Annotated in this window: 57 protein-coding genes (1 of these 57 cut by a window edge); 29 read left to right on the top strand and 28 right to left on the bottom strand. The window is 71.0% G+C overall.

Annotated features, from left to right (window positions below):
- Positions 1-161 precede the first annotated feature (161 nt).
- On the top strand, positions 162-1373 hold the full coding sequence (locus OG251_RS41940; protein ID WP_326674933.1) for an IS110 family transposase: 1212 nt from the start codon (positions 162-164) through the stop codon (positions 1371-1373).
- Between the two features lie 35 nt (positions 1374-1408).
- On the opposite strand, the gene OG251_RS41945 is transcribed toward OG251_RS41940, so the two are convergent.
- From OG251_RS41945 to OG251_RS41970, 6 genes are all read right to left on the bottom strand, one after another.
- Positions 1409-1744 (bottom strand): lysine transporter LysE, encoded by a 336-nt coding sequence (locus OG251_RS41945; RefSeq protein WP_124721702.1) that lies wholly within the window; start codon positions 1742-1744, stop codon positions 1409-1411.
- Positions 1745-1955: 211 nt separating this feature from the next.
- Complete coding sequence (locus OG251_RS41950) at positions 1956-2669, bottom strand: TetR/AcrR family transcriptional regulator (protein ID WP_326682523.1); 714 nt, start codon at positions 2667-2669, stop codon at positions 1956-1958.
- 13 nt (positions 2670-2682) lie between these two features.
- Positions 2683-3615, bottom strand: a complete 933-nt coding sequence (locus OG251_RS41955; protein WP_326682524.1) for an SDR family NAD(P)-dependent oxidoreductase — start codon at positions 3613-3615, stop codon at positions 2683-2685.
- Positions 3616-3763: 148 nt separating this feature from the next.
- Positions 3764-4525 carry an SDR family oxidoreductase gene (locus tag OG251_RS41960; protein WP_326682525.1) on the bottom strand — a complete coding sequence of 254 codons (762 nt, stop codon included), beginning with the start codon at positions 4523-4525 and terminating at the stop codon, positions 3764-3766.
- 233 nt (positions 4526-4758) lie between these two features.
- Positions 4759-5532 carry a CbtA family protein gene (locus tag OG251_RS41965; RefSeq protein WP_326682526.1) on the bottom strand — a complete coding sequence of 258 codons (774 nt, stop codon included), beginning with the start codon at positions 5530-5532 and terminating at the stop codon, positions 4759-4761.
- Positions 5533-5551: 19 nt separating this feature from the next.
- Positions 5552-5767: a CbtB domain-containing protein gene (locus OG251_RS41970; RefSeq protein ID WP_266811471.1), complete on the bottom strand. Its 216-nt coding sequence runs from the start codon at positions 5765-5767 to the stop codon at positions 5552-5554.
- A gap of 264 nt (positions 5768-6031) precedes the next feature.
- Between OG251_RS41970 and OG251_RS41975 the strand changes: the two genes are divergently transcribed.
- On the top strand, positions 6032-6610 hold the full coding sequence (locus OG251_RS41975) for a histidine phosphatase family protein (protein ID WP_326682527.1): 579 nt from the start codon (positions 6032-6034) through the stop codon (positions 6608-6610).
- Positions 6611-6681: 71 nt separating this feature from the next.
- Here the strand turns inward: OG251_RS41975 and OG251_RS41980 are convergent, their stop codons facing one another.
- The 4 genes from OG251_RS41980 to OG251_RS41995 all read right to left on the bottom strand — a co-directional run bounded on the left by OG251_RS41980 (position 6682) and on the right by OG251_RS41995 (position 10996).
- The gene (locus OG251_RS41980) at positions 6682-7350 is read right to left on the bottom strand and encodes a 4'-phosphopantetheinyl transferase family protein (protein ID WP_326682528.1); all 669 of its coding nucleotides are present in this window, start codon (positions 7348-7350) and stop codon (positions 6682-6684) included.
- Positions 7347-8336: a metallophosphoesterase family protein gene (locus OG251_RS41985; protein ID WP_326682529.1), complete on the bottom strand. Its 990-nt coding sequence runs from the start codon at positions 8334-8336 to the stop codon at positions 7347-7349. Before OG251_RS41985 ends, OG251_RS41980 begins: the two co-directional genes overlap by 4 nt.
- A gap of 263 nt (positions 8337-8599) precedes the next feature.
- A complete protein-coding gene (locus tag OG251_RS41990) occupies positions 8600-9769 on the bottom strand; it encodes an MraY family glycosyltransferase (RefSeq protein ID WP_326682530.1) in 1170 nt (389 codons plus the stop codon).
- A gap of 411 nt (positions 9770-10180) precedes the next feature.
- Positions 10181-10996: an inositol monophosphatase family protein gene (locus OG251_RS41995; RefSeq protein WP_326682531.1), complete on the bottom strand. Its 816-nt coding sequence runs from the start codon at positions 10994-10996 to the stop codon at positions 10181-10183.
- A gap of 517 nt (positions 10997-11513) precedes the next feature.
- On the opposite strand from OG251_RS41995, the gene OG251_RS42000 reads away from it, so the two are divergent.
- From OG251_RS42000 to OG251_RS42015, 4 genes are all read left to right on the top strand, one after another.
- Positions 11514-12641, top strand: coding sequence for a DUF6235 family protein (locus tag OG251_RS42000; RefSeq protein WP_326682532.1), 1128 nt, complete (start codon positions 11514-11516; stop codon positions 12639-12641).
- A gap of 201 nt (positions 12642-12842) precedes the next feature.
- The gene (locus OG251_RS42005; RefSeq protein ID WP_073721169.1) at positions 12843-13328 is read left to right on the top strand and encodes a DUF6423 family protein; all 486 of its coding nucleotides are present in this window, start codon (positions 12843-12845) and stop codon (positions 13326-13328) included.
- Positions 13325-14659, top strand: a complete 1335-nt coding sequence (locus tag OG251_RS42010) for an FAD-dependent oxidoreductase (protein WP_326682533.1) — start codon at positions 13325-13327, stop codon at positions 14657-14659. Before OG251_RS42005 ends, OG251_RS42010 begins: the two co-directional genes overlap by 4 nt.
- Entirely contained in the window at positions 14652-15101 is a 450-nt protein-coding gene (locus OG251_RS42015; protein ID WP_326682534.1) for a DUF6187 family protein, read from the top strand. Before OG251_RS42010 ends, OG251_RS42015 begins: the two co-directional genes overlap by 8 nt.
- Before the next feature lie 158 nt (positions 15102-15259).
- Here the strand turns inward: OG251_RS42015 and rpsN are convergent, their stop codons facing one another.
- Both rpsN and rpmB read right to left on the bottom strand, forming a co-directional pair.
- Positions 15260-15565 carry a 30S ribosomal protein S14 gene (rpsN, locus tag OG251_RS42020; RefSeq protein ID WP_326682535.1) on the bottom strand — a complete coding sequence of 102 codons (306 nt, stop codon included), beginning with the start codon at positions 15563-15565 and terminating at the stop codon, positions 15260-15262.
- Positions 15565-15801, bottom strand: coding sequence for a 50S ribosomal protein L28 (rpmB, locus tag OG251_RS42025; protein ID WP_326682536.1), 237 nt, complete (start codon positions 15799-15801; stop codon positions 15565-15567). The genes rpsN and rpmB overlap by 1 nt, the downstream gene beginning before the upstream one ends.
- Positions 15802-15869: 68 nt before the next feature.
- Here rpmB and rpmG point away from each other — a divergent pair, with 68 nt between their 5' ends.
- The 11 genes from rpmG (at position 15870) to OG251_RS42080 (ending at position 25736) form a co-directional block, all read left to right on the top strand.
- Positions 15870-16034, top strand: coding sequence for a 50S ribosomal protein L33 (rpmG, locus tag OG251_RS42030; protein ID WP_326682537.1), 165 nt, complete (start codon positions 15870-15872; stop codon positions 16032-16034).
- Between the two features lie 54 nt (positions 16035-16088).
- On the top strand, positions 16089-16343 hold the full coding sequence (locus tag OG251_RS42035; RefSeq protein ID WP_326682538.1) for a type B 50S ribosomal protein L31: 255 nt from the start codon (positions 16089-16091) through the stop codon (positions 16341-16343).
- Complete coding sequence (locus tag OG251_RS42040) at positions 16343-17497, top strand: CobW family GTP-binding protein (protein ID WP_326682539.1); 1155 nt, start codon at positions 16343-16345, stop codon at positions 17495-17497. Before OG251_RS42035 ends, OG251_RS42040 begins: the two co-directional genes overlap by 1 nt.
- Before the next feature lie 38 nt (positions 17498-17535).
- Positions 17536-17778 (top strand): 30S ribosomal protein S18, encoded by a 243-nt coding sequence (gene rpsR / locus OG251_RS42045; protein ID WP_326682540.1) that lies wholly within the window; start codon positions 17536-17538, stop codon positions 17776-17778.
- Positions 17779-18019: 241 nt separating this feature from the next.
- A complete protein-coding gene (locus OG251_RS42050) occupies positions 18020-18322 on the top strand; it encodes a hypothetical protein (protein WP_326682541.1) in 303 nt (100 codons plus the stop codon).
- 147 nt (positions 18323-18469) lie between these two features.
- Positions 18470-19990: a Y4yA family PLP-dependent enzyme gene (locus OG251_RS42055; protein ID WP_326682542.1), complete on the top strand. Its 1521-nt coding sequence runs from the start codon at positions 18470-18472 to the stop codon at positions 19988-19990.
- Positions 19980-21299, top strand: coding sequence for a pyridoxal-phosphate dependent enzyme (locus tag OG251_RS42060; RefSeq protein WP_326682543.1), 1320 nt, complete (start codon positions 19980-19982; stop codon positions 21297-21299). The genes OG251_RS42055 and OG251_RS42060 overlap by 11 nt, the downstream gene beginning before the upstream one ends.
- A gap of 59 nt (positions 21300-21358) precedes the next feature.
- The gene (locus OG251_RS42065; protein WP_326682795.1) at positions 21359-22519 is read left to right on the top strand and encodes an aminotransferase class V-fold PLP-dependent enzyme; all 1161 of its coding nucleotides are present in this window, start codon (positions 21359-21361) and stop codon (positions 22517-22519) included.
- A 68-nt stretch (positions 22520-22587) separates the two neighbouring features.
- Entirely contained in the window at positions 22588-23343 is a 756-nt protein-coding gene (locus tag OG251_RS42070) for a class I SAM-dependent methyltransferase (protein WP_326682544.1), read from the top strand.
- A gap of 100 nt (positions 23344-23443) precedes the next feature.
- Positions 23444-24646 (top strand): NAD(P)/FAD-dependent oxidoreductase, encoded by a 1203-nt coding sequence (locus OG251_RS42075; protein WP_326682545.1) that lies wholly within the window; start codon positions 23444-23446, stop codon positions 24644-24646.
- A gap of 172 nt (positions 24647-24818) precedes the next feature.
- Positions 24819-25736: an RNA polymerase sigma-70 factor gene (locus OG251_RS42080; protein WP_326682546.1), complete on the top strand. Its 918-nt coding sequence runs from the start codon at positions 24819-24821 to the stop codon at positions 25734-25736.
- Positions 25737-25783: 47 nt separating this feature from the next.
- Here the strand turns inward: OG251_RS42080 and OG251_RS42085 are convergent, their stop codons facing one another.
- Positions 25784-27235 carry a dihydrolipoyl dehydrogenase family protein gene (locus OG251_RS42085; protein WP_326682547.1) on the bottom strand — a complete coding sequence of 484 codons (1452 nt, stop codon included), beginning with the start codon at positions 27233-27235 and terminating at the stop codon, positions 25784-25786.
- A gap of 115 nt (positions 27236-27350) precedes the next feature.
- Between OG251_RS42085 and trxA the strand changes: the two genes are divergently transcribed.
- A complete protein-coding gene (gene trxA, locus OG251_RS42090; RefSeq protein WP_073721152.1) occupies positions 27351-27731 on the top strand; it encodes a thioredoxin in 381 nt (126 codons plus the stop codon).
- Positions 27732-27810: 79 nt separating this feature from the next.
- On the opposite strand, the gene OG251_RS42095 is transcribed toward trxA, so the two are convergent.
- The 3 genes from OG251_RS42095 to OG251_RS42105 all read right to left on the bottom strand — a co-directional run bounded on the left by OG251_RS42095 (position 27811) and on the right by OG251_RS42105 (position 30459).
- Positions 27811-28107: a hypothetical protein gene (locus OG251_RS42095; RefSeq protein ID WP_073721151.1), complete on the bottom strand. Its 297-nt coding sequence runs from the start codon at positions 28105-28107 to the stop codon at positions 27811-27813.
- A gap of 61 nt (positions 28108-28168) precedes the next feature.
- On the bottom strand, positions 28169-29191 hold the full coding sequence (locus OG251_RS42100; RefSeq protein WP_326682548.1) for a LacI family DNA-binding transcriptional regulator: 1023 nt from the start codon (positions 29189-29191) through the stop codon (positions 28169-28171).
- 122 nt (positions 29192-29313) lie between these two features.
- Positions 29314-30459, bottom strand: a complete 1146-nt coding sequence (locus tag OG251_RS42105) for a glycosyl hydrolase family 18 protein (protein WP_326682549.1) — start codon at positions 30457-30459, stop codon at positions 29314-29316.
- 71 nt (positions 30460-30530) lie between these two features.
- On the opposite strand from OG251_RS42105, the gene OG251_RS42110 reads away from it, so the two are divergent.
- Positions 30531-30998 carry a type II toxin-antitoxin system PemK/MazF family toxin gene (locus OG251_RS42110; protein WP_326682550.1) on the top strand — a complete coding sequence of 156 codons (468 nt, stop codon included), beginning with the start codon at positions 30531-30533 and terminating at the stop codon, positions 30996-30998.
- Between the two features lie 110 nt (positions 30999-31108).
- On the opposite strand, the gene OG251_RS42115 is transcribed toward OG251_RS42110, so the two are convergent.
- The gene (locus OG251_RS42115) at positions 31109-31945 is read right to left on the bottom strand and encodes a TIGR02452 family protein (protein ID WP_326682551.1); all 837 of its coding nucleotides are present in this window, start codon (positions 31943-31945) and stop codon (positions 31109-31111) included.
- Positions 31946-32091: 146 nt separating this feature from the next.
- On the opposite strand from OG251_RS42115, the gene egtA reads away from it, so the two are divergent.
- The 4 genes from egtA to egtD are packed head-to-tail and all read left to right on the top strand — an operon-like array spanning position 32092 to position 36474.
- Positions 32092-33429, top strand: coding sequence for an ergothioneine biosynthesis glutamate--cysteine ligase EgtA (egtA, locus tag OG251_RS42120; RefSeq protein WP_326682552.1), 1338 nt, complete (start codon positions 32092-32094; stop codon positions 33427-33429).
- On the top strand, positions 33429-34760 hold the full coding sequence (gene egtB, locus OG251_RS42125; protein WP_326682553.1) for an ergothioneine biosynthesis protein EgtB: 1332 nt from the start codon (positions 33429-33431) through the stop codon (positions 34758-34760). Before egtA ends, egtB begins: the two co-directional genes overlap by 1 nt.
- Positions 34760-35515: an ergothioneine biosynthesis protein EgtC gene (gene egtC / locus OG251_RS42130; protein WP_326682554.1), complete on the top strand. Its 756-nt coding sequence runs from the start codon at positions 34760-34762 to the stop codon at positions 35513-35515. The genes egtB and egtC overlap by 1 nt, the downstream gene beginning before the upstream one ends.
- Positions 35512-36474 (top strand): L-histidine N(alpha)-methyltransferase, encoded by a 963-nt coding sequence (gene egtD / locus OG251_RS42135; protein ID WP_326682555.1) that lies wholly within the window; start codon positions 35512-35514, stop codon positions 36472-36474. The genes egtC and egtD overlap by 4 nt, the downstream gene beginning before the upstream one ends.
- On the opposite strand, the gene OG251_RS42140 is transcribed toward egtD, so the two are convergent.
- The 3 genes from OG251_RS42140 to OG251_RS42150 form a co-directional block, all read right to left on the bottom strand.
- Positions 36417-37337, bottom strand: coding sequence for a lysophospholipid acyltransferase family protein (locus OG251_RS42140; RefSeq protein WP_326682556.1), 921 nt, complete (start codon positions 37335-37337; stop codon positions 36417-36419). The two genes, egtD and OG251_RS42140, sit on opposite strands and share 58 nt — an antisense overlap.
- The gene (locus tag OG251_RS42145) at positions 37334-38284 is read right to left on the bottom strand and encodes a GNAT family N-acetyltransferase (protein ID WP_326682557.1); all 951 of its coding nucleotides are present in this window, start codon (positions 38282-38284) and stop codon (positions 37334-37336) included. Before OG251_RS42145 ends, OG251_RS42140 begins: the two co-directional genes overlap by 4 nt.
- Positions 38285-38446: 162 nt before the next feature.
- Positions 38447-39700, bottom strand: coding sequence for an extracellular solute-binding protein (locus OG251_RS42150; RefSeq protein ID WP_326682558.1), 1254 nt, complete (start codon positions 39698-39700; stop codon positions 38447-38449).
- Between the two features lie 205 nt (positions 39701-39905).
- Here OG251_RS42150 and OG251_RS42155 point away from each other — a divergent pair, with 205 nt between their 5' ends.
- Positions 39906-40121 carry a dodecin gene (locus tag OG251_RS42155; RefSeq protein ID WP_073721141.1) on the top strand — a complete coding sequence of 72 codons (216 nt, stop codon included), beginning with the start codon at positions 39906-39908 and terminating at the stop codon, positions 40119-40121.
- On the opposite strand, the gene OG251_RS42160 is transcribed toward OG251_RS42155, so the two are convergent.
- Positions 40122-40610, bottom strand: coding sequence for a phosphatase domain-containing protein (locus OG251_RS42160; protein WP_326682560.1), 489 nt, complete (start codon positions 40608-40610; stop codon positions 40122-40124).
- 110 nt (positions 40611-40720) lie between these two features.
- Here OG251_RS42160 and OG251_RS42165 point away from each other — a divergent pair, with 110 nt between their 5' ends.
- Entirely contained in the window at positions 40721-41779 is a 1059-nt protein-coding gene (locus tag OG251_RS42165) for an MsnO8 family LLM class oxidoreductase (protein WP_442818480.1), read from the top strand.
- Positions 41780-41887: 108 nt separating this feature from the next.
- Positions 41888-44353, top strand: a complete 2466-nt coding sequence (locus OG251_RS42170) for an excinuclease ABC subunit UvrA (protein WP_326682562.1) — start codon at positions 41888-41890, stop codon at positions 44351-44353.
- 84 nt (positions 44354-44437) lie between these two features.
- Here OG251_RS42170 and OG251_RS42175 read toward each other — a convergent pair whose 3' ends face one another.
- The 3 genes from OG251_RS42175 to OG251_RS42185 are packed head-to-tail and all read right to left on the bottom strand — an operon-like array spanning position 44438 to position 47839.
- Positions 44438-45184 carry a succinate dehydrogenase/fumarate reductase iron-sulfur subunit gene (locus OG251_RS42175; protein ID WP_073721137.1) on the bottom strand — a complete coding sequence of 249 codons (747 nt, stop codon included), beginning with the start codon at positions 45182-45184 and terminating at the stop codon, positions 44438-44440.
- Entirely contained in the window at positions 45181-47130 is a 1950-nt protein-coding gene (locus tag OG251_RS42180; RefSeq protein WP_326682563.1) for a fumarate reductase/succinate dehydrogenase flavoprotein subunit, read from the bottom strand. Before OG251_RS42180 ends, OG251_RS42175 begins: the two co-directional genes overlap by 4 nt.
- A gap of 1 nt (position 47131) precedes the next feature.
- On the bottom strand, positions 47132-47839 hold the full coding sequence (locus OG251_RS42185) for a succinate dehydrogenase (RefSeq protein ID WP_326682564.1): 708 nt from the start codon (positions 47837-47839) through the stop codon (positions 47132-47134).
- Between the two features lie 97 nt (positions 47840-47936).
- Here OG251_RS42185 and OG251_RS42190 point away from each other — a divergent pair, with 97 nt between their 5' ends.
- Entirely contained in the window at positions 47937-48857 is a 921-nt protein-coding gene (locus OG251_RS42190) for a LysR family transcriptional regulator (RefSeq protein WP_326682565.1), read from the top strand.
- Positions 48858-48905: 48 nt separating this feature from the next.
- Here the strand turns inward: OG251_RS42190 and OG251_RS42195 are convergent, their stop codons facing one another.
- The 3 genes from OG251_RS42195 to OG251_RS42205 form a co-directional block, all read right to left on the bottom strand.
- Complete coding sequence (locus OG251_RS42195) at positions 48906-51080, bottom strand: putative bifunctional diguanylate cyclase/phosphodiesterase (protein ID WP_326682566.1); 2175 nt, start codon at positions 51078-51080, stop codon at positions 48906-48908.
- On the bottom strand, positions 51077-51895 hold the full coding sequence (locus tag OG251_RS42200) for an SAM-dependent methyltransferase (protein ID WP_326682567.1): 819 nt from the start codon (positions 51893-51895) through the stop codon (positions 51077-51079). The genes OG251_RS42195 and OG251_RS42200 overlap by 4 nt, the downstream gene beginning before the upstream one ends.
- A 741-nt stretch (positions 51896-52636) precedes the next feature.
- The gene (locus OG251_RS42205) at positions 52637-53218 is read right to left on the bottom strand and encodes a hypothetical protein (protein ID WP_326682568.1); all 582 of its coding nucleotides are present in this window, start codon (positions 53216-53218) and stop codon (positions 52637-52639) included.
- On the opposite strand from OG251_RS42205, the gene OG251_RS42210 reads away from it, so the two are divergent.
- Complete coding sequence (locus OG251_RS42210) at positions 53217-53981, top strand: bestrophin-like domain (protein WP_326682569.1); 765 nt, start codon at positions 53217-53219, stop codon at positions 53979-53981. The two genes, OG251_RS42205 and OG251_RS42210, sit on opposite strands and share 2 nt — an antisense overlap.
- Positions 53982-54154: 173 nt before the next feature.
- Entirely contained in the window at positions 54155-54691 is a 537-nt protein-coding gene (locus OG251_RS42215; protein ID WP_326682570.1) for a hypothetical protein, read from the top strand.
- A gap of 95 nt (positions 54692-54786) precedes the next feature.
- Here OG251_RS42215 and OG251_RS42220 read toward each other — a convergent pair whose 3' ends face one another.
- Positions 54787-55216, bottom strand: partial view of a hypothetical protein gene (locus tag OG251_RS42220; protein WP_326682571.1) — the 3' portion only. The gene runs 122 nt beyond the window's last position; 430 of the gene's 552 nt are visible here — the last part of the coding sequence; its start codon lies beyond the right edge, outside the window — the gene reads right to left on this strand; its stop codon occupies positions 54787-54789.

Genomic DNA, 55216 nt, shown 5'->3' on the forward strand with positions numbered 1-55216 from the left:
GGGCCCGGGGGTGTTCGTCGGAGACGCTGATCAGAGGTCCGGCCACCGTCCGGTCCGGCGCAATGCCGGACAGTTCGCGGGCGGTAGGTCTGCATAACGTGGATGCGCGAGCACGACACCCGAGCCGAGGCCAGCACCGTCAACACCCTGGAAAGGGCACGATGTTCGAGATCGAAGACGTGGGCGTGTTCCTCGGTTTGGACGTCGGCAAGTCCGCTCACCACGGCCATGGGCTGACGCCGGCGGGCAAGAAGGTCTTCGACAAGCCGCTACCCAACAGCGAACCGAAACTGCGGGCCGTCTTCGACAAGCTGACCGCGAAGTTCGGCACCGTCCTGGTCATCGTGGACCAGCCCGCCTCCATCGGTGCCCTGCCGCTGACCGTCGCACGCGACGCCGGCTGCCGCGTCGCCTACCTGCCCGGCCTGTCCATGCGCCGGATCGCCGACCTCTACCCCGGAGAGGCCAAGACCGACGCCAAGGACGCGGCCGTCATCGCCGATGCCGCGCGGACCATGCCGCACACCCTGCGCTCGCTGGAACTGACCGACGAGATCACCGCCGAGCTGACCGTGCTGACCGGCTTCGACCAGGACCTGGCCGCCGAGGCCACCCGCACCTCCAACCGGATACGCGGCCTGCTCACCCAGTTCCACCCCTCCCTGGAACGCGTCCTGGGACCGCGCCTGGACCACCAGGCCGTCACCTGGCTCCTGGAGCGTTACGGCTCCCCGGCCGCCCTGCGCAAGGCCGGCCGCCGCAGACTCGTGGAACTGATCCGCCCGAAGGCCCCACGCATGGCCGCCCGGCTGATCGACGAGGTCTTCGACGCGCTCGATGAGCAGACCGTCGTCGTCCCTGGCACCAGCACCCTGGACATCGTCGTGCCCTCCCTGGCCGCTTCCCTGACCGCCGTGCACACCCAGCGCCGGGCGATGGAGGCCCAGATCAACGCCCTGCTGGAGGCCCACCCTCTTTCCCAGGTCCTGACCTCGATGCCCGGCGTCGGCGTCAGGACCGCCGCTGTCCTGCTGGTCACCGTCGGCGACGGCACCAGCTTCCCCACCGCCGCCCACCTCGCCTCCTACGCCGGCCTCGCGCCGACGACGAAGTCGTCGGGCACCTCGATCCACGGCGAACACGCACCCCGAGGCGGCAACCGGCAGCTCAAACGGGCGATGTTCCTGTCCGCCTTCGCCTGCATGAACGCCGATCCGACCTCCCGCGCCTACTACGACAAGCAACGCGCCCGCGGCAAGACCCATACCCAAGCCCTCCTCCGCCTCGCCCGCCAACGCATCAGCGTCCTGTTCGCCATGCTCCGCGACGGCACCTTCTACGAGTCACGCGTCCCCGAAACAGCTACCGCATGACCAGCCTCGGACTTGCGTAGCTGAACCAAACGGCCTCACAGGCAGTCGCATCCTGTGGAGTAGAGCAGCAGGAAGAGGGCCGTCATGGCGGTCACGGTGAAACCGACAGCGGTCAGGGCGGCGAGGCCCCGACGGCGCCCCTTCGCGGGGGTGCGGAAGGTCTGCCAGGCGCCGTGGGCGAGGAGGAGGCTGAGCAGCCCAGCCCCCGCGATGGTGAAGCGCGGGCTGAGGGACCAGCTCAGGTAGGCGATCAGAGCCAGGCAGCCGAGCAGGGCACAGGCGAGCAGGCTGAGGATCACCTCGGCGACGGCTTCTCCCAGCGCCTCGACCAGGAAGTCGCCGACGCCTTTCGCTGCCCTGCGGACCCCCATGACGCTCCTCCCTCTTGCGTCGAGGCCCCGAGCGGGGCCTGGTATGGAGGACCCCCGCCGAGCCGGAATGGTTGCCGGGGTGCTCAAGAGTCGCCTACTGCGGCACACGGTCACACCTTGACGAAGGACATAGAGGCACCCCCCCCCGGTCCGGGTCGTTGGCGGTGGCGGCGACGGTGGCGACGAGTCGACAGGTCGACGGGTCAACTGTTCAGGCCGTCGGCCCGTCCGCCGGAAGCGAGTTCGCCACGCGGTCCAGCCACTCCGTCATCAGGGCCGCCTCCGCGGTACTGAGTCCCGATTCATGGGAGTGGCGCAGCAGAGCGCTCAATCGGGCCGCCGTCGAGGGGACTCCGGCTTCCGTCGGACGGCTCGGGGTCGCGTCCGGAGTGAGGACGGCCGCGTGCACGGCGTCGCGCACCCTTCTGGACATGGCGTTGTCGGAGAAGGTCGCCGGGCGGGCCACGAGCATCAGGGCCACTCCCGTGTTGGCCGACATGATCATCTGCGCCGCGAGTTCCGGGGCGACACGCAGCCTTCCCACCGCGGCTGCCCGGGTCAGATCCCTGGTGAGGATCCGGTGGGACTCACGTGCGGCCTCCGGCGGCGTGCGCATCGCGGGTGAGTTCATCAGCCGGTAGAGGTTCGGGTTGCGAAGGGCGAACTCCACATGGCTGTCCCAGCCGTTGCGCAGGTCCTCGACGGGGTCCGTGGTGTCGTCGCGTTCCCGTTTGGCCGCCAGATACTTGTCGAATCCATGATCGACGACCGCCGACAACAGACCTTCCTTGTCCCCGAAGTGCCGGTAGAGGGCAGGGGCTCCCACCTGCGCCGCCTCGCACACCGCACGCGTGGAGATGTCACCGTCGGGCGACTCCCTCACCAAGTCCGCCGCCACTTCCAGAATGCGTGTTCGCGTGCTCATCGAACGGACGCTATCAAGCGGCATGCGGCGTCAGCAGGTCGTCCAGGACGATCCGTCCGTGGAAATCCGCGCGGACGCGGTCGGCGACCGCGCTGACCGCCTCGCTGCCGTCGTCTCCAGGATCGATGTGTACGCGAGGGCGCTTCCCGTGCTCGGCGTCCACGAGTCGGACGATGGCGTCGGCGACCTGTGCGGCATCGGCATCGGCATCGGCGGGAGTAGGAACGGCCGGCCGCTGGGACACCTGCTCCATCAGGCCGACGCAGAGCTCTTCGTAGTCCGGGACCATTGACCGGTCGGCCGGACGCCGGCCCGTGACGAAGTGGTTGATTACCGAGGTGAAGGAGCCCGGCACGCCACTGGTGGTCTCGATGCGGAAACGCGCCGACTCGGCGGCACAGGAGACGGCCAGGGCGTCCATGAAGGACTTGGCGGAACTGGCGGAACTGGCGGAACTGGCGGACTTGGCGGCGAAGCGGGGGGCCGGACAGGGCGGCGTACCGCCCCTGGTGGACGTGGAACCCATCCACACCACCAGCCCGCGCCGCCGGCTTCTCAGCTGTGGCAGCGCGGCCCGGTTCACGCGCTGGGTACCGAGGACATCGGTGTCGTGGACCGCCGCGACTTCCTCGGGGGTGAACACCTCGGTGGGGCCGGTGACCATGTGCCCGGCGCCGTGGAGGAGTACGTCGAGACGGCCGGCCTCGGTGACGGCCGCGGAGATCGCAGCGTCCGCCGACTCCCGGGACAGCACATCCGGCTCCGCGGTGCGCAGGTCCACCCCATGCCCGGCGGCGTAGGCCGCCGCCTCGGCGACCCGGCCAGCATTGCGCGTGGTGGTGTTCCGCATGGCGGCGCAGACGATGTGGCCCGAGCGGGCCAGGGCCCGAGCCGCCAGGGCTCCGAAGCCGGAACCCGCACCGGTGATGACGATGACCTTGCTCATGGGGCTGCTCCTCGGTCGGGGCATGCGCACGGGATGAACAGCGGCGCGCGAGAGATACGGGGGGACCGCGGCCCGGCCAGCGCCGAAAACCGCAGGCCAATGGCTGCCCGCCATCCCGCCGTCCGCTGTCCGCCGTCGGAAGCGGCCGTCAGACGATGCCGCCGTTGGCACGCACGACCTGCCCGTTGACCCAGCGCGCCGGACCCGCGAGGAACGACACGACCTCCGCGATGTCCTGGGGCGTGCCCAGTCGCTCCAGCGGCGGCTGAGCGGCCATCCTCGCGACGGTCTCCTCGTCCTTGCCGTCCAGGAACAGGGCCGTGGCGGTAGGCCCGGGGGCCACGGCGTTGACCGTGATGTCCCGGCCGCGCAGCTCGCGGGCAAGGATCAGCGTCATGGCCTCGACGGCCCCCTTGGTGGCCGCGTAGGCGCTGTATCCGGGAAGGGAGAGCGACAGCACCGAGCTGGAGAAGTTGATGACGGCCCCGCCGCCCCGCAGGCGCCGCGCGGCCTGCTGGTCGACGACGAATGTGCCGCGGATGTTGGTGCGGTACATCCGGTCGAGCGCGTCGAGTTCCAGCTCGGCCAGCGGCGCGAGTGCCATGACGCCTGCGGCGTGCACAACGACGTCGATGCCCCCGAACGCCTCCTCGGCGGCGTCGAAGAGAGCCGCGACGGCGATCTCGTCGGCGACGTCGGCCCGGTGCGCGACGGCCTGTCCACCCGCGGCCGTGATGGCCGCGACGGCGGCCTCGGCCTCGGTCCGGTTGCCCGCGTAGTTGATCACGACGGCGAAACCGTCGGCCGCGAGCCGTTCGGCGCTCTCCCGGCCGATTCCCCGGGACCCGCCGGTGACAAGGGCGACGCGCGGTGCGGCAGCCGTGGCGGAGGCAGTGGTGTGGTCAGTCATGGTCTCGCTCCCGATGACACAGGGGTCGGCGTTCCGCGAACCCGATGACATCAACGCTAACATCCATACGGTATCGATGCTACCTTCACTGCCGGTGACGCCGATAGCGTCGCTCCCCCTCCGCCGCATACGACGGAACCCGCCGGGATGATCCCCGGCGGGTTCTTGTCCGCCCAGCAGTCCTGCCCGACCGGCAGTACCACCGGCAGATCAGGCGGTCGCAGGTCAGCCGGTCAGGTCACCGCACCGGCCGTGTCGCGCGACACCGCGCCGCCGCCCGTTGGCGCCCCCGTCCCGGGCGCCAGCAGGCGTTCGGTCAGATAGCCGAAGACCAGGCCGAAGACGGCCCAGAGTGTGGCCTGAATGGCCAGCGTGGAGAGCCGGAACTCCCACAGGAGGGCGGCCGGGAAGTCCCTGCCGACCTCGTTGACCGAGGGCAGGAACGCGTAGGCGACCCCGATCAGCAGGACGAATCCGGCAGCCGCGACGATGGTCGCGTTCCAGTTGCCCAGGCGAGGCGCGAGACGTCTGCCGAGGATGACGGCGGCGACGGCCAGCAGGACACCGAGGGCGACCATCAGGAAGAACAGGGTGGTGCGCTTCCCGATGGTGTCGGGGTTGCCGACAGCCGGCGGGTTCGCCGGGTATTTCAGGAACGGCACGACGTACACCGTCAACAGGGCGGCGCCCGCGATCAGCGCCGCCGTGGCCCGCGGGCCGAAGTTGCCGATGCGCCCGAGGGCGTAGCAGAAGACAAGAGCGGCGATGCCGCCGATCGCCACGCCGAAGACCAGGATGCCGGTGGCGAGTCCGCCGGTCGCCTGCATGGTGCGGCTGACGAGCTCCTCGCCGCCGCCGTGGTCATGGCTGTGGGCCTCTTCCAGCGCGATGGCGGCGTCCACTTGGGACTCGCCGAGGAAATAGGCGACGACAAGAGCCGCCGCGCCCGCGATCAGGCCGGCCAGCATGCCGCGGACGAGCAGGGCTCTGACAGATATGGAGTTCACGAGAGTTTCCCCTGTTTTCTCAGTGGCAGGGGAAGCCGAGCAGATGACGACCGTCGTGGACCCATTCGTGGACCCCTTCGCCGGAGATGACCGCGGTGGCCCCCTGCTCGGCGCCGACGAAGTACAGCAGAACGAGCATGAGAATGCCGAAGAAGACCGCCCAAGGGGCAATGGCCTTCGCCGAGATGGGGGTGATCGCAGATGCGCCGGTCGCCGGGGCAGCGGACTGTGCCATGGCAGAACCTCCTGTGGGAACACGCGTCCCTGTCGTGGTGCCTCAGACGACGGTGCTGGGTCTGACTTCCCGTACGGGTACGGGTACACAGTGGCGCGACCGTGCCGGACTCTCACCGGACTTCCGTCACACCCTCGTCATGGTCGACGCGACCCTACCGCCTGCACGCGGACACCGCCATGGTGCAATCGGCATGGCCGCGGCCCCGGGAGACCGTGGGAAACCGCGCCGTGGGGACCACGGTCGAGGGAGTGGAGGCAGAGCGTGACGGTACGGGTGATGTTGGTCTCACCTGCCATGAACGCCGCGCTGCGGGAGGCCCGTTTCGACGGCGACGGCCCCCTGGACCGGGCCAGCGAACAGCGTGCCCGCGCCGCCGCGGGCACGACGCCGACGGCGGGCCGCTACGCGAGCGGCCCTTCGGAACGGTGCCTCCGGACGGCCGAGGCGCTCGGTCTCGCCGTCCGGCACGAACCGGACCTCGCCGACTGGGACTTGGGACGCTGGCGCGGCCTGCGCCTGGACGAGGTGGCCGGGCGGGAGCCCGAGGCGGTGGCCGAGTGGCTCGGCGACCCTGTGGCAGCCCCGCACGGCGGTGAGTCCCTGCGGGATCTGACCACCCGGGTCGGTGGCTGGCTCGCGGCCCAGGCCGATGCCGAAGGCAGCGTGCTGGCGGTGGCCGGCCCCTCGGTGGTACGGGCGGCGGTCGTCCATGGACTGGCTCTGCCGACGGCAGCGTTCTGGCGGCTCGATGTCGCCCCCTTGTCGCTCACCGAGCTCAGCGGCCGGTCCGGGCGGTGGAACGTACGGCTGGGGCAGCCGTTGACGGCGCGGGACAGCTGAACCCCCGGCGGTGCGACCGGGGGTACAGCCGACCGGGAGAACAGCCGCTTGCCGCCGCGCGGGCGGCCGCCTCAGCCGTGCGGCACCAGGACTGCCGTGGCGGCGATGCCGTCCTCGACCCGCCATCGGCCCCGCAGCGTCGGTGGCAGCGCGGGGTGGGTACGCAACAGGCGTGCGCTCAGGGTGCCTTCGGTGCCCCCGCCCTCGGCCCGGTGGAAGGTGATGTCCGCCTCGTCGAAGTCGAGTTCGGTCCCCGTGATCGGGTACCACGCCTTGAACACGCTCTCCTTCGCGCTGAACAGCAGGCGGTCCCAGTGCAGCGCACCGTCGTCGCCGGGCGGGGGCGGGAAGTTCCAACGGCGTTCGGAAGGAAGTGAGATCAGGGCCCCGACACCGGCGGGCAGCGGAGCGTGCGGCTCGGCGTCGATGCCCAGGCTCAGCGCGTCCGTCGCCCGCGTCAGCGCCGCCGCCCGGTAGCCCTCGCAGTGCGTGAGGCTCCCGATGATCCCCTCGGGCCACAGCGGCGCACCGCGTCGGCCGCGCAGCACCGGAACGGGAGGCAGGCCGAGGCCCGCCATCGCGCGACGGGCGCAGGCGCGCGCGGTCGCGAAGTCGTTGACGCGCTTGGGCACGCTCCTGGCCACCAGTTCCTCCTCCTCGGGGAACAGGATTCCGTCCGGCACCGTCTCCTCACGGGTGGCGGCACAGGAGACGTACTCGGGGAACAGCCGCTCGATCACGAGGCACCCTCGGACGTGGTGCGGCTCGGTTCGTGCCCTTGGGCGGGTGCGCCGTCCGGGGTCGCGGGGCGTTCCTCGTACGGGAGGATCTGCCGCAGCAGGCCGCGCGGATGTCCGCGCTTGCGCCACTCCCTGGGGTAGCCGATCGAGACCTCCTCGAAGCGCACCCCGTCGTACCAGGTGGTCCGGGGGATGTGGAGGTGTCCGTAGACGACGGCCGCGACGTTGAACCGGCGGTGCCAGTCCGCGGTGAGTTCCGTGCCGCACCACTGGACGAACTCCGGGTACCACATCACCGAGGTGGGTTCCCGTACGAGGGGCCAGTGTCCGGCGAGGACGAGCGGGATGTCCGGGTCGTGCGCGGCCAGTCGGCGTTCGGTCGCCGCGACGCGGGCCCGGCACCAGTCGTCCCGGCCGGGGTACGGGTCGGGGTGCAGCAGGTACTCGTCGCTGCAGACGATGCCCGCCTTGTGCGCGATCGCCAGCGACTCCTCCTTGGTCCGCGCTCCGGGGGCGCGGAAGGTGTAGTCGTACAGGAGGAAGAGCGGGGCCACCGCCACCGGGCCTTCCGGGCCGGGCCACAGGGGGAACGGATCTTCGGGGGTCGTCACCCCGAGGCTCCGGCACATCTCGACGAGGTGCTCGTACCGGGCCTGCCCGCGCAGGCGTACGGGGTCCTTGTCCATCGTCCACAGCTCGTGGTTGCCGGGGGTCCACACCACGTGGGCGAAGCGTTCGGCGAGGAGTTCCAGCGCCCACCGGACATCGTGCGGCTGCTCCGCCACGTCGCCCGCAACGATGAGCCAGTCCTCGTCCGACGTGGGGTGCAGCGACTCGACGATGGCCCGGTTCTCGGAGACCGCGGCATGCAGATCGCTCACCGCGAGGAGACTGCCCCCTCCGTACGAGGGGTGCGCGGCGTCCGGAGAATGCGCGAAGGACGTGGTGTGGGGGGCGGGGTCGCTCGCAGGAGTTCGAGAAGTCATGGAGGTCGATTCCCCATCTGTCGGTCGGCGTACGACTCCGCGCGCACGGTGCGGGGTCAGGGGAAATCTACCGTCCCGCACGCTCCCGGTGGTCTCGAACGCAGTCCTCGTCCATGGCTCCGTGCCGCACGGCCGGGCCCGGACTCCCGCACCTCCTGTCGGGCCGGACCGGCCGGTCCGGCCCGACAGGAGAACCGCCGCCGCGGCCGCCCCCGGCCCGACCGGGGCGGCGACGACTGCCGACCGCTGCCGCAGGGCGTCCGTCAGCCTCGGCCCGCGGCAAGTTCGGTGGCGGGGCGGCCGTTCGGCGGGGGCGGCACGGTCCGACCGGACGCGGCGGTGGTGGAAGAGGCCGGTGTGGATGCCGGGGGCGGCACCGCCGCGCCAACCGCTCCGGTCGGCTTCCCCGGGGGCTTGCGGCGGCCGGCCGGCCGTGCGGAGCGCCGGGGCGCTCCCCCGTACACCGGAATCCTGAGCAGGGCGAAGACCGCGAGGAGTGCGCCCGCCGACGGTACGAGTCCGGCGAGCGGGTGCAGCAGCCCCGCGTACACCAAGGTCCCCGTGAGTGCCCCGACAACCGCGCCGAAGCCCAGGACGACCGCCACGCCCGGTGCGGTGAAGCGGATCCGGCGCAGGCGGTGGGCGATGTGATCTCCGCCGTCCGGGAGCAGTGGCCGTGAGGCCCGTCGGCGCGACACCAGCACGAGCGCCGTGTCGGCAACGGCCACCACCATCAGGACCGGCAGTGCCACCCACGCGGCACGCTCCGGTGGCGCCGCCGCATGGAGCAGCACGACGGAGCCCGCCAGCACGAACCCGGTGAACAGGGAGCCGCATTCGCCGGGAAAGATCCGCGCGGGGTGCCGGTGGTGAACCAGCGACCCGGTGAGGGCGGCCACGAGTACGGCCAGCAGCAGGACCACACCGGACCGGCCGTCGAGGACCGCGCAGGCGAGCAGGCCGGTCGCGGTGACAACGGCGACGGTGGCCATCGCACCGTCGGAATTGTCCAGCGCACTGAAGGCGTTGGTGAGGAACACGATCCAGAGCGCGGCGAGCACGGCCACCATCGGGGACAGCCCGGCGATGGAGACGAAGACGGCCGCGGCGACCGCCTGTGCCGCCAGCCGCAGCCAGGGGTTGAGCGGCTTCAGGTCGTGGACGAGGCCGAACGCCGCGAGGGCGCCGGACACGGCGACCAGCGGCAGGACGGGGGCGCCGGGTTCCGCGAGCCCCAGTTCGGATCCGGCCCAGCCGACGCCGGTGACGCTCAGGACTGTCACCACTCCGCCCAGGTACGGCATCGGCCGGGCGGGCCGCTTGCGGCCGTCCGGGCGGTCCGGCCCTCTGCGGCGGAGCGTTGTTCTGCGGATGCCCGCGGTCAGTATCACCGTGATGAACAGCGCGACCACACCGGAAGTGATGATCCCCACCACGTTCACCTGCCCTGCCTTTCCTGACACGTGCCCCTGCGGCGACCGGCGCTCCGGGTCCGGCTCATCCGTCGCAGCACTCTGCACACATCGGTGTCGCACGTTCGTTGCGGTCTCGGAGCGATGCGTGACGCCACCCGAGTGGAGTCGTCCCACAACTTAAGGCTCGAATGTCACAATATGCCCCGAATAACACGAAAAACTCGACACTGATTGAGGTTCCGTCAGAAATGGTCACGCCGGACTCGGTTCCGGCACGCCATCGGCGGCCCCGACGGTCCGGCGTTCCTCCGTCGCGTGCTGTGTGCTTTCGGGGCCGCCCCGGTCCGCGCAGGCGGAGGATCCCGGAGCAGGTGGTGACGGGAGCCGGTGAGGACGTGGTGACGGGAGGCGGTGGCTCGCGGTGCGTCCCTATCGGTCGTCCGAGGACTGACCGCTGATCAACTTCAGCAACGCGGCGTGCGTTTCCCGGTCGGCCGCCACGACCAGGCCGCCCGCACCGGTGTGCAGAGGCTGGCCGTGGATGCCGGTGACCACGCAGCCGGCCGCCTGGCAGAGCGCGATCCCGGCGGCGAAGTGCACGCTGTCACGCAGGTCGCCGTCGGTGACGTAGGCGGCCCGTCTGCCCGCTGCCACCCAGGCCACCGCGAGGGTGGTGGAGACGACGCGCGGCCGGAAGCGCTCGATGAACCCCGGGTCGTCGAGGAGGCGGGCCGCCCTGAAGCCGGGCGCGTTGGGGAACGGTGGGTCGAGGTTGACATCCACCAGATGCGAATCGGGCGACGGCACCGACTCCGCGTCCCTGCCGCCGCTGCGCAGGTGGGTGCGCTCGCCGTCGGTCCAGAACACCTCATCGGTGAAGGGGTCGGCCGATGCGGCCGCGGTGATACGGGTCCCGACGCGGAGGGCCACATTCACCGCGACCAGCATGTTGCGCACGGCGTAGTTCAGCGTGCCGCACAGCGGATCGACCAGCCAACCGCGCTCCGCGCCGTCCGCGCCGGTGCGCCCGCTCTCCTCGCCGGTTACGGCGTCGTCGGGCCGTGCGGTCCGCAGAACACCCAGGATGGCCTTCTCGGCTTCCAGGTCCGCGGTGGTCGCGAAATCGGCCGCGGACTTCTCGTACCGCTCCAGGGTCTCCCCGTACAGCGAGCGGACGACGGCCGCCCCCGCCCGTGCTGCCGCTACCGCCAGTTGTGCGTCCGTCTTCGCGTCCATGATCGACATGCGCGCAGAATAGCCACTCCCCTCTTCCGGCAGGGCGGCTCCGACCGGCGTCGGCCCGCCCCGGGCCGTCGGAGCATTGGGCCGCTCCCCCGGGGTTCGCTCCTCGCACCCGCCGGCGCGAGGCCCCTGCCGCGGTGACTGAACGGCCACCTGAACAGCCACCTGAACATTCATGGGAACAGACGCCTGGGCGCAGGCATCCCATCTGGGGTTATGGCAAGAGCGGACTTGCCGAGGTGGGTCGGTTTCCTGCAACACCCCAGGCGCGAGAGCAATGTGGAAGATGTGGCCCCCCTGAGACATAGCTACTTTGCTAAGTGACGGAAAGCGAAGGAAGTGCCTTCCGGCACGATATGTGAAGACTGCCAAGGCTCCGTCGGCCATCGGAAGCGCCATTGCCGTGGTCGTGCGCGATGCCATCTGACACGACCGAACACGAGGTCACCGATGCGCGGTGGAGGCGGACAGCCGTGCCACCGCCCGGCCGTATCCGGGCCGATGGATCACTGGGGTGGGGATGCGTAGATTCGCTGTGCGGGCCGAGATCGGAACCGTCGGCTTCTCACCGGTGCGAGCCCTGATCAACACGGGTGCCACGGCAACGTGGCCCCGGCAGGCACGCATCGGACTGAAGCTGGTCGCTCCCGACGACCCCGCGTGTGCCACGAACGAGGAAGAGGAGAACGCGACCGTACGGGGCCGGGCCCACGGCCCGGACAGGGTGCCGTACGGAGAGTGGGTGGTGCGCAGTCTCCGTGAGGTCGGACAGGCGTGGCTCGACCAGGTGGGCCCCTGCCGCGTCGACGTGATCGACGCGGAACTGCTCGACGACGGCAGCCGGTTGTTCTTCTCGGCCCTCGCCGAACTCGCCGAAGTGTCCGACGGGCTGATCACGGTGCACTGTCCGGCGGCCGGCCTCACCGGATCGGCCGTCCCCACCGTCCCCACCGTCCCGATCGGCCCGGTCGGTCTGGTGCCCGCCGTCGCGAGCGCCCGCGAGAGGCGCATCGAATACCTCGCGGCCTCCACCGGCCGGCTCAGCGGCGCGGAGGCCGACTTCCTGTACCGGCAGGCGCTCGGCTACCTGAGAACGGGGGACGGCTGGACCGCGGAGCGCATCCTGCGCGCGGTACTGCGGCTGCGCCCGACACCTGCCGTCCGAGCCAAACTACGGGCTGCCTGCGCTCTGCTCGGGCGGCCCCTGGACCCCGGACACCCCCTGGCGGGGCCGGAGTCGGGGCGGAGGCCGGAGCCCGCGTCGGGGCCGAGGCCGGAATCGGCGCCCGAGCACCATCCGCCCGGGCGGGCACCCGGGCACGCGCCGGAAGGCGCCGCCGGGGCGGCCGGGTGCGGCCCGCTCCGGCTGCACGCGGGCTGGGAGCGCGTGGAGCGGTGGGCGCGGACGGCCGGTCAGATCCACAAGAACGCGGTGCACAAGGCGCTCTTCGCCGTAGCCGACAGAACGGTGTTCCGCACGTACGAGACCTACGACGATGCCACACAACCGCTGGACTTCTTCGTCCCGGTGAGGGAGGGACTCGTTCTCAAGATCCATATTTGCGACCTGGAAAGCTTCGAGATCGCTCACGTCGGCCCGATCGACGAGGCGCCCGGAACCGGGAGGGAAATCGACCGAGCGGCGTGACAGGCTTCCCGGGCGGACGGGTGTTCATGCATCAACTCGGTGCCGAACAAGTGTCCTTGACAGGGTGCGGGGCCTGTGAAAATGTCGGCCGCACTTGCGCTACCTGGACTTCCTCTGTCAAGAACTCGGGGAGATTTGATGCCGCCACTGGAAGTATCCGGAATAGATGTTTCCTCACGGGTCCGGGCCCGTGACATCCAAATGGCCGGCGTCGCCGACATACGCCGCCACGTCCTGATGATCTCCGGTGCCATCGACACCGTCGATCACGACGTCTCGGTCTGCGTCAACCTCCCCGAGCCCGGCCGCTGGCAGGTCATCAAGTCCGAGACCAACCTGACGGACCGCACCTGGGTGGCCATGCAGGCCGCCACCGACGAGGACTCCGTCTTCGTCGACGACGCCGACACCCTGGTGATGTCACGCCAGTTCTCCAAGTCCTTCATCACGCCCGACCAGCGCCGCCTCACCTTCTACGGTGGCGAGGTGCGCCCCGGCGAGGCCGTGGTGAAGATGTACTCCCTGGAGACCACCGGCCGACGGCCCACCTACGCGTACTCCCGGTACAGCCCGATCGCCACCGACAGCCCGGAGATCACGGCCAGGACCCTCGAAGAGCTGGTCGCCGAGGGAATGCCCCAGCGACCGGTCATCGAGGTCATCGTTCCTGTGACGGTCATCGGGTGATCTCCTTCGTCCCCGAGCCCCACCTGCTGGACTCTCCGCGGGGCCGTGACTGGCCGCCCTCCCCCGGAGCGCACGGCACACGCACCACCCCGCCGCCCGCCACCGCGGACGTGGCCATCATCGGCGCCGGCCCCGCCGGCCTCGCGGTGGCCTCCGCGCTCTGGCACCTCGGCGTCCATGACGTCGTCCTCCTGGACCGCGAAGGGCGGGCGTGCGGACGGTTCTTCGACCGGGTCGACGTCCTCGGGCAGCGGGTCCTGCGCTCGCCCTACGAGCACCACCCCGGAGTCGAGGGCTACCGCGACTGCGAGCTGCTCGACTTCGCCCGCCTCCACTGGTCGCTGCTCACCCCCGTCGAGCGCCGCGAGATCCGCATGGCCCAGGCCGGGCACCGCTCCGTCGTGCCCGTCGACGTCTTCGAGGCCTACTGCAGGCACGTCGCCACCCTGCATCACGTGGACGAGCGCATCCGGCGGGCCTCCGTCCGTGAAGTACGGCCCACCGCCGACGGTGTCACCGTCCGCGGCGACGGGTTCGCGGTCAGCGCCGCGTACACCGTCCTCTGCCTCGGCGAGGAACGCCGTTCCGCGCCGGCCGACTGGTGGGACGGCGAGGCCACTCCGAGGAGCGTCAGCTACTGGGACGAACCCGTGCCCCCAGAAGCCCGGCGGCTGATCGTCGTCGGCTCCGGCCTCAGCGCGGCGCACCTCATCGCGAACGCCCTCGGCGACGGCAAGAGCGTGCACTGGGTTCTGCGCGCTTCCGAAGAACGCTACCAATGTGCCGATGTCAACGCGTCGTTCTTCCGTGCCGAGGGCAGGGCCCGTTTCGACGGGACGAGTTGGGAGGACCGTCAGATCCTGATGGGCGGACAGCGCCGGGCCTCGGTCATGTTCGAGTTCCGTCCCCTGCTGCGGAGCGCCGAGGCCGACGGACGGCTGACCGTGCACCGGGGCAGCACCATCACTGCCGTGACGCCCGAACGCGCCGGCCGCGCGGCCGTCCGGCTCGCGGGCGGCGAGCAGGTCATCGGCGACCATGTCGTCCTGGCCCTCGGCACCGCCGTCTCCAATGGTGAACACCTTCTGCCCGACGGAGTCACCGCGCCCCGTGACGGCTGGCCCGACCTCGACGAACAGACCCTGGCCTACCGCAACGCGCCCCGTGTGTTCGCGGTCGGCGCGGCAGCGGGCATGGTGCTGGGCCCCGCCGCCCGCAACATCGACGGGCACCGCGTCGCGACCGCCCGAGTGGCCACGGCTGTCGCCGCCCACCTGGAGTCGGCGGCCGTCCCGCTCCTCGCCGACGACCGAATGGCCGCCCGTGTCTGACCACGACGACTACGACTCCCGGTTCTCCCTCACCGCCGTGGACGAACCCGCGCTCACCGAGACGGGCGTCATGCTCATGGGTCTCGACGCCGAACGCCTGCTGGCCGGACTCGGCCTGGCCACCCTCGCCGACGATCCCGCCCAAGTGGCCCTGGCCGTCGACCGGGTCCGGCACGACGTACCAGCCTTCCCCGGCTTCGACGCCCTCGTCGATGCCGGCGCCCGCCACTGGCGCTCCATCCGCACGGTCATCGCCGCGGCGGGTTCGCGGCCACCGGCACCCGCCTCCCTCCGCAGGGCCTGGGACGAGGCCCTGCGCATGCTGACCTACTGCGACCTCGGCGAATCGGGCTCCGCCACCGTCGCCCACCTGGCGGCCTGCTGGCTGCGGCAGGACGAGATCGACCGGTTCGCCCAGCGCCTGGCACCCACGGGAAGCTGACGGACCCGGGCCCGGCACGTCCGGGCCGGTGCACAGGCCGGTCCGGCGCGCACAGCCGGTCCGGGCCGAAGCCGGTACCCGGAGCACCGCGGAAGGCGGGTGACGGCGCGGCCCGCGGGCCGGGCCACCACCCGCATCGGGGGTCAGGTGTGCCGTCGTCACCAGGACGACTTGGTCACCCCGGGCAGAAATCCGGCGTGTGCCTGCTCCCGCATCCGGACACGGGACAGTCCGAACTTCCGCAGGTACCCGCGCGGCCGGCCGTCCACACCGTCCCTGTTGCGGACGCGCGTGGCACTGGCGTCACGCGGCTGGCGCCGCAGCTCGTCGACGGCCGCGGACCGCTCCGCCTCCGGCGTCCCCGGCCTGCGGATGATCTCCTTCAGCTCCGCCCGCCGGGCCGCGTACCGCTCGACCGTCGTCCTTCGTTTCCCGTTCTGCGCGATCTTGCTCCTCTTCGCCATCAGACCTTCGTCCCTCGCGCCCGGATTCGGGCCACCGCCGCCTCGATTCCGATCGAGTCGATCGTCTTGATGGCCCTGGCACTCAGCGTCAGCCGCACATGCCGGCCCTCGCTGGGCAGCCAGTAGCGCTTGTTCTGGATGTTCGGGTCGAACCGGCGTGACGTGCGCCGGTGCGAGTGGGAGATGGCGTTGCCGAAGCCCGGCCGGGCGCCGGTCAGTTGGCAGTGGGCGGACACAGAGTTACCTGCCTCTCGTCGACGGAACCCATTCTTGAAAATGGAAACCATTCCCATATAGTAGCGCCATGGCCCGCAACGAACTACGCCCGATCGTCAAGCTCCGCTCCACCGCCGGAACCGGCTACACCTACGTCACCCGCAAGAACCGGCGGAACGACCCCGACCGGCTGGTGCTGCGGAAGTTCGACCCCGTCGTCCGCCGCCATGTGGACTTCCGCGAAGAGCGCTGACACCGCCCCCACCCGACCGGCCCACCCCGCGGCCCGCCCCCGAAGGACATCAGCATGAAGCCCGGCATCCACCCCGCCTACGGCCCCGTCGTCTTCTGCGACAAGGCCGCAGGCTTCGCCTTCCTGACCCGCTCCACCCTCACCGCCGAACGCACCGTCGTGTGGGAGGACGGCAACACGTACCCGGTCGTCGATGTGGAGATCTCCTCCGCGAGCCACCCCTTCTACACCGGCACCGCCCGCGTCCTGGACACCGCGGGCCGGGTGGAACGGTTCGAGCGCCGCTACGGCAACCGCGAGGGCCGGTGATGGAGGACAACCGGAAGCTGCCCGTCGTCATCGTCTGCGGCCTGCATAGCGACGCCCGCCGCGAGGTGGTGGAGGGGCTGCTGGGGAAGGTCCCGCACAGCATCGCGCTGCACCACGACCTGACCACGGCGGACCGGGGAACCGTGCACCGAACGGTCCGCGATTCCTCGGGCGAGCTGTCCAGCGGCGAGGCGCCTCTCGTGAACGACTGCGCCTGCTGCGCGCTGCGGGAGGATCTGATTCCGGAACTGCACCGGCTCGCGGCCGACGGGCTCACCCGGCTCGCCGTCCTCGATCTCTGGGACTCCGTCGAACCGAAGGCCACGGCCGAGGTCATCGCCGCCCATGGAGCGGGGTGGGCCGAGGTGAGGAGCGTGATCACCGCAGTCGATCCGGCCCTCGTGCTGCCCTGCCTCGCCAACGGCGACGATCTGGCGGACGCCGGACTGGCCGCCGCGGCGACCGATCGGCGTACCGTCGGGGACACCTGGGCACGGCAGTTGGAGTACGCGTCCGTCGTCGCCCTCGTCGAGAGTGACGAAGCGGACGACGAGGACCGTGCGCTCATCGGGCAACTGCACCCCACGGCCCGGCAGGCGACGGCCGGATCGGACGCACTGACGGAACTCGCGCTCTCCGGGTTCGACGTGGAGGCGGCGGGCGCCGCCCAGCACCCGGCATGTGCGCTCCTCCCCCAGGAGGCGGAGGAGTCCGGCGTCAGCACCCTCGTCTGGCGCAGGCACCGCCCCTTCCACCCCGAGCGCCTGTACGAGGCGCTGGAGGACCTGTGCTGTGCGGCCGCCCGCAGCCGCGGCCGGTTCTGGCTCGCCGACCGGCCCGACACATTGCTCTCCTGGGACGCGGCCGGCGGCGCGCTCTGCGTCGAGAACACCGGCCCCTGGCTCGCTTCCCTGCCGGACGCCGCCTGGGACATGGTGCCGCCCTTCCGCCGGGCCGCCGCCGCGCTCGACTGGCACCCGGAGCACGGCGACTGCTGCCAGCACCTGGTCTTCGTCTCCCCCGGCCTCGACCGCGACGGCCTCACCGGGGTGCTGGATTCCTGCCTGCTCACCGACGAGGAGTACGCGGCCGGGCGCGAGGCGTGGAAGAGCCTGCCCCGCGCCTTCGATTCGCTCCTCGACCCGGTCCACTGACCGCCCCCGCTCCGCACCGCGCTCCCGAAGGGAAACCGATGACACGCCGCCCCGCCCCCCACAGGCCCCTCAAGGCCCGTCCGAACCCGCTCGACGCCGCCGGAATCACGTACGTCGACTACAAGGACACCGATCTGCTGCGGAAGTTCGTCTCCGACCGGGGCAAGATCCGCAGCCGCAGGGTGACCCGGATCAGCGCGCAGCAACAGCGCCGGGTCGCCGCCGCCATCAAGATCGCACGGGAGATGGCCCTGTTGCCCTATTCCAGTTCACCCAAGTGAGCCCGGCCGGGGCCCGCCTCCACGGTTCCGTGCGAGGCGGGCCCGCCGCCCGGCCGGGGTCCGATGCCCGCCGGGCGCCGCGGGGCCGGCCGAGCGCGTGTCACGAGCCGTAGCGGACGCTCCCACGGGCATGCCCACAGGGGCGGCGATAGACTCGTAGATATGCCGAAAGGAACACCTATGCACCTTTCGGCCGACGCGAGTACATCCCCGAGTCCTTGACCCGCGAGGAGCAACGCAGATGTCCGCCACGACAGCACACCGCCCCCACGCAGCCCACCCTCATCAGCACGCCCCGGGATGCGGACACGTCGCGGTGCCTCACGAGGACCACGTCGATTACGCGCACGACAACCACCTGCACCGTGCGCACGGTGACCATGTGGACGAATGCGTGAAGACGGAGCACTCGGTGCACGACGGGCACGACCACCGGCACGGCCCGGCCTGCGGCCATGTCGCCGTTCCGCACGACGATCATGTGGACTACATCCACGAGGGCCACCGGCACGCCGAGCACGACGGCCACTGGGACGACCACTGACTCAGGCCGCTCGCCCCGGTTTTCGCGTAACGGACAGGCATACAGCCCCCGCAGCCTGGACATCATCGATATGACAATCATTTCGATGAATCCCCCGACCGTCCGAGGCAGCGCCAACCGGTCACGCGGTCCGCCCAGTTGCCTCCCATGCCCGTGGGAAGGCGCGTGCCGTCGTTGGCTTCTCCCCTGTACTTGGAACCAAGGCTCGAACCACGGCCGAAGTCGCTACTGGCCTCGGCCCCCCTCCTCCACAGCCTCGTGGACGGTCTGGGGTCGCCCCTGAACGTGGTGCTTCCGGACCAGGTCGCCGAGAACGTCTCCCGGTTCCGGTCGCTGTACCGGCGCCACCGCCTGGGCGGGGACATCTCCTTCGCCCACAAGGCCAACCGGTCCAGTGCGCTCGTCCGCAGGCTCGCCGCCACCGGGGCCGCCATGGACGTCGCGTCGCTGCACGAGTTGCAGCACGCCATGGCCTGCGGCTTCACGGCTGACCGCATCGGCGCGACGGGCCCGAAGGAACCGGAGTTCCTCTGGCTGGCCGCCCGTAGCGGAGTGACGGTCAACGTCGAGGGCCGAACCGAACTCGAAGCCCTGGCGGGCCTGGTGCGCGGCCATGGGCTGGCGCGGGCGAAGGTCCTCCTGCGGCTGTCGGACTTCGCCGCCCAGGGGGTGAAGGTACTCAGCCGCCGCAGCCGTTTCGGCTCCCCGGCCGGTGAGCTGTCCGGCCTGCTGGACGCGGCGGAGCGGCATCGCGACGCGGTGGAGATCATCGGCGTCGCGTTCCACCTCGACACCACCAGCCTCGACGAGAAGGCGGTGGCCGTGGAGGGCTGCGTACGGGCCATGGACGAGTGCCGGGCCAGAGGGATGCAGCCGCGCGTGCTCGACATCGGAGGGGGCTTCGGCGTCAACTACCTCGCGCACAAGGCGCAGTGGGAGGAGTACACCACTCAGCTCACCCTGGCGGCGCTGGGCCGGCGCGAGGCGCTGACGTGGCGCGATCACCGTTATGGGCTGAGCAGCGAGGCGGGCACCCTCCGCGGCTCCCTGGAGCTCTACCCCTCCCACCGCCCGGTCGCCGGTGTCGACTACCTCGACGAACTCCTGCGGCACCCCGCGCCTTCGCTCGGCAGACCCCTGGCCACCCTGTTGCTGGAGAACCTCTACGACCTGTGCGTCGAGCCGGGGCGCGCGCTCGTGGACCAGTGCGGGCTGACCCTGGCGCGCGTGCTGGAGGTGCGCGGCGATCCGGACGGAGTGCGTGGGACTCCGGACGGCTCGTACACGGTGCGGCTCGCCATGAACGCCGACGACTGCGCCCTGGAGGAGCACGGGATTCTCATGGACCCCGTGCTCCTCGACCGCGGCGGGTCGAGCCGGCCGGCGGGCGGATCGGATTCCGTCGGGGTGTATCTCCACGGAAATCTGTGTCTCGAATCCGATCTGATCACGCGCAGGAGGGTGTTCCTTCCCCGCCGACCGGTCGCGGGCGACCTCCTCGCCTTCGCCAATACCGCCGGCTACTGCATGGATTTCCGCGCCCAGAACGCCCAGCGGCGACCGTCCGCCCGCAAGGTGGCGCTCTACCGAGATACCGACGGCTGGCAGTGGAGTCTCGACGACCAGTACTGGCCCATACATTCCCCGGGGGACGCCCATGAGATATGACAGCATCATCGACACGGTGGGCGACACCCCGTTGGTACGCATCGACTCACGCGTGCACGGGCTCCAGAACATCGACCTCTTCGCGAAACTCGAATTCTGCAATCCCTTCGGATCGCTCAAGGACCGGGCCGCCTGGAACATGGTACGGCCCGGCCTGTCATCGGCGGTCGAGCACGGCAGCCAGATCGTGGAGCTGTCGAGCGGAAATACGGCCAAGGCCCTCGCAGTGATAGCGGGCATGCACGGCATAGGCTTCAAGAGCGTGACCAACCGGATGAAGATCCCGGAGATCAAGGAATTACTTCTCCTCCTGGGAGCGGAGATAGAGGAACTGCCGGGTCAGAGTGAATGCCTTGACCCGACGAACACCGAGGATCCGCTGACGCTCTTCCATCGGAGCCTGTCCGACCCGAGCAGTTCGTACGTACACACGGACCAGTACTACAACAGCCTCAACTCCGAGGCACACGAGACCGGGACCGGCCCCGAGATCATCGCCGATCTCGACAACCGGGCGCCGGACTGGTTCATCTCCGGCGTCGGCACCGCCGGATCGTCGACCGGGGTCGCACGCGCCCTGCGCAACCAGGACCCCAAGGTGCGGGTGGTCGGCCTGGTCGCGGACAAGTCCGACTTCATTCCCGGCATCCGGAATATCGACGAGGTCCAGGAGGTGGGGATATTCGACCCCCAGACCTATGACACCATCGAGTCCGTCACGTCCGACGAGGCGATCGACGGGATGGTCACCCTTCTTCGCAGGTGCGGAATACTGGCGGGACCGACCGGTGGAGCAGCCTATTTCGGGACCGTTCGCCATCTGCTGGAAATAGACTCGCAGCTGACCGGACGGAAAACAGCCGTATTCATTGTCTGCGACCGCGTGGAGAGTTATCTCAGTTACATCAGGAAGCGTCGTCCCGAACTGATCGGACAACGACCGAAAGTCCACTCCATCGCTTCGCTCTCGGATGCCGATATGGCACATGCCTGCGCGATCGGCATCACGGAGGCTCAGGAGTGGATACAGCGGGCCGCGCCGACCGTGGTCGACATGCGCAGCCCCTTCGCCTACGCCGCGCTCCATATCGCCGGATCGATCAATATCGTTGACGAGCTCTTCGAGGATCTCGTCCGGGGTGGGCTGCCGTTCAGCAAGAGACAACCCGTGCTCCTGGCCTGTCCCGTCGGCGAGAAGTCCCTCAAGTACGCGGCTCTCCTGACCCGTATGGGGCACCCCGATGTCCGCAGCCTGGCCGGGGGGATCATCGCCTGGCGCGATGCGGGCGCCCCGCTGATACGGGAGTGATTTTCGTGACTCAGCACGGACGGGCTTCCTCCTGGGAGGATCTGAGCACATGGCAGGGAATGATCCGTGCCCAGTTCCCGATCATCACCTCACACCCGGAGCTGGCCTATCTGGACAGCGCCGCGACAGCGCAGAAACCGCAGCCGGTCCTGGACGCCGTCCACCACTACCTCACGACGTCCAACGCGAATGCGGGACGCGGTACCTACCCCTGGGCCAACAGCACCACGGCGCTGATCGAGCGAGTACGGGAACGCGTCAAGGCGTTCCTCGACGATCCGGACCCCGCCCGCTCCCAGGTGCACTTCGTCAGCGGGACGACCGAGGGATTGCGGACGGTGGCACTCGACTGGCTGGTCGACGAACTGGCCGACGGTGACGAGATCATCGTTCCGTTCGCGGATCACGAGGCCAACGTCTCACCCTGGCTGGAGGCCAGGGATGTCCTGGCCCGGCGGAACATCCGGGTCGGCGTCCGGGAGATGCCCTACCAGGAGTCCTCGGGCGACTACGACATCAGCGCGCTGGCCGGACTGCTGACCCCTCGTACCCGCTTCGTCGCGGCCACGCATGTGCACCATGTCTACGGCGGCGACATGAACGTGGGCCGGATACGTGAAGCAGTGGGCCCGGATGTGCCCATCGCCCTGGACGCGGCTCAGAGCGTGGGCCATCTGCCGGTCTCGCTGCGGGAGTTGGATGTCGACTTCGCCGTCTTCTCGGGTCACAAGGCGTTGGCCCTGCCCGGGTCGGGAGCGGTCTGGTCCCGCGGCCTGCGTGGCGCGGAGTTCGCCCCGCGCGGCTGGCAGGGCACCCCCAACACCGTCGGCATCGCCAGCCTCGGAGCAGCCCTCGACTGGCTCGACGGCGCCGGGCCGGAGCGTATCGAACAGTGGACCGTCGGCCTGGCGGCCCGCCTCACCGCGGGGCTACGCGAGTTGCCCCCGTATGAGGTGGTGGGGTGTCAGCTGAGTCTGGCGGAGCGGTCCGCGGTGCAGCAGCGCCACGGGATCGTGACGTTCCGCCACTCCGACATCGAGTCGGTGGACCTGGGCTTCATCCTGTTCAGCCACGGCTTCATGGTCCGGGCCGACGGACTGTGTCAGGGGCGTGCCGGAGAGGGGCGCAGTTCGGTCCGGGTCAGCCTGCACGCGTACAACACCCGGGAGGAGGTCGACCGTCTGCTGGAAGTGCTGACTTCGCTGGCGCCGCAATCATGAAAACCGTTTTCACCTGTAGATTCGGAGTCTCGGCAAGAGAACCGGAAGAGCAGGGGTGGTACCGCACGATGAGCGTCAGCATGCCGACGGCCGAACGGTGGGTGGACCGCTGGGAACAGCAGCAGCAGCGGTACGCGATCGGCCGGGAAGAGCGATTCACCGTGGTCGCCGACGTGGTCGAGCACGTGACAGCCGGCCATGAACGGCCCCGGGTCCTCGACTTGGGCTGCGGTCCGGGCTCCCTGGCCGCGCGGCTCGTCGGGCGCCTGCCGACGGCCCGGATCGTCGCCGTCGACATGGACCCCCTGCTGCTGGCGCTGGGGCGCGCCCGCCATCCGAACGCGGCGCGCTATGTGGAGGCGGTCATCGGCGAGGACGGCTGGATCGACACGCTGGCACTGCGGGGACCGGTGGACGCGATCGTCTCCACCACGGCACTCCACTACCTCCCCGAACATGTGCTGCGCCGCACCTACGCCGAGCTCACCGCGCTCCTTCGGCCCGGCGGCGTACTGATCAACGCGGATCACCTCTCCCAGGAGGGGGCGAGCGTCGCCGAGATCGCCGAGTTCGTCGGAATCCGCCGGGCCGAGCGGCAGCGAGCGTTCGACCACGAGGACTGGGAGGCGTGGTGGGCGGCGATCGAGCACGAACCCGAACTGGCGGAACTGTGCGCGCGAAGGCGCCGAAGCGGCAGCGAGCACTCCGGCTGCTCCGTCACCGTGGCCCGCCATGTCGAACTGTTGAAGGAGGCCGGTTTCACCAACGCCGGCCCGGTCTGGCAGGTGGGCAACAGCTACGTACTCGTAGCCGTACGGCGGTGACGGTCAGGACCGCCCCCAGGGAGTGATCTGCCTCACACACTGTCACAAGGGGCGAACACGCGGTGTCTTGGGGCCGAACGCCTCGAACGAAGGAGACACCATGACGGAGAAGACCGATGTGGTCGTGATCGGCGGCGGATACGCCGGTGTCATGACGGCCAATCGTCTGACGCGGCGCGACGACGTGACCGTGACGCTGATCAATCCGCGCCCGATGTTCGTCGAGCGGATCCGACTGCACCAAGTGGTGGGCGGGACCCACGACGCGGTCGTCGACTACCGGGAGGTCCTGGCCACGGGCGTCCGGCTGGTCGTCGGCACCGTGACCCGGATCGACGCGGCCGGGCGCGGCGTGACGCTGGCCACCGGTGGCACGGTCGGCTACGACTATCTGGTGTACGCGGTGGGCAGTGGCAGCGCAGACCCGCGGGTGCCCGGAGCGGCCGAGTTCACCCACCCGCTCGCCGGCCTGGAAGAGGCGCTGCGGCTGCGGTCGGTCCTCGAAACCGCGTCGGCGACCGCCGCGGTGACGGTGGTCGGAGGGGGTCCGACCGGCATCGAGACCGCCGCCGAGCTGGCGGAGGCGGGCCGTACCGTGACGCTGGTCTGCGGCGACGTGCTCGGCCCGTACCTGCACCCCCGGGGCCGACGCTCGGTTGCCGGACGGCTGGCCGCGCTCGGTGTGACCGTGCTGGAAGGATCCGACGCGAAGGTGACGGCGGTGACGCGTGATGCCGTGCGGCTCAGTGGCGGCCGCGAGCTGCCGAGCGAGGTGACCCTGTGGACCGCCGGATTCGGGGTGCCGGACCTGGCCGCCCGCAGCGGTCTGAGCACCGATGCCTCGGGCCGCCTGCTGACGGACGAGACGTTGACGAGCGTGGACGACGCGCGCATCGTCGCGGCCGGGGATTCGGCGGCCCCCTCGGACCTGCCGTTCCGGATGAGCTGCCAGGCTGCGGGGCCGCTGGGCGCGCACGCCGCCGACACGGTGCTCAGCCGGATCGCGGACGAGCGACCCGCGCCCATCGAGCTGGGGTTCGCCGGACAGTGCATCAGCCTGGGCCGTCGCGTCGGCATCTTCCAGCTCGCCCACAGGAACGACACGGCGATGCGGTTCCATCTCGGCGGACGCCCCGGCGCGAAGCTCAAGGAGTTCATCTGCCGGGGCACGGTCAAGCAGCTGGCCGACGAGGCGCGCAAGCCCGGTTCGCTCAGCTGGTCGTGGGCCAAGGACAACACCCGCCGACACGCACTGGAGGCCAGGCGAGGCGAGGTCCGGGCCGCCGCCGAACCGGCGGCCTGAGGGCTCGTGGCTGGTCCGGGCGGCCGGGGCGGCACCGGGTGGTGTCACACTCCTGATCGCACCGGACAGGTGCATCGGATCGAACGGCCGCCGGTGGAAAGGACCTTGCTGTGGATACACGCTCGAAGGCCCTTCGCCACTGGGGCCGACCGCGAAGGAGAGGGGTCGAGACATGAGCGACCGCGCCACTGCCCCGGCGACCGGGGCGACGGACCCGGCGACCGGGACGTTCGTCGCCCACCGCAACCTGCTCTTCACCGTCGCCTACGAGATGCTCGGGTCGGCGGCCGACGCCGAGGACGTGCTCCAGGAGACCTGGCTGCGGTGGGTCGAGGTCGACCTGGAGCAGGTGCGCGACCAGCGTGCCTATCTGGTCCGGATCACGACCCGGCAGTCCCTCAACCGGCTGCGCACGATGAAGCGCCGCAAGGAGGCGTACGTCGGTCCCTGGCTGCCCGAGCCGCTGCTCACCGCGCCGGACGTGGCCCAGGACGTCGAGCTCGCCGAGAGCGTGTCGATGGCGATGATGCTCGTCCTCGAAACGCTGTCGCCGACCGAGCGCGCGGTCTTCGTCCTGCGCGAGGTCTTCGACGTCGGCTACGACGAGATCGCGACGGCCGTGGACAAGAGCCCCGCGGCCGTACGCCAGATCGCGCACCGCGCCCGTCGGCATGTCGATGCCCGCCGCCCTCGCCAGGTGGTCCCCCCGAGCGTGACCAGTGCGGCCCTGGAGTCGTTCCGGCGCGCGCTCGAAACCGGGGACCCGCAGGGCCTCCTCGATGTGCTCGCCCCAGACATCGTCCTGATGAGTGACGGCGGCGGCATCAAGCAGGCCGCGCTGCGGCCGATCACCGGCGCCGACAAGGTGACCCGCTTCATGATCGGCGGCCTCGGCAAGAACAAGCGCCCGGTGACCGTGACTCCCACCGTGGTCAACGGCAGCCCGGCACTCCTCGTACATCTGGACGGGGAGATCGACGGCGTCGTGGCCGTCCGGGTCGAGGACAGCCGCATCACCGGCCTCTACTACGTCCGCAACCCGGAGAAGCTGTCCCGCGTCGCATCCGAGACCCGGCTCACCCTGCGATGAGTACCGGGACGGAGTCGGGCGACCGGCCACCGGGGCCACCCGCGCGGCTACGCGTCCCGGTACGCCTCCAGCAGCCGCAGCCACACCTCGCTGATGGTCGGATACGCCGGGACCGCGTGCCACAGGCGCTGGATGGGTACCTCGCCCGCTACCGCGACCGTCGCCGAGTGCAGCAGTTCGCCGATGCCGGGCCCCACGAAGGTGACGCCCAGCACGATCTCCCGGTCCAGGTCGACGATCATGCGGGCGCGGCCCCGGTACCCGTCGGCGTACAGGCCTGAACCGGCCACCGCGGCCAGGTCGTGGTCGACCGCCCGTACCCGGTGGCCGGCCTCTTCGGCCTCGGCCAGGGTGAGGCCGACCGAGGCCGCCTCCGGGTCGGTGAAGACGACCTGGGGGACGGCGGCGTGATCGGCGGTGGCCGTGTGGGGGCTCCAGGGGTCGCCGGTCAGCGGGCCGCCCCGGGCGCGGGCGGCGATCGCGGCGCCCGCGATACGGGCCTGGTACTTGCCCTGGTGGGTCAGCAGCGCCCGGTGGTTGACGTCCCCTACGGCGTACAGCCAGGTGCTGCCCTCGACACGGCAGCTGTCGTCGACCGTGAGCCAGGAGCCGGGTTCCAGGTCCACCGTCTCCAGGCCCAGATCGTCGGTGCGGGGTGCCCGGCCGGTGGCGAAGAGGACCTCGTCGGCCTCGATCCGCTCGCCGTTGTCCAGCTCCACGGTGACCGGTCCGTCCTGACCGGCCCGGTGCACGGCGGTGGCGGACACTCCGGTACGGATCGTCGCACCGGCCTCGGTGAGCGCCTCGGCGACCAGCTCCCCGGCGAACGGCTCCATCTTCGGCAGCAGGCCCGTGCCCCGGATCAGCATCGTCACCTCGGACCCCAGGGCCTGCCAGACGGTCGCCATCTCGACGCCGACGACGCCCCCGCCGACGACCACCAGCCGGGCGGGCACCTCCTTGGCGCTGGTCGCCTCGCGGCTGGTCCAGGGCCGGGCGTCGGCGATCCCGGGAAGGTCGGGGACGACGGCCCTGCTGCCGGTGCAGACGGCGACGGCGTGCCGGGCGGTGAGCCGGTGCTCCGTGCCGTCCGGGGCCGTGACGGTGACCTTTCCGGTACCGGTGAGGCGGCCCGTGCCCCGGTAGACGTCCGCGCCGATGCCGTCCAGCCAGGCGGCCTGGCCGTCGTCCTTCCAGTGCGAGGCGTACGCGTCGCGGTGGGCCAGGACCGCATCGACGTCCAGGGGGCCCTGCACGGCGGCGCTCAGGCCCGGGACACGGCGTGCGTCGGCCCGCGCGACGACGGGGCGCAGCAGGGCCTTGCTGGGCATGCACGCCCAGTACGAACATTCGCCGCCGATGAGCTCGGACTCCACGACAGCCGTGCTCAGACCGGCCGCGCGGGCCCGGTCGGCCACGTTCTCCCCCACCGGCCCCGCACCGATCACCACGACGTCGTACTCGGTGTTCTTCACTGCGCCCTCCACTGCTTCGGTCATGCGAACAGTCTGATCGTGGGTGTGCGCCACGGCCACATGGGAAGGCGGAATAGCGCAGGAGCGGTCACCGTTGTGCGGGACACGTCCAAACGGGCACAGGAAGAGGTATCACAGCATGAGCACCGTAGAGCTCACCAAGGAAAACTTCGATCAGGTCGTCAGTGACAACGACTTCGTGCTGATCGACTTCTGGGCTTCCTGGTGCGGCCCGTGCCGGCAGTTCGCACCGGTCTACGACTCGGCGTCCGAGCGCCACCCCGACCTGGTCTTCGCCAAGGTCGACACGGAGGCGCAGCAGGAGCTGGCGGCCGCCTTCGAGATCCGGTCCATCCCGACGCTGATGATCGTGCGGGACAACGTGGCCGTGTTCTCCCAGCCCGGTGCGCTGCCCGAGGCGGCCCTGGAGGACGTCATCGGACAGGCCCGGAACCTGGACATGGACGAGGTACGCAAGTCCGTCGAGGCCCAGAAGCAGGAGCAGCCGGAGCAGCAGTAGCGCTTTGCGCGGCAACGGCGCCCGGGATGAGGGGCCGGTCCGGACGGACCGGCCCCTCATCGCTGTCCGCGACGGCGGATCAGCTGCGGGTGTTCCTGTCGGTGCCGCTGTCCACGCTCTTCTCGGAGATCCTGACGGAGAGCCCGTAGTCCAGCTCCGCGCCGTCGACCAGGAGCGCCTCCACGGTGCGGGTCGCCGGGTCGATGTCCGCCACCATGCCGTCGCCCGCGTAGCGGGGGTAGCCCGATTCCCCCGTCCGGCCGGTGGCCGCCACGACCGCGGAGCGGATGGCGCGGCCGGGCCGGGGGGCGTCGTCGGTGCCGGACTTCTCGAACTCGGGGACCAGCAGGATCTCGTAGCTCTGCGGATGGCTCATGCCTTCGACGCTAGACATCCGTCGGGTCCCGCGCATGTCGTCACTCCGCACGGCGGCCCGGTCAGCTGGATTCGCGGGGGACGGCACGGGTGCGCAGCAGGTCGTGACGTTCCGGTGCTCCGCCGGGGTGCTGTGTCAGCCGGTCGATCATCTCGGCCAGGGGCTGTTGCGTCGCCAGCTCCATCCGGACGGTGCTCAGTCTCGGCCGCAGGAGTCTGCCCAGCATCAGGTCGTCCGCTCCGATCACCGCCGTTTCGCGCGGCACCTCGATGCCCACGTCCTGAAGCGCTCTTGTCAGCAGCATCGCGTACTCGTCGTTGTAGGCGAAGACCGCGTCCAGGCCGAGCGTGCGCCAGCGGGAGGCAAGGCCGGCCGCCGACTCCTCCTCGTAGCGCAACGGCAGCGGCTGGATGCGGGCGCCCGCCGGTTCCGCCGCGCGGAGTGCTCCGGCCAGGCGTGGTTCGGCGAACGGGGCGAGGCCCGGCTCCTGGGGCATGACCACGCCGATCCGGCGGCGGCCGCGTCCGAGGAGATGGCCGACGGCACAACTGCCGACCTCCCGCTGGTCGATGACCAGCGCGTGCGCGCCGTCGACCGGTTCCGGGCCCAGGGTGACGACCGCCTTGGCTCCGGAGCGGGTGAGCACGGCTATGCCGTGCGGGGTGAGGGCGACACCGGCGGGTGCGACGACGGCGACGGGCCGGAGTTCGGCCCAGGCCCTGGCGGCCTCGTCCGCGCCGAGGCCGACGCTGCCGTACTGGACGACGGTGTAGTCGAGGCGGCGCAGGCCGGACTGGAGTTCCTGGAAGAAGTGGTGGTGGGCGGGTCCGGCCGGGACGTGTCCGGCGGGCAGCAGCACCATGCGGGTGTGTCCGGCGCGCAGACTGCGGGCGGCCGCGTGGGGCACATAGCCGAGTTGGGTGGCGGCTTCTCTGACTCTGTGCCGGGTGGGTTCGCTGATCCGTACGGTGGCGTTGTTGTTCAGTACGTACGACACGGTGGCCCTGGAGACTCCGGCGAGTCGCGCCACATCGGCGCTGGTCGGAACGGAGACTGCGGCGGGCTGTTTGGGTAACTGGCTCATGGCGTCGGGCAGTCTTCCAGACCGGCCGGGCCGGGGAACGGTCCGGGGCCCTGTACCGCGGGGCCGGGGCACCGGCCGCACCGGGCCGGTGCCGCGGTGTGAGGGCCTTACGTGAAGCGGACTCAGCCACGGGCCAGTACCGGCCACAGCTCCGGGTCCTCGAAGTTCAGGGCCCACAGCGCCGTGTTGCGCACGCCGTGCCGGCGCAGCACCGGCAGATGCGTGGCGACTCCGCGTGCGTCCTGGTACCAGACCTCGCGCCGCTCCGTGCCGTCCAGGTAGGTGAAGTACGGCGTCCCCGAGACCTCGTCGAGCCGGTAGGGCGCGCCCTCCTTGCGGCGCAGCGCTTCGGCGTCCTTCCAGGTCACGTGCTTGGTGGCGGTCTTGCCACCGCTCGTGGACCAGTCCCAGCCGTAGACGGGGAGCCCCATCTCCAGCTTGGCGGCCGGGACCAGGGCGGTGGCGCGGGTGAGGATGTCCTCGTACCAGCCCGTGTCGGCGATCGGTCCCGGTTCGCCGCTGGACCAGTGCAGGTTGTAGGCCATGATCCGCATCCGGTCGGCCACCTCGCCGATCGCCGCGTAGTCCCAGATGCGTCCGGTGGTGGCGGTCTTCGGGAAGACGGTGATCACGCACTTCTTGCGCAGGCCGTGGAGCCGGTCGCACAGGTCGGTGGCGAGCGCGGTGAAGCCGTCACGGACCTTGGCGTACGTGGCGTCGCCGGTGGCGGCGATGGACTCGTAGTCGAGGTCGAGCCCGTCGTAGTCGCGGCTGCGGACCGTGCGCATCAAGGCATCGGCGTGCTCCGCGCGCCGGGTGGGGCTGGTGAGGATCGCGGCGAGAGCTCCGGACTTCATCGTTTCCATGACCGTGGGCACGACCTCGGCGCCCGCCCCGTGCAGTCCGTCGATGATGCGGCGCTCGCCCGCGCCGGGGTGCGCGTCGATGCGGCCCGCCGAAATGGCCTGGTACCAGAAGGGGCTGACGGTGTGCAGCTGGTCGGCGTGGAGCAGGGCGTCCTGGTACGCCCCCTCCTGGTCCCAGTAGGGCAGCCAGGCCGACACGGTGCGGGGCGGGGCGGCCGCGCCGCCTCCCGCCGAACCGGAGTCTGACCCTACGGTTGAGGGTGAGGGTGTGCCTGTGGGGACCGGTTGCCCGGAGGGCGGAGAGGCTGACGCACCGGCAGGCGCGGCCGGGAGCAGGGCCGCTGCCATGAGCGCGGCGACGGTGGCGGTTCGGGACAGCTGGGCGAGGACTGCGAGGGCCATGAGGTCGACCTTGCGGCCTGTTCGGCGGACCCGCTCCATGGAATGGGCCGTCCAGGTCCTACGGTGATGCGATGACGTTCCACCACGGCACACACAGCACCGACAGCTCTTCCGACTTCCCCGGCCGCAACGGGCCGACCGCGACCGCGGAGGCCGACCCGCGCGACGCGGGCCCGGTCCGCACCTCGTACGCCCCCGACCGTGACGGCGATCCCGACCCCGGCGAGATCGTCTGGACCTGGGTGCCGTTCGAGGAGAACGACGGGCGCGGCAAGGACCGGCCGGTACTCGTCGTGGCCCGCGAGCAGACGGGCACCCTGCTCGCCGTCCAGCTCTCCAGCAAGCAGCACGACCCGGACCGCGAGTGGGTGGCGCTGGGGGCGGGCCCCTGGGACAGCTCGGGCCGGCCGTCCTGGGCCGATCTGGACCGGGTGCTGCGGGTCCACGAGGACGGGATGCGGCGGGAGGCGTGCGCGCTGGACCGGGACCGGTTCGATCTGGTCGCCGTGCGGCTGCGGGAGCGGTACGGCTGGAACTGACCGTGACGGCGGCCGTGCACCGTACGCCCCGGAACCGGAACCGGACCCGGAACCGACCGGAACCGGACCCGCCGCCGTACACCCGGCCGTGACGGCGGCAGCGCGCCGCCCTACGCCTGGAGGCGTCCGGCGAACGTCCGGGTGAACGCGGCCCGGACCGCGGAGTCGGGGTCGCGGTCCAGGATGCCGAAGACGATCTGCTCGAAGTGGCCCGCGAACCGGCCGCCGTCGGCGAGCAGCGCGTGGAAGGCACCCGCCACCCGGGCCGGGTCGTTCTGGAAGACGCCGCAGCCCCAGGCGCCGAGCACGAGCCTGCGGTAGCCGCGTACGGCTGCCACCTCAAGGACCCGTTCGGCGCGGCTCGCGAGCGCGGCGGGGACGCGGTGCGCCTCGTCCGGGGTCTGCCGGCGGATCACTCCGGCGTTGGGCGCGGGCGACGTGAGGAACCCGACGGTGTACGGGAGGTCGAGCAGCCGGCCCCGGTCGTCGCGGAAGACGGGCACCCCGGGCGAGTGGATCACCCGATCGGTGTAGAAGGCGCTGCGTTCGCTTCGGTGGTGCGCGTAGTACTCCGGGGCGCGCAACAGGGTCGCGTGGAGCGCGGAGCCACGGCACAGGGCCTCTTCCTGGGCCTGCGCGCCATTGAGGTAGCCGCCGCCGGGGTTGCGGGCCGAGGCGTAGCTGAGGACGGCGACCTTGCCCGCCGCCTCACCGGTCATCCGGCGGGCCGCCCGGAGGCTGCTCTCGTCCGTCACCTCGATGACCGGGACGCGGTCGGTGTCCAGGGCCGCGACGGGCACCGGCTCGGGGCCGTACAGCCGGGTGCCGGAGAGTGCGGCCGTCAGCGCGCGCTCGATGGAGACCTCGCGGCCCTCCGCCGTGCGGTACCGGCCCGCCTCGACGATGGCCTCGGTCCCGCGGGCGATGCCGCGCAGTCGTGCGCTCATGGGCGCGTCCCCGTGTGGTGCATACGGGGCATGCTCGACCCCGCGACGGCATGGACGCAACCGTATTTTTATCGGGCAGAGGCACTCTTGTGCGATCTCACGCGAAGGGTTTGGGTGGTATCGATGTAATCGAAGAGGAGGCCCGTATGCCCCCGGACAATCCCGGTGAACACGGCGCGCGCCCGCCCGCCGCCGCCCCCCTCGGGGAGGGCGAGGCGGAGGATTTACTGCGCGGCATCTGCTTCAAGACAGGTCCTCCCCGCACCGTGGGCGTGGAAGTCGAATGGCTCATCCACGACCGTGAACGTCCCGACGTCGCGGTGTCCCCCGAGCGCCACGAGGCCGCCGTCGAAGCGGTCCGCGCGCTGGAGCTGAGCGCCCCACTGACGTTCGAACCGGGTGGTCAGCTGGAACTCAGCTCGCTTCCAGCGGACTCCCTGATGGCGTGCGTGGAGGCCACCGCCGCCGATCTGGCCGCCGTACGCGACAGCCTCGGGCGGCTGGGCCTCGCACCGGTCGGTCTGGGCGTCGACCCGTGGCATCCACCGCGACGCAGGCTGCGGGAGCCGCGTTACGAGGCCATGGAGAGGGCGCTCGACCGCTCGGGACCGTACGGCCGGGCGATGATGTGCACCTCCGCGTCCGTCCAGGTCTGTCTGGACGCAGGGGTGGAGGAGCCGGGGCCGCTCGGCTACGGACGCCGCTGGCAGCTGGCGCATCTGCTGGGCGCGGTCCTGGTGGCCGCGTTCGCCAACTCCCCCTACCAGCAGGGGCGCAGGACCGGCTGGCAGTCCACCCGGCAGGCCCTGTGGACGCATCTCGATCCGGTACGCGCACTGGCCCCGCCCGGCCATCTCCCCCCGCGCGACGCCTGGGCCGCCCACGCGCTCGACGCGACGGTGATGTGCATCCGCGGCGACGAAGGACCGTGGACCGTACCGGAGGGGCTCACCTTCCGGGAGTGGATCCGCGGCGGCGCGCCCCGGCCTCCGGTGCACGCCGATCTCGACTACCACATCACCACCCTCTTCCCTCCGGTCCGCCCGCGCGGCCATCTCGAACTGCGCATGATCGACGCGCAGAGCGGTCCGGACGGATGGCTGGTGCCGCTCGCCGTCACCACCGCCCTGTTCGACGACCCGGAGGCCGCCGAGACCGTGTACCGCACCGTCAAACCGCTGGCGGAGACGGCGGGCACACCTGCCGCACCCCGCAACCGGCTCTGGACGACCGCCGCCCGGGTCGGCCTGGCCGACCCCGAACTGCGGGCGGCGGCCGCCACCTGTTTCGAGGTCGCGCTGGAGGCACTCCCCCGGATCGGCGCGAGCCGGGCCGTGCAGAACACCGTGGCGGCCTTCAACGACCGGTTCGCCGCCCGGGGCCGATGTCCGGCCGACGATCTGCCCGACCCCACGGGGCCGGGCGCCGGGGCCGCATGGGCCGCGGGGACCACGACGCCGCACTCCGGAAGGGGAACCTCCTGATGACCGACGCACCTGCCGTACCCGGCATCGACCCCGAGGTGCTGCGGCGCCGCGCCCTCGACGCGCTGCTCGCCGCCCGCGAACGCACCGCGCTGCTCACCGACAGCGTGGAGGACGACGAACTGACCGCCCAGCACTCCCCGCTGATGTCGCCGCTGGTCTGGGACCTGGCACACATCGGCAATCAGGAGGAGCTGTGGCTGCTGCGCACCGTGGGCGGCCGGGAGGCGATGCGGCCGGAGATCGACGGGCTGTACGACGCCTTCGAGCACCCGCGCGCCGCCCGGCCCTCCCTGCCGCTGCTCGCGCCCGCCGAGGCACGCACCTACGCGTCCGAGGTACGGAGCAGGGCCCTGGACCTGCTGGAGGGCGCCGCGCTGCACTCGGGCGGGCGCCCGCTGGAGCGGGCCGGGTTCGCCTTCGGAATGATCGCCCAGCACGAACAGCAGCACGACGAGACGATGCTGATCACCCATCAGCTGCGGGCGGGTCCGGCCGCGCTGACCGCGCCGGAACCGCCGCCCCCCACCGGCGCCGCGGCGCTGCCCGCCGAAGTCCTGGTCCCGGCGGGGCCGTTCACCATGGGGACGTCCACCGAGCCGTGGGCCCTGGACAACGAGCGGCCCGCGCACCGGCGCGAGGTGGCCGCGTTCCTCCTCGACACGGCACCGGTCACCTGCGGCGCCTACCAGCGTTTCATCGAGGACGGCGGATACACCGACGCCCGCTGGTGGGCACCCGAGGGCTGGGCCATGGTGCGTGAACACACACTGTCCGCACCGCTTTTCTGGCACCGGGACGCCGGTCAGTGGCTGCGCCGCCGGTTCGGGGTCACCGAGCCGGTGCCCGCCGACGAGCCGGTGCTGCACGTCAGCTGGTACGAGGCGGACGCGTACGCCCGCTGGGCGGGCAGGCGGCTGCCCACGGAGAGCGAGTGGGAGAAGGCGGCCCGCCACGATCCGGCGACCGGGCGTTCCCGGCGCTATCCGTGGGGCGACGAGGATCCCACCGCGGACCGGGCCAACCTGGGCCAGCGCCATCTGCGCCCCGCGGCGGCCGGCGCCTACCCGGCGGGCCGTTCGGCTTCCGGAGCGGGCCAGTTGATCGGCGATGTGTGGGAGTGGACGTCCAGCGACTTCCTCCCGTATCCGGGCTTCGCGGCCTTCCCGTACCGCGAGTACTCGGAGGTGTTCTTCGGCCCGGCCCACAAGGTTCTGCGCGGGGGCTCGTTCGCCGTGGACGCGGTCGCCTGCCGGGGCACGTTCCGCAATTGGGACCTGCCGGTGCGGCGCCAGATCTTCTCGGGCTTCCGTACCGCGAAGGACGCGTGATGTGCCGTCATATCGCGTATCTGGGACCGGCGGTGACGCTCGGCGAGATTCTTCTGGCGCCCCCGCACTCGCTGGTGCGCCAGTCCTGGGAGCCGCGGCGGCAGAAGTACGGCACGGTCAACGCGGACGGCTTCGGCGTGGGCTGGTACGCGGACGGCGACCCGGTGCCCGGCCGCTACCGGCGCCGTGGCCCGGTCTGGGGCGACGAGACCTTCGCCGATCTGGCCCGGGTGGTGCGCAGTACGGCGCTGCTCGCCGCGGTCCGCGACGCCACGGAGGCGGGCGCGGACGGGGAGGCCGCAGCCGCTCCGTTCGCCGCGGACCGGCTGCTGTTCAGCCACAACGGGGCGGTCAGGGGCTGGCCCGGGTCGCTCGCGCCGCTGTCCGCCACGCTGCCCCCCGCCACCCTGCTGACGCTGGCCGCCCGAAGCGACTCCGCGCTGATCTGGGCGCTGGTGCGCCACCGTATCGCCGAGGGCGACGCCGTGCCGCAGGCCGTCGCGGACACCGTGGGGGACATCGCGGCCGCGGCACCCGGATCACGGCTGAACCTGCTGCTCACCGACGGCTTCACGATCGTGGGCAGCGCGTGGGGCGACTCCCTCTGGTATCTGCGGGCTCCGGGCCTCCGCACCGTGGTGGCCTCGGAGCCGTACGACGACGATTCCCGCTGGCAGGAGGTTCCCGACCGCACGCTGCTGGTCGCCACCTCCGCCGACATCCTGCTGACCCCGCTCAAGGAGCCCACCGCGTGAGTCCTTTTCTGCTGACCCGCACCCTGCCGGTGGACGCGACGGACGCGGCGCTGCGCGCCGACGTGCTCAGCGGCCTGACCCGGCACCCGAAGACCCTGCCGCCCAAGTGGTTCTACGACGCGCACGGCAGTGAGCTGTTCGAGGAGATCACCCGGCTGCCCGAGTACTACCCGACGCGTGCCGAACGGGAGATCCTGCTGGCCCGTGCCCCGGAGATCGCCGCGGTCTCGGGGGCCAGGACCCTGATCGAGCTGGGTTCGGGCTCCTCCGAGAAGACCCGGCACCTGCTGGACGCGCTGAGCGGCCTGCACAGCTATGTGCCGGTCGACGTCAGCGAGAGCGCGCTGACGGGCGCCGTCGAGTCGTTGCTCGCCGAACGGCCGGACCTCTCCGTGCACGCGCTGATCGCCGACTTCACCGGCGGCCTGGCGCTGCCGGGTACACCGGGGCCGCGGCTGGTCGCCTTCCTGGGCGGCACGATCGGCAATCTGCTCCCGGAGGAGCGTGCCACTTTCCTGCACTCCGTAAGGTCGCTGCTCTCCCCCGGCGACGCGCTGCTGCTCGGCACCGATCTGGTGAAGGAGGAGGGCACGCTCGTGGCCGCGTACGACGACGCGGCCGGGGTGACGGCGGCGTTCAACAAGAACGTGCTGAGCGTCGTCAACCGGGAGCTGGGGGCGGACTTCCCGCTGGACGCGTTCGACCATGTCGCGGTGTGGGACCCGCGTGCCGAGTGGATCGAGATGCGGCTGCGCGCCCGGCGGGCCCTCACGGTGAAGATCCCTGAGCTGGACCTGGTGGTCCCCTTCGAGGCCGGTGAGGAACTGCGTACGGAGGTGTCGGCGAAGTTCCGTGAGGAGGGGGTGCGCGAGGAGCTGGCCGTCGCGGGGCTGCGGCTGGATCAGTGGTGGACGGACTCCGCGGGCCGGTTCGCGCTGTCGCTGGCCACGGCTGTCTGACCGGCGCACAGGACAGCGGCACGGGCGGCGCGCGCCAGTGCCCGTCTGCCGGGCTCGCCGAACGGGACAACCGGTTCCAGGACCCGGATCTCGGCGGTGAGCCCGGCGGCCCGCACCACCCGCCACAGCGAGGCGGCGAGCGGGTCGTCCCCGACGAACGCGACGGCTCCGGCGACGGCGCCCGTACCGCCCCCGGAGCCGTCGGCGGCGCCCGCGCCCCCCGCGGTGTCCCGGCAGCGGCGGTGGACGCGGTAGTCGATACGGACCGGGCGTACCCGCGCCCCGGCGTCGATCGCCGCCTGGAACACGGCGGGCGCGAACCGGCCGCCGGAGCCCCGGCCGCACCAGGTGCTGCCCTCGGGGAACGCGACCACCCGCGCGCCGGAGCGCAGCGCCCCGGCGACCGTCCGGACCGCCCCCGGCAGGGCGCGCAGCCCGTCACGGTCGATGAACAGCGTGCCGCCGAGCGCCGCGAGCGGGCCGAGCAGCGGCCAGTTCCGTATCTCCTTCTTGCCGAGCATCCGTCCGGGCAGCGCGGCGGCGACGAGCGGGATGTCCAGCCAGGAGACATGGTTGGCGACGACGAGTTCGCCCGCACCCGCCGTGTCCCGCCGCACCGGCCGGCCGCTGAGGGTCACCCGCACGCCGAAGGCGCGTACCACCGTGTACGCCCACCGGCGGATCAGCCGGTCGCGGTGCGCCGCGCCGAGCAGCAGCACGGCCGGGACGCACGCCGCGCCGAGCAGGGTGAGCGCGCACCCGGTGAGCAGCAGGGCGGTGGCGGGCAGGGGTGCCCGTACCGCCCCGTGGTGCCCCGTGCAGTCGTGCGGGGTGCAGGGGGCGACGGGCAGCCAGACGCTCATCGCAGCGGGGCGAGGGAAAGGAAGTGGCGCAGGTAGCGCGGGTCGGTGCGGCGCAGCGACAGCAGGACGTAGAGGTCGGCGACGTTGAACTCCGGGTCGTACGCCGGGGCTCCGCACACCCAGGCGCCGAGCCGCAGGTAGCCGCGCAGCAGGGGCGGGAGATCGGCGCGGGCTCCGCCGCCGCCCGTGGGGTGCCCGGAGGCGTCCCAGAGGCGGCGGGGGGTGACCCAGTACTCCTCGGGCGCCAGGTGCTTCGTGCGTACGGTGTCCCAGCTGCGGGCGGCCAGGGCACCGCCGTCGGCGAGCGGTATGGAGCAGCAGCCTGCCAGCCAGGTGTGACCGGAGCGCTCCATGTAGCGGGCGAGTCCGGCCCAGATGAGGGCGATGACGGCGCCGTCACGGTGCGCGGGGTGGACGCAGGAGCGGCCGACCTCGACCAGGTCGTCCCGGATCGGCCCGAGCCGGGAGAGGTCGAACTCGCTGTCCGCGTAGAGGCGTCCGGCGATCCGGGCCCGTTCCGGCGGCAGCAGCCGGTAGGTGGCGATGACGTCGCCGGTGGCCGACTCCCTCACGAGCAGGTGGTCGCAGTACGCGTCGAAGGCGTCGCTGTCCAGGCCGGGCTCGGGACCGTCCAGCCGGGCGCCGAGCTCACCGGCGAACACCTGGTGGCGCAGGCGCTGTGCGGCGCGTACGTCGTCCTCGTCGACGGCGAGGGAGACCCGGTAGGCGGGAACGGGGCCGGAAGGAGCGGAGGGAGCGGCGCCGGAAGGAGCAGCGGTCGCGGCGGGAACGGCGGCGGAGGGAGCGGTCGCGGGGGGAACAGCGCAGGAAGGAGCGGAGGGGGAGGCCGTGGAGGGGGTGGGGCCTGTGGACCGGCCCGGGATCCGGGTGAGCGGGGCGGGCCGGTCGGGGACCGGGGCGAGCGGGGCGGTGGGCAGCACGGTCATGGCAGTCTCCGGGGACGGATCAGCAAGGGCGGCCGCCGGTCCGCCGCGGTGCGCGACGGCCCGACCCCTTACTTCTTCCGTGACCGACTGGATTTGACATGACCGCTACGGAGAGCGGGGATGTGCGACGGCTGAATCCCGCGCGTCCCCTTCTGTCGCGGCTCAGCCGCCCGCGAGCAGCGCGGTGATGCGCTCCGCGGCAGCCTTGGCCTCCTCGGCCGGATCGCCGCCCTGGAGGACCGCCGTCATGTACGGCTTGATCGGGTTCTCGGCCTCGACCGCGGCCCACTGGGGCGAGTTGGGGGTGGCGCGGCCCCGGGTGGCTCCGACGGCCATCGCCGCGGTGCCCTCCTCGCCCTCGATGACATGGGCGAGGCTCGGCTTGTTGGGCACGTAGCTCATCGTCCGGGCGAGTTCGGTCTGCCACTTCTCGCTCGCCAGCGCCTTGACGACCTCGATGCCCGCGCTGCGCTGGTCGGCGTTCTTCGGAACGATCAGGTCCGAGCCGCCGGTGAACACGGAGCCGGGTGACTTCGCGGTCTTCCCGGGGATGGGGAAGTAGCCGAGCTTTCCCTTGAGTTCGGGATTCTTCTGCTCGATGAGGGAGGCGGCCCCGGGCACCGCGATGATCTGCGCGACATCGCCCTCGGCGAAGACGTCGGTCTGCGGGGGCTTCTCCTCGTCGGCGTCCAGGGGACCGTCGCCGAGCGCCTGGAGTTCCTTGTAGAACCGCATGCCCTTGAGCGCTTCGGGCGAGGCCAGGGCGCCCTCCCAGTCGCCGCCGTTCTCGTCGGCCAGCTCTCCGCCCTCGTCCCAGATGAACCCGGCCAGGACGTACCAGTTCTGGCCCGCGAGGTACATGCCCTGATTCCCGTTGGTGTTGAGCCGCTCGCTCGCCTCGATCCATGCGTCGCGGGTCTTCGGCGGGGTCTCGACGCCGGCCTGCTCGAAGATCTCCTTGTTGTAGATCACCACCCGGTTGGCCGCGTACCAGGGGATGCCGTACTGAACGCCGTTGATGCTGCCCGGCTGGGCGAGTCCGGGCAGCCAGTCGTCGCTGCCCAGGTCCCGCATCGATTCGAGGGTGAGATCACGCAGCCCGCCGCTCTCCGCGTACTGCGCCACCTGGGTGTTGCCGACCTCGATGACGTCCGGGGCGTCGTCCCCCTTGAGCGCGGTGATGATCTTGGGGCCGATGTCGCTCCACCCCTGGATCTTGAACTCCAGTTCGATGGAGGGGTGCTCCTCCTCGTACGACGCGGTGAACTTGTCCAGGAATCCCTGGGAAACGCTGTCCTTCATCAGCCAGACCGTCACCGTGCGGCCACCGGAGCCGGAGTCCGAGAAATAGCCACATCCACCGAGCGCGACGGACGAAACGAGCGCGACGGCTCCGGCGAGTATGCGGTTCTTCACTAGGTCACCTTCTGCGAAACGGCACGACGGAATCAGAACCCGGTGTGGGGGGACTGCGGCGGCATCGCTCGCACGGGTGTGTGGCTGGATTTTGGTATGGACCATTCATAAGGTCAAGGCCCGGACAGAGGCCGGTCGGCCGGACCCTCCCTCTCGCGCGGCACCCCGGATTGAGGCACCGTGGTCACAGGAGAGGAGACATACCATGCCTAATCACACCTATCGGGTGACCGAGATCGTAGGAACCTCCGAGGAGGGCATCGACGCGGCGATCCGCAACGGCGTCGCCAGAGCTTCGGAAACGTTGCACAATCTCGACTGGTTCGAGATCAGTCAGGTGCGCGGGCACATCGAGGATGGCCGAATCGCGCACTACCAGGTCGGGCTCAAGGTCGGTTTCCGGCTCGACGAAAACGCCTGATCAGGTACGCCCCTCACGCTCCTGCGCATCCTTCAGCGATGCGTGGGCCTCCGCCCAGTCGGCCCTCACCACGGTAAATCCGGCCACCTCGGCGGCATCGCAGACCAATGCGTCGTCATCGACGAAGACCCGCACCTCGCGCCCCCGGCCCAGCCGCTTCAGGCTGTCCAGCTTGGTACGGCGGGCCGGCCGTCTGTCGCCGTTGCGCCGCATGTGCAGGCCACCCTCGGGCAGCCCCTGCCGGGCCAGCCACTCCACGGTGTCCCGGCGGCAGCGTTCCGGCCGCCCGGTCAGATAGACGATCTCGCACTCCTCGGCACTCGTCAGCGCCAGAGCCACCCCGTCCCGCAGCGGCGGATCGTCGACGGCGGCGGTGAAGAAGCTGTCCCAGTCCTTCGTCCGCCCTTCCAGGAAGTGCTGCCGGTGGGCAGTGTCGGCGAGTGTCCCGTCCAGGTCGAAAACGGCCAGCGGCCGCGCGTCGTCGCTCACTCCCCCAGCTTAGGGAGGCCGGCGGCCCAGGGCCGTCCCGCCGGGGATGGCGGGACAGCCGGGCCCGGGAATCCTGGCGGGCCGCAGACGTTGAACAGTGCGTGAGCTCTGTGATCGCGTCGACCCGTTTCTCCGTCCTGGACCGCTCCCGCACCCGTGAGGGTCACGACGGCCCGGAGGCCCTGCGCGAGACCGTGCGGCTGGCCCGCGAGGCGGAGGCGCTGGGCTATCACCGCTTCTGGGTCTCCGAGCACCACAGCGTGCCGGGGGTCGCGGGTTCCGCGCCGACCGTGCTGGCCGCCGCCGTGGCCGCCGCGACCTCCACCATCCGGGTCGGCACCGGCGGTGTGATGCTGCCCAACCACCAGCCCCTCGTCGTCGCCGAGCAGTTCGGGGTGCTCGCCTCGCTGTTCCCGGGGCGGATCGACATGGGCCTCGGCCGTTCGGTGGGGTTCACCGACGGCATCCGCAGAGCTCTGGGCCGCGACAAGCGGGACGCCGAGGACTTCGCCGGGCAGCTCACGGAACTTCTCGGCTGGCTGGACGGCACCCAGCGGGCCCACCCCCAGGTGCACGCGCTGCCAGCGGAGGGGCTGCGCATCCCCCCGTACGTGCTCGCGACCGGCGAGGGCGCGGCGATCGCGGCGGCGTCCGGGCTGCCCCTGGTCGTCGGTGATCTGCGCGGCCGGGAGAAGCTGCTGCGGGCCGTTGAGGGCTATCGCCGCGGCTTCCGGCCCTCCGCCTGGTCCACGGAGCCCTATGTGGTCGTCGCGGGCACGGTCGCGGTCGCGGGGACGGAGGAGGACGCGCTCCGGCTCCTGATGCCGGAAGCCTGGTCCATGGCCTACTCCCGCACCCATGGTGCCTTTCCGCCGCTGTCACCCGCCGGGCGCATCGAGGCACTCACGATGACGGCGAAGGAACGGAGCCGGTTCGAACAGGGGCTGCGCGGACACATCCACGGCACCGAGGAGCAGGTGGCCGCGCAGCTCGACACGGCCATCGGGGAGACCGGCGCCGATGAGGTGCTGGTCACCACCAGCACCTACGACCGTGAGGGGCTGCTGGACTCCCTGTCACGGCTGTCCCGGATCACGGGCGGAGCGGCGGGCTCCCACGGACCGCACCGGCCGCACACGGACAGCCCCGCTCCCGCCGTGCGCACGTGACCCCACCCCCGTACGTCACCTGACGCGGCAACGGCTGGGGTGCCTAGAATCGAACCGCGTACCCCAAATTTCCCACCCCGCCCAGATTCCGTACGGAGCCACGCCCCGATGCCCACCCCCCACGATCCGTACGTCCGCGTGCGCGGCGCCCGGGAGCACAACCTCCAGGACGTCCACGTCGACATCCCGCGCGACACCCTGACGGTCTTCACCGGCGTGTCGGGCTCCGGGAAGTCCTCACTGGCGTTCGGGACGATCTACGCCGAGGCCCAGCGCCGCTACTTCGAGTCCGTCGCCCCGTACGCCCGCCGGCTGATCCACCAGGTCGGCGCTCCCGCCGTCGGCGAGATCACCGGGCTGCCGCCCGCGGTCTCCCTGGAACAGCGCCGCTCCGCGCCCGGATCGCGTTCCTCGGTGGGGACGGTCACCACACTGTCCAACTCGCTGCGCATGCTGTTCTCCCGGGCCGGGGACTATCCGGCGGGCGCCGAGCGGCTGGACTCCGACGCGTTCTCGCCGAACACCGCCGCCGGGGCCTGTCCCGCGTGCCACGGGCTCGGCCGCATCCACCGCACCACCGAGGAACTCCTCGTACCGGATCCTTCGCTGTCGATCCGGGACGGGGCCATCGCCGCGTGGCCGGGAGCCTGGCAGGGCAAGAATCTGCGCGACGTGCTCGACGCCCTGGGGTACGACGTCGACCGGCCGTGGGGGGAACTGGCGGCCGGGGACCGGGAGTGGATCCTGTTCACCGACGAGCAGCCGGTGGTGACGGTCCATCCGGTGCGCGACGCGGGCCGCATCCAACGCCCCTACCAGGGTACGTACATGAGCGCGCGGCGCTATGTGATGCACACGTTCGCGGATTCCAGGAGCACCACGCTGCGGGCGAAGGCGGAGCGGTTTCTGACCAGCGCGCCGTGCCCGGTCTGTGCGGGCAGCAGGCTGCGGCCGGAGGCGATGGCCGTCACCTTCGGCGGGCGGACGATCGCCGAGCTCGCCGCGCTCCCCCTCGCCGATCTCGCCGGGGTGCTGTCCCGCGCGGGCGGCGAGGAGACGGCGCGGGTGCTGACGGCCGATCTGCTGGCCCGCATCGCGACGGTGACCGAGCTGGGTCTTGGCTATCTCAGCCTGGACCGTACGGCTCCGACGCTGTCCTCGGGCGAGTTGCAGCGGCTGCGGCTCGCCACCCAGCTGCGATCGGGGCTCTTCGGGGTCGTGTACGTGCTGGACGAGCCCTCGGCCGGGCTGCATCCGGCGGACACCGAGTCGCTGCTCGCCGTGCTCGGCCGGCTGAAGGATTCCGGGAACACGGTGTTCGTGGTGGAGCACCAGATGGACGTGGTGCGGCAGGCGGACTGGCTGGTCGATGTGGGTCCGCTGGCCGGGGAGCACGGCGGGCAGGTGCTGCACAGCGGGCCGCCCTCGGGGCTCGCCGACGTGGCCGGGTCCGCGACGCGACGGTTCCTGTTCGACGAGGATCCGCCGCCGGCACGGGAGCCGCGTGCGCCCACCGGGTGGCTGCGGCTGGACGGAGTGGACCGGCACAATGTGCGCGGCGTCGACGCGGCGTTCCCGCTCGGGGTGTTCACCGCGGTGACCGGTGTCTCGGGTTCGGGGAAGTCGACCCTGGTCGGTCAGGTGCTGGCCGGGGTGCTGGCGGACCGGCAGGCCTCGGCCGGCGCCGGGCTGCCCGAGGTGCGGGTGGCGCGGCACTGCGCTGCGGCGCGGGGGCTGGAGGCGGTGGACCGGCTCGTCCAGGTCGACCAGAAGCCCATCGGCCGTACACCCCGGTCGAATCTGGCCACGTACACCGGTCTCTTCGATGTCGTACGGAAGCTGTTCGCGCAGACGGAGACGGCGCGGGCGCGCGGATACCGGGCGGGCCGGTTCTCCTTCAATGTGCCGGGCGGGCGGTGCGAGACCTGTCAGGGCGAGGGGTTCGTCTCCGTGGAGCTGCTGTTCCTGCCCAATACGTACGCGCCCTGCCCGGACTGCCACGGCGCGCGCTACAACCCGGCGACGCTGGAGGTCACGCTGCGCGGGCTCACCGTCGCGCAGGTGCTGGACCTGACGGTGGAGTCGGCTGCCGGGTTCTTCGCGGGGACCGCCGCGGCCGAGCGCAGTCTGGGCACGCTGCTCGATGTCGGGCTGGGCTACCTGCGGCTGGGCCAGCCCGCGACGGAGCTGTCGGGCGGCGAGGCCCAGCGGATCAAGCTGGCCGCGGAGCTCCAGCGCACCGGGCGCGGGCACACGCTGTATCTGCTCGACGAGCCGACGACCGGGTTGCATCCGGCCGATGTCGAGGTGCTGATGAGGCAGTTGCACGGGCTGGTGGAGGCGAGCAACACGGTGGTCGTCGTGGAGCACGACATGGCGGTGGTGGCGGGTGCGGACCATGTCATCGACCTGGGGCCGGGGGGCGGTGACCAGGGTGGCCGGATCGTCGCGACGGGCACTCCTGCCCAGGTGGCACGGGCGGCGGGCAGCCGGACGGCCCCGTACCTGGCGAAGGCGCTGCGGCTGGGCCCCGTACCCGGCGAAGGCCCGGCGACCCGCTCCGGGGCGCGGTGACCTCGTGACCGGCTCCGGACGCGCAGGGCCCGGAGGCGGGCGGCCTCCGGGCCCTGGGGTCAGGGGTGTTGTGTGCCGGTCGGATCAGCGGCGGACCTTGCGCGTGGCCCGCAGCCACTCCTTGTTCATGGCGGCGATCGACGGCAGCGGAATGCCCTTCGGGCAGGCCGTGGCGCACTCGCCGGTCAGGGTGCAGCCGCCGAAGCCCTCCTCGTCCATGGTCGCGACCATGTCCAGGACACGGGTCTCGCGTTCGGGTGCGCCCTGCGGCAGCACATTGAGGTGGTTGACCTTCGCCGAGGTGAAGAGCATCGCCGAGCCGTTGGGACAGGCAGCGACGCACGCGCCGCAGCCGATGCACTCGGCGTGCTCGAAGGCGAAGTCGGCGTCCGGCTTGGGCACGGGGGTGGCGTGCGCGTCCGGGGCGGTGCCGGTCGGGGCGGAGATGTAGCCGCCGGACTCGATGATCCGGTCGAAGGCGGAGCGGTCCACGACCAGGTCCTTGACGACCGGGAAGGCGGCGGCCCGCCAGGGCTCGATGTCGATCGTGTCGCCGTCCCGGAAGGACCGCATATGGAGCTGACAGGTGGTGGTGCGCTCGGGTCCGTGGGCGTCACCGTTGATGACGAGGCTGCACGCGCCGCAGATTCCTTCGCGGCAGTCGTGGTCGAAGGCGACGGGCTCGTCCCCGCCGAGGATGAGCTCCTCGTTGAGGGTGTCGAGCATCTCCAGGAACGACATGTCCTGGGAGATCCCGTCGACTTCGTAGGTGGCCATGGCGCCGGGCGTCTCGGCGTTCTGCTGGCGCCAGACGCGCAGGGTGAGCTTCATGCGTAGCTCCGCTGGGTGGGGTGGACGTACTCGAAGACGAGGTCTTCCTTGTGCAGGACGGGGGCTTCACCGGTGCCGGAGAACTCCCAGGCGGCTGCGTAGGAGAACTCCTCGTCCCGGCGGGCGGCCTCCCCGTCCGGGGTCTGTGATTCCTCTCGGAAGTGGCCGCCGCAGGATTCGGCGCGGTGCAGGGCGTCGAGGCACATCAGCTCGGCGAGTTCGAGGTAGTCGACGACGCGGTTCGCCTTCTCCAGCGACTGGTTGAACTGTTCGCCGGTGCCGGGGACCTTGATGCGGCGCCAGAACTCCTCGCGGATCTGCGGGATCCGTTCGAGGGCCTTGCGCAGTCCCTCCTCGGTGCGGGCCATGCCGCAGAACTCCCACATGAGTTCGCCGATCTCGCGGTGGAAGGAGTCGGGGGTGCGGTCGCCGTCGACGGCGAGCAGCAGATTGATGCGGTCCTCGGTCTCGGCGACCGCCTCGGCGACGGCCGGGTGGTCCGCGTCGACCGTCTCCGTACGGGGGTTGCGGGCGAGGTAGTCGTTGATCGTGGACGGCAGGACGAAATAGCCGTCGGCGAGGCCCTGCATCAGCGCGGAGGCGCCGAGCCGGTTGGCCCCGTGGTCGGAGAAGTTCGCCTCGCCGATCGCGAAGAGCCCGGGGACGGTGGTCTGGAGGTCGTAGTCGACCCAGAGGCCGCCCATCGTGTAGTGCACGGCCGGATAGATCCGCATGGGTGTCTCGTACGGGTTCTCCGCGGTGATCCGCGCGTACATGTCGAAGAGGTTTCCGTACTTCTCCTCGACCTTGGCCCTGCCCATCCGCGCGATGGCGTCGGCGAAGTCCAGGTAGACGCCCTGTCCGCCGGGGCCGACGCCGCGGCCCTCGTCGCAGACGTTCTTCGCGGCGCGGGAGGCGATGTCGCGGGGCACGAGGTTGCCGAAGGCCGGGTAGATGCGCTCCAGGTAGTAGTCGCGCTCGCTCTCGGGGATCTCGTTCGCGGGGCGGTCGTCGCCCTTGGCGCGCGGGACCCAGATGCGGCCGTCGTTGCGCAGCGACTCGCTCATCAGCGTCAGCTTGGACTGGTGGTCGCCGGTGCGCGGGATGCAGGTGGGGTGGATCTGGGTGAAGCAGGGGTTGGCGAAGTAGGCGCCGCGCCGGTGGGCACGCCAGATGGCGGTGGCGTTGGAGTTCATGGCGTTGGTCGACAGGTAGAAGACGTTGCCGTAGCCACCGCTGGCCAGGACGACGGCGTCGGCGAAGTAGGTGTCGATCTTTCCGGTGATCAGGTCGCGGGCGACGATGCCGCGGGCCTTTCCGTCGATGACGATCAGGTCCAGCATCTCGGTGCGCGCGTGGAGTTCGACGTTGCCCGCGGCGATCTGCCGGGCCAGCGCCTGGTACGCGCCGAGAAGGAGCTGCTGTCCGGTCTGGCCGCGGGCGTAGAAGGTGCGGGAGACCTGGACGCCGCCGAAGGAGCGGTTGTCGAGCAGTCCGCCGTACTCGCGGGCGAAGGGGACGCCCTGGGCGACGCACTGGTCGATGATCTCCACGGAGATCTGCGCGAGCCGGTGGACGTTGGACTCCCTGGCGCGGAAGTCGCCGCCCTTGACGGTGTCGTAGAACAGCCGGTGGACGGAGTCGCCGTCGTTGCGGTAGTTCTTCGCGGCGTTGATGCCGCCCTGGGCGGCGACCGAATGGGCCCGGCGGGGCGAGTCCTGGAAGCAGAACTGGACGACGTGGTAGCCCTGTTCGGCGAGCGTGGCGCCGGCCGAACCGCCCGCCAGGCCGGTGCCGATGACGATGACGGTGTGCTTGCGGCGGTTGGCGGGGTTGACGAGCCTGGCCGTGAAGCGCCGGGTGTCCCAGCGTTCGGCGACGGGTCCCTCGGGGGCCTTGGTGTCGACGACGGGCGCGCCCGTCGCGTACTGCGAGTAGTCGGTCATGTCAGCTCACCAATCCGGCCATGACGGCGACGGGTACGGAGATGAAGCCCAGCGTCAGCACCGCGGCGAGGAGGTTGGCGAGGGTCTTCAGGATGCGGTCGCGGGTGGCACTGCCCACGCCGAGGGTCTGGGCGGCGCTCCAGAAGCCGTGCTGCACGTGCAGTCCCATGGCGAGCATGGCCACGATGTAGATCGTGTTCCCGTACCAGGTCGAGAAGGTGTCGACGACGTTCTGGTAGGGGCGCCCGGACTGGAAGCCGCCCGGGTGCACGGTGCCGGTCGTCAGGTCGAGGATGTGCCAGACGATGAACAGCGCGAGGATGATGCCGCCCCAGCGCATGGTCCGGGTGGCGTAGCTCGCCCGCGGCTTCTTGTGGACGTACTTGGCGGGGCGCGCCCTGATGTCGCGGCGGCTCAGCTGATACGCGGAGACGGCGTGCAGCACGACGGCGACGACGAGCACCACGCGGACGATCCACAGGGCCCACTCGTAGTGCAGGAAGGGCTCGCCCAGCGTCCGCAGCCAGTGGGCGTAGTGATTGAACTCGCCGGACCCGAAGAAGATCTTCAGGTTGCCCACCATGTGGACGACCAGATATCCGAGCATGATCAGGCCGCTCACCGCCATGATCGTCTTCTTGCCGACGGACGAGTCCCAGAGCGTACGCGTCATGGACGGCCGTCGGTCCGCCCGTGTTGCCAATGCCATGGACACGACGCTAGGGCCGAAAGACCTCATCAGTCCAAGACATGGTGCGGCTCATGTCCATAGGCATTGGCTATCGTACGGGGCTAGGGTCGGTGTCATGCACTTTCCCCAGCTCAGCTATTTCGTGGCGGTCGCCGAAACCCTGCACTTCACGCGTGCCGCCGAGGCCGTTCATGTCTCCCAGCCCTCGCTCTCCCAGCAGATCAAGGCGCTGGAGAACGAGCTGGGCGCCGAGCTGTTCAGCCGGGCCCGGGGCAACATCACCCTCACCGACGCGGGCGAGGCGCTGCTGCCACTGGCCCGCCGGATCCTCGCGGACGCCGACACCGCCCGGCACGAGGTGCAGGAGCTGGTACAGCTGCGGCGTGGCCGCGTCCGGCTCGGGGCGACGCCCAGTCTCTGCACGGGGCTGCTGCCGGACGTGCTGCGCGCGTTCCACGATCTGCATCCGGGCATCCAGCTGCTGCTGGAGGAGGGCGGCTCGCACGACCTCGTACGGGAGCTGGCCCGCGGTGCGCTCGACCTCGCCCTGGTCGTGCTGCCCCTGCCGGCCGCCTCGCCCGCGCTGACCACGATCGAGCTGCTGCACGAGGACCTGGTGGTGGTGTCGGCGGCGACGGAGCGCGCGCCGGGGCGCGGCGGCAGTGTCCGGATCGCGGATCTGCGGGGCGCGCCCCTGGTGATGTTCCGGCACGGCTACGACCTGCGGGAACTGACCGTGGCGGCCTGTCGCGCCGAGGGCTTCGAGCCGGCGTTCACGGTGGAGGGCGGCGAGATGGACGCGGTACTGGGATTCGTACGGGCGGGTCTGGGCATCGCGGTGGTGCCGAGCATGGTCGCGACCCGCTCGGGCCACGATCTGCGGACCACACCGCTGGCCAGGCCCGGACTGCGCCGGACGATCGCGCTCGCGCACCGCAGCGACGTGGCCCCGCCGCGGGCGGCGCGGGAGCTCCAGCGCGTACTGCTGTCCTCGATCGACGGACGGACGGGAAGACCGGACCCGTCCGTCGGCTGAGGCCGTCTCCGGGGGCCGGGCGGTCGCGGGACCGCCCGGCAGCACCCGTCAGACGGCGTCGGCCAGCAGCAGGGAGTGGATACGGTCCGGGGCACCCGGACGGGCGTAGTACCAGCCCTGGGCGGTGTCGCAGCCCAGTTCCCGCAGCTGCTGCGCCTGGGCCCCGGTCTCCACACCCTCCACCGTGACGGCCAGTTCCAGGCTGTGCGCCAGTGACACGATGCCTTCGACGATCTTCAGGTCGACCGGATCGGCCGGGTGCTGCTGCATGCCCTGGGTGAAGGACCGGTCCAGCTTGAGCACACTCACCGGCAGCCGGCGCAGATTGGCCAGGTTGGAGTAGCCGGTGCCGAAGTCGTCGAGCGCTATGTCGACGCCCATTTCCGCCAGTTGGCGCAGCGGCTTGAGCAGATCGTCGTCGGCTCCGATCAACGCGGACTCGGTGACCTCCAGGCAGAGCGCCCCCGGCTCCAGGCCGGAACGTTCCAGCACGTCGACCGTCTCGGCGACCAGCCGCGGGTGGTGCAGCTGGGTCGGGGAGAGATTGACGTTGATCCTCAACGGGCCGCCGTCACTGTGCCGTTCCTGCCAGAAGTTGGCCTGCCGGACGGACTCCTCCAGCACCCAGCGGCCCAGCGGCACGATCAGTCCGGTGTGCTCGGCGAGCGGGATGAACCGGTCGGGACCGAGCACCCCGTGCTGCGGATGGCACCAGCGCACCAGCGCCTCCGCGCCGTGCACACTTCCGTCGCCCAGGTGCACGAGCGGCTGGTACTCGATGAAGAACTCACCGCGGTCCAGCGCCGCGGGGAGCGCGGTGGTCAGCCCGTGCCGGGTGATGGCACGCGCGTCGGCCTCCGGGTCGGCGAGTTCGAAGCGGTTGCCGCCGGCCGACTTGGCCCGGTACATCGTGATGTCGGCGCTGCGCAGCACCTCGGCGGCGCTGCGCTCCCCGGAGGGCCCTTCGACGATGCCGATGGAGCCGCGTACGGTCAGCTCCCGGCCGTCGAGCCGGATGGGTGTGGCGAGCACGCTCAGGATGCGGCAGGCGAGGTCGTCGACCTCCTGCTCGGTGTCCGGTCCGGTGGTCAGCGCGACGAACTCGTCCCCGCCGAGCCGGGCCACCATCTCGCCGGGAGCCGTGGCGCAGCTCTGCAGCCGGTCGGCGACCTCGACGAGCAGCCGGTCTCCGGCGGCGTGCCCCAGGCTGTCGTTGATCGCCTTGAAGCCGTCGAGGTCGAGGTAGCAGAGCCCGAAGCGGGTGCCGTTCCTGGCCGCGACGGCCTTCTCCAGCCGTTCGAAGAAGAGGGTGCGGTTGGGCAGGCCGGTGAGCGCGTCGTGGGTGGCCTCGTAGCGCAGCCGCAGATTGAGGAGCCGTCGCTCGGTGGTGTCCTCCAGGAGCGCGAGCTGGTACTCCGGACGGCCTTCGGCGTCCCGCAGCAGCGACACCGTCAGATTGGTCCACAGGACCGTTCCGTCGTTGCGGTAGTACGGCTTCTCGACCCGGTAGTGCTCGCGTTCGCCGCGCACCAGCTCGTTGTAGTACTTCCACACGTGCGGCGAGTCCTCGGGGTGGACCCACTCGTTCAGCTTGTGGCTGCGGACATGGTGGTCCAGGCCGCCGAACATCCGGGTGAGGGTGTCGTTCACCTCCAGGACGTTGCCGTCCAGATCCGCGATGCCGATGCCGATGGCGGCGTCCCTGAAGACGGCACGGAAGCGCGCCTCCGTGGCGTGCAGGACCTGCTCCGCGTGGGAGCGGGCGGCGAGCGCCGAGCGGGCTATGGCCTCCTGCTCGGACAGCGTCCGATCGCGCAGCGCCTGTGTGTAGCCGCCCGCCATCGCGTGCTGCATCCGTGCGCAACGGGACCTGCCGTCCTCGGTGGACAGCTCCTCCGGCCCGTTTCCGCCGCAGTAGAGGACCAGGTAGGAGTCGACGACGCCGAGGGTGGAGCTGAGGGCGTCCGGGTCGGTGCAGTGCGCCTCGACCAGCGCGGCGCCCACCCGTTGGGCGGGACCCGCTTCGAACGGGCGCGCGTGCAGGATCTCGTTCAGCTGCCGCGCCAGCGGCAGGAGATGCTGCTCGAACTCGGGGCGGGTCATGGAGGTGGCCGTCGAGGGGAAGATGGCCCGGCTCCAGATCGTGGCGAATCTTCGGAGCCGGTCTTCGGGTCCGTCGGGTTCCGCGTCCGGCTCACCGGACGCCTGGGCGGGAATGCTCACGCCTTGTGTCCTACCCCTGCGAAGCCCGAGAAGGCGAACGGGTCCTCCTGCTCCGGCACCACCGGGGTGTCCGGACGCCAGTGCGGCATGGAGACGAGGCCCGGCTCGACCATCTCGTACCCCTCGAAGAACCTGCTGACCTCGGCGCGCGACCGCATGACGAGCGGGCTGCGGATATTGCGGTAGACGCCGACGGTTCCGCTCGCCTCCGCCTCGGTGAGCGGGACCCCCTCGTACGAGGCGTGGGTCATGACGATCATGCTGCCGGGCGCCAGCGCCTCGCGGAGCCGGGCGACCGCGGCGTACGGGTCGTCGGCGTCCTCGATGAAGTGGAGCACCGCGACGAGCAGCAGAGCGACCGGCCGGTCGAAGTCGAGCAGCTTGCCGACCTCGGGGCTGTGCAGGATCTCCTGGGGCCGGCGCAGATCGGCGGCGGCGACGACCGTACGGTCGTTGCCCTCCAGCACCGCCTGGCTGTGCGCGACCGCGACCGGGTCGTGGTCGATGTATGCCACCCGGGACTCGGGGTCGGCCGCCTGGGCGACCTCATGCACATTGCCGAAGGTCGGTATGCCGGAACCGATGTCCAGGAACTGACTGATACCCGCACGTGTGGCGTAGCGCACCGCCCGGCGCATAAACGCCCGGTTCGCCTGCATGATCTTGGGAAGGCCGGGCATGAACTCCATGGCCTTGCGCGCCGCTTCCCGGTCCACCTCGAAATTGTGCGATCCGCCCAGATAGAAGTCGTACATTCGGGACACGCTCGGCACCGAAATGTCGATGCCTTGCGGTGCCCAGGCGGGACGCTCCATCGATGTCTCCAACAAGTCGCCACGGCGATCCGGCCATGTTCATGGTCAGTGTTGACCAGAGGCTACTGATCGACCGCCAGGAGAGCGAGCGGAAACGGAAATTAGCGGTCCGTTATTGGTCACACACCAGTGGCATGTGCGGGACGTCCCGTCGCTGCGTGTGCGCATTCCGCGACGGACCGGTACGTCGGGCGCCGTTTTTCCGCTGCACGGAAGCGACTTGAGCGAATAGCCTCCGAACCGGCGCGGGACCGTTCAGGTGCACCGGCGAGTTCGTCATCGATCCGGGCGCGTATCATGTGCCGCCGACTCCTTGGCCGTTGACGCCCCGGCTTCATGTCGCCGAAAAGGTATAGACCGGCGGCGGTCGATCGACGCCGTTTGATGTCCGGGACGCGGAACGGCCGAAGATGACCAACCCCCTGATGCGGTCCACCGAATTCCTCCCCACCGGTACCGCGCTTCTCGACGGGAATCCCTCCTACCGCGTTGTCGGTGTGCAGGACGGCCTTCTTCCCACCGGCTGCGGCGGCGAACCAAGTACGGCGGAAAACTTGCCCATTGACCGCCCCGGAGGGGAGTCCTTCAGCACCCTCGGGGCCGCCGCCATCACCGCGGCCGGGGTGGGCCGGTGCCTTCTATACGCTGCCCCGCGTTCACCCCGGCACAGGAAACGGCCGCAGCAAACACGAACCGTGAATTGTCCCCACTATCAGGCGAATCCCCGCCCGGAGCCGCGTGTCACCCTCCGGCGGCGACCATGCTGCCCGTCGTGTACGGATCACGCATCGGGCGGCTCACCGCGGCCGCCGTCCTCATCTGGCTGATAGCCGTGCCGCTGCCCACGTCCGCCGACAGTTGCGCGGTGGCCTCGATCGGGCAGGGCGACGGCACTGCCGCGGTTGCCGTGGCGGGCGGAGCGAAGTGCAAGGCGGTCTCGAAGCCCGAACCACCACCGCCTCCCGAACCACCGCCGCCGCCTCCCCCGCCGCCTCCCTCTCCCGACCCCGCACCGACACCGGCACCCGCGCCCGCACCGCCGGAACCGGAACCCAAACCGGCGGAACCGGAACCGGAGCCCGCACCACCGCCCACACCCTCGCCCGCGCCGCCGAAGCCCTCGCCGACGCCGACGCCCTCACTGCGCCCGACGCCTCCGTCACCACGGCCCGTGGCGCTCCCCGCGTACCGCAGGGCGACACACAAGGCGCCGCGCAGCGGGCCTTCGCTGGTCTCCCTGACTCTGCTGATCACCGCCCCCGCGGTATTCGCCGTCGCCGTGCTCCGGCCCCGCTCGTCCCGCTGACCGAGGGAGAATTGCATGTCGGAATGGCTTGTTCTCACCCTTGCCATGGCGTCGGCCTGTGCCGTCGTCCTCACCATCGCGATACTCAACAATCGCCGCATCGGCGAGGACGACGATCCGTCCGAGACACCTGACGTCATCGAGTACATGACGATGATGATCGGCGTGGTGTACGCGATCGTGCTCGGCCTGGCCATCGCCGGCGTCTGGGAGGGCCGCAGCGCCGCCCAGGAGTCGGTGCGGCTGGAGGCCCAGGCGCTGCACGAGGTGCGGGCCCGCTCCTCCGTCTATCCGGCCGAGGTCCGCGACCGCATCCGTACCGATGTCGACGCCTACGTCAGCCATGTCGTCCACGACGAGTGGCGGACCATGTCCGCCCACGGCAGCCTCACCGACCGGGGGACCCTCCTGCTGGACCGGGTCCGCGCCGATGTCACCGGGTACGAGCCGAGGACGGACCACGAGGGGCAGGCGTATCAGCCACTGATCGACCAGGTCGCCGCGGCCGACGACGCCCGCAGCTCCCGGGGGCAGAGCGCCGGAGCGACCATGCCGGGCGTGGTCTGGTTCGGCCTGATCACCGGGGCGCTGGTGACAGTGGGACTGATCTTCACGCTGCAGATCCGCAGAACGTTCCGCGAACTGCTGCTGGCCGGCCTCTTCAGCGCCCTCATCGCCTTCCTGCTCTTCCTCATCTGGGACTTCGACTCGCCCTTCGGCCGGGGCATCTCGGCCACCACCGCCCCCTTCGTCGACCTGTTCCCGCACGCCGCCCGCTGACCGGCGCCGCTCCCCCGGCCGGTGCGCCGGCCGGGGGACAACGCTGCCCCATTCGCCGGACCCCGATCGCGGGTGATATGCACCGCTCCTACCGTTTCGGACATCGAGGCGCATTTCTCATTCCTTGTGGAAATTCGTTCCGCAGCTGCTCCTCGGGGACCGGAGGATTCACCATGCGCGCGATACGTGTCGCACCCGCAGCCCTGCTCGGCGCCACCGCACTCACCGTGCTGACCCCGGCCACCCACGCCATGGCGGGTGGCACGAACACCTCGTTCAACCCGACCGTCGCCCCCTCGGTGATCGCGCCGGGCGGTCAGGTCACGCTCGGCAGCGGGGGGTGCACGGGCGCGACGACCGTCACCTCGGGTGCGTTCAACACGACGGTCATCCCGAGCGGCAGCCCGTCCGCCACCGCCACGGTCAACTCGGCCGCCCGGCGGGGTGCCGTCTACCCGGTGACGTTCGCCTGCGGCTCCACGGGCGCCAGCAGGAGCGTCAACCTCACCATCACCAGCGCTCCCGCCACCACGACGCCCACGGCCAGTTCCACCTCCATCGCGCCACCCGGCGGCGTGACCGGCGGGCTCGGCGGCAGCATCGGAACGATGGACGCCCCGGAACTCGCCGCCGGTACGGCACTGGTGGCGGCGGCAGGCGCCGGAGCCCTCTACTTCGTACGCCGGCGTGCCGCCGGCCGCGGGCACTGACCCCGCGGAGCACGCGGCCGCACGACAGTCGCCCCGGGTCCTGATCCAGGACTCGGGGCGACGGGCGTATCGGGCCGGGCGGGAGGTTCGACGCCTCAGAACGCCGCATTGCTCGTCCGTCGACGACGGACGATGAAGACAGCTCCTCCGACGGCCGCCGCGGCCACCAGACCGCCGCCGATCTGCATCTCCACCGAGCTGGGGCTCATGGAGCCACCGAGGCCGCCCTCCGCGCCCATACCCGCCAGCACGGTGAACTTGTGGGTGGCGATACCGCCGTTGCCGCCGTTGCCGCCGTTTCCGCCATTGCCCCCGTCACCGCCCTCCCCGCCGACTCCGTTGTCGTGGCAGCGCACGGACAGGTTGTAGTGCCCCGGAGTGGTGTGGTGGCGGATGTGCGCCGTGGCGTGCCCGGTGCGCCCCGCCGACAGCTCGGTCGTCGGGAAGGCGTTCGACCACACCCTGCCGCCGTTGCGGCACCCCTGCGCGCTGACATGCAGGGTGGCGCCCTGGTGGACCGCGGCG

It is taken from the genome of Streptomyces sp. NBC_01237 (genome assembly GCF_035917275.1).
Lineage (GTDB): Bacteria > Actinomycetota > Actinomycetes > Streptomycetales > Streptomycetaceae > Streptomyces.

Bases quoted from the DNA above. Each gene is read 5' to 3' on its own strand.
- OG251_RS41940 (WP_326674933.1), top strand. From the start codon at position 162: ATGTTCGAGATCGAAGACGTGGGCGTGTTCCTCGGTTTGGACGTCGGC.
- OG251_RS41945 (WP_124721702.1), bottom strand. From the start codon at position 1,744: ATGGGGGTCCGCAGGGCAGCGAAAGGCGTCGGCGACTTCCTGGTCGAG.
- OG251_RS41950 (WP_326682523.1), bottom strand. From the start codon at position 2,669: ATGAGCACGCGAACACGCATTCTGGAAGTGGCGGCGGACTTGGTGAGG.
- OG251_RS41955 (WP_326682524.1), bottom strand. From the start codon at position 3,615: ATGAGCAAGGTCATCGTCATCACCGGTGCGGGTTCCGGCTTCGGAGCC.
- OG251_RS41960 (WP_326682525.1), bottom strand. From the start codon at position 4,525: ATGACTGACCACACCACTGCCTCCGCCACGGCTGCCGCACCGCGCGTC.
- OG251_RS41970 (WP_266811471.1), bottom strand. From the start codon at position 5,767: ATGGCACAGTCCGCTGCCCCGGCGACCGGCGCATCTGCGATCACCCCC.
- OG251_RS41985 (WP_326682529.1), bottom strand. From the start codon at position 8,336: ATGACTTCTCGAACTCCTGCGAGCGACCCCGCCCCCCACACCACGTCC.
- OG251_RS41995 (WP_326682531.1), bottom strand. From the start codon at position 10,996: ATGTCGATCATGGACGCGAAGACGGACGCACAACTGGCGGTAGCGGCA.
- OG251_RS42000 (WP_326682532.1), top strand. From the start codon at position 11,514: ATGCGTAGATTCGCTGTGCGGGCCGAGATCGGAACCGTCGGCTTCTCA.
- OG251_RS42005 (WP_073721169.1), top strand. From the start codon at position 12,843: ATGGCCGGCGTCGCCGACATACGCCGCCACGTCCTGATGATCTCCGGT.
- rpsN (WP_326682535.1), bottom strand. From the start codon at position 15,565: ATGGCGAAGAGGAGCAAGATCGCGCAGAACGGGAAACGAAGGACGACG.
- rpmG (WP_326682537.1), top strand. From the start codon at position 15,870: ATGGCCCGCAACGAACTACGCCCGATCGTCAAGCTCCGCTCCACCGCC.
- OG251_RS42035 (WP_326682538.1), top strand. From the start codon at position 16,089: ATGAAGCCCGGCATCCACCCCGCCTACGGCCCCGTCGTCTTCTGCGAC.
- OG251_RS42040 (WP_326682539.1), top strand. From the start codon at position 16,343: ATGGAGGACAACCGGAAGCTGCCCGTCGTCATCGTCTGCGGCCTGCAT.
- rpsR (WP_326682540.1), top strand. From the start codon at position 17,536: ATGACACGCCGCCCCGCCCCCCACAGGCCCCTCAAGGCCCGTCCGAAC.
- OG251_RS42050 (WP_326682541.1), top strand. From the start codon at position 18,020: ATGTCCGCCACGACAGCACACCGCCCCCACGCAGCCCACCCTCATCAG.
- OG251_RS42055 (WP_326682542.1), top strand. From the start codon at position 18,470: ATGCCCGTGGGAAGGCGCGTGCCGTCGTTGGCTTCTCCCCTGTACTTG.
- OG251_RS42060 (WP_326682543.1), top strand. From the start codon at position 19,980: ATGAGATATGACAGCATCATCGACACGGTGGGCGACACCCCGTTGGTA.
- OG251_RS42065 (WP_326682795.1), top strand. From the start codon at position 21,359: ATGATCCGTGCCCAGTTCCCGATCATCACCTCACACCCGGAGCTGGCC.
- OG251_RS42070 (WP_326682544.1), top strand. From the start codon at position 22,588: ATGAGCGTCAGCATGCCGACGGCCGAACGGTGGGTGGACCGCTGGGAA.
- OG251_RS42075 (WP_326682545.1), top strand. From the start codon at position 23,444: ATGACGGAGAAGACCGATGTGGTCGTGATCGGCGGCGGATACGCCGGT.
- OG251_RS42080 (WP_326682546.1), top strand. From the start codon at position 24,819: ATGAGCGACCGCGCCACTGCCCCGGCGACCGGGGCGACGGACCCGGCG.
- OG251_RS42085 (WP_326682547.1), bottom strand. From the start codon at position 27,235: ATGACCGAAGCAGTGGAGGGCGCAGTGAAGAACACCGAGTACGACGTC.
- trxA (WP_073721152.1), top strand. From the start codon at position 27,351: ATGAGCACCGTAGAGCTCACCAAGGAAAACTTCGATCAGGTCGTCAGT.
- OG251_RS42095 (WP_073721151.1), bottom strand. From the start codon at position 28,107: ATGAGCCATCCGCAGAGCTACGAGATCCTGCTGGTCCCCGAGTTCGAG.
- OG251_RS42100 (WP_326682548.1), bottom strand. From the start codon at position 29,191: ATGAGCCAGTTACCCAAACAGCCCGCCGCAGTCTCCGTTCCGACCAGC.
- OG251_RS42105 (WP_326682549.1), bottom strand. From the start codon at position 30,459: ATGGCCCTCGCAGTCCTCGCCCAGCTGTCCCGAACCGCCACCGTCGCC.
- OG251_RS42110 (WP_326682550.1), top strand. From the start codon at position 30,531: ATGACGTTCCACCACGGCACACACAGCACCGACAGCTCTTCCGACTTC.
- OG251_RS42115 (WP_326682551.1), bottom strand. From the start codon at position 31,945: ATGAGCGCACGACTGCGCGGCATCGCCCGCGGGACCGAGGCCATCGTC.
- egtA (WP_326682552.1), top strand. From the start codon at position 32,092: ATGCCCCCGGACAATCCCGGTGAACACGGCGCGCGCCCGCCCGCCGCC.
- egtB (WP_326682553.1), top strand. From the start codon at position 33,429: ATGACCGACGCACCTGCCGTACCCGGCATCGACCCCGAGGTGCTGCGG.
- egtC (WP_326682554.1), top strand. From the start codon at position 34,760: ATGTGCCGTCATATCGCGTATCTGGGACCGGCGGTGACGCTCGGCGAG.
- OG251_RS42140 (WP_326682556.1), bottom strand. From the start codon at position 37,337: ATGAGCGTCTGGCTGCCCGTCGCCCCCTGCACCCCGCACGACTGCACG.
- OG251_RS42145 (WP_326682557.1), bottom strand. From the start codon at position 38,284: ATGACCGTGCTGCCCACCGCCCCGCTCGCCCCGGTCCCCGACCGGCCC.
- OG251_RS42155 (WP_073721141.1), top strand. From the start codon at position 39,906: ATGCCTAATCACACCTATCGGGTGACCGAGATCGTAGGAACCTCCGAG.
- OG251_RS42170 (WP_326682562.1), top strand. From the start codon at position 41,888: ATGCCCACCCCCCACGATCCGTACGTCCGCGTGCGCGGCGCCCGGGAG.
- OG251_RS42175 (WP_073721137.1), bottom strand. From the start codon at position 45,184: ATGAAGCTCACCCTGCGCGTCTGGCGCCAGCAGAACGCCGAGACGCCC.
- OG251_RS42180 (WP_326682563.1), bottom strand. From the start codon at position 47,130: ATGACCGACTACTCGCAGTACGCGACGGGCGCGCCCGTCGTCGACACC.
- OG251_RS42185 (WP_326682564.1), bottom strand. From the start codon at position 47,839: ATGGCATTGGCAACACGGGCGGACCGACGGCCGTCCATGACGCGTACG.
- OG251_RS42190 (WP_326682565.1), top strand. From the start codon at position 47,937: ATGCACTTTCCCCAGCTCAGCTATTTCGTGGCGGTCGCCGAAACCCTG.
- OG251_RS42200 (WP_326682567.1), bottom strand. From the start codon at position 51,895: ATGGAGCGTCCCGCCTGGGCACCGCAAGGCATCGACATTTCGGTGCCG.
- OG251_RS42210 (WP_326682569.1), top strand. From the start codon at position 53,217: ATGTCGGAATGGCTTGTTCTCACCCTTGCCATGGCGTCGGCCTGTGCC.
- OG251_RS42205 (WP_326682568.1), bottom strand. From the start codon at position 53,218: ATGCAATTCTCCCTCGGTCAGCGGGACGAGCGGGGCCGGAGCACGGCG.
- OG251_RS42215 (WP_326682570.1), top strand. From the start codon at position 54,155: ATGCGCGCGATACGTGTCGCACCCGCAGCCCTGCTCGGCGCCACCGCA.